Here is a 50982-nt window from a genome sequence, read left to right on the forward strand (position 1 = left end):
GCCACAGCCGTTCGGCTGTGGCGGCCCTCCCCTCGTTCCGTTCCTGACTACTCCCGTTTCAGGCCGAGGACTTCCACCGCCGCGAAGGTCTCCTTCGGCGGCCGGTCCTCGTAGTACGGGGTGATCAGCCCGTCCAGCTCGGCGAAGGTGAACGTCTCCTTCGCCGAGTCGAACTTGACCGCCACCCTGGGCCGTTCGACGATCGCGACCATGCCGCCGTGGACGACGAGCAGCTGCCCGTTGACCCCGGCCGCCGCCGGGGACGCCAAGTAGCCGACGAGCGGCGACACATGCTCGGGCGCCAGTGCGTCGAGGCTGCCGTCGGCGGGCTCCTGGAAGCCTGCGAAGACGTCCTCGGTCATCCGGGTGCGGGCACGAGGACAGATGGCGTTGGCCGTGACCCCGTACCTGGCCAAGGCCTGGGCGGTGGAGGTGGTGAGGCCGACGATGCCGCCCTTGGCCGCCGCGTAGTTCGGCTGGCCCGCCGAGCCCGCGAGGAACGCCTCGGACGAGGTGTTGACGATCCGCCCGTAGACGGGCCCCCCGGCCTCCTTGGAGCGGGCACGCCAGTGGGACGCGGCGAAGTGGGTGGTGTTGAAGTGACCCTTGAGGTGGACTCTGATGACGGAGTCCCATTCGTCCTCGGTCATCGAGAAGACCATCCGGTCGCGCAGGATGCCCGCGTTGTTGACGAGGATGTCGAGCTTTCCGTAGGTGGTCACGGCCAGTTCGACGAGCGCGCGGGCCTGCTCGTGGTCGGAGACGTCGCCGAGGTGCGCGACCGCCCGGCCGCCCGCGGCCCGGATCTCCGCGGCGACCTCGTCGGCGGGGGCGGCCGAGGCCTCGCCGGAGCCGTCGCGGCCCGGCTGCCCGTAGTCGTTGACGACGACGGCCGCGCCGAGCCGGGCCAGTTCCAGGGCCTCGGCGCGTCCTAGGCCGCGGCCCGCACCGGTGACGATCGCGGCCAGGCCCTCCAGCGGAAGGGGATGTGACATCGCAGTCCTCAGCGTCCTTCTCGGTAGGTCCGTGGGGATGTTTCAGAGCTCGATGCAGGTACGCAGCGACTCGCCGGTCCTCATCTGGTCCAGGGCGTCGTTGATGCCTTCGAGCCGTACCCGGTGGGTGATCATCGATTCGAGGTCGATGCGGCCCGCCCGCCACAGCGCGATGGCCCGCTCGTAGGACCGGAGCACATCCCCTCCCCCGTACATGGAGGGCAGGATCCGCTTCTCGTCGAAGAACAGCTCGAACATGTTGACCTGGAAGTTGTCGTCCATCGCGCCCGCGCCGACGACGCAGAGCGTGCCTCCGCGCCGGGTGTTGTCGTACGCCGTGCGGGCCGTCACCGACTTTCCGACGACCTCGAAGACGTAGTCGAAGCCCTCGCCGCCGGTGATCCGCTGTTTCGCGTCGGCGAGTTCGTCCGGTGACACCGCCTCGGTCGCACCGAACCGCAGCGCGGCCTCGCGTCGCGAGGCGACCGGGTCGACGGCGACGATCTGGGCGGCGCCCTGGACCCGCGCTCCCTGGATAGTGGAGATGCCGACGCCTCCGCAGCCGATCACGGCGACCGACGAACCGGCCTCGACCTGCGCGGTGTTGATGGCGGCCCCGAGCCCTGTGGTGACACCGCAGCCGATGAGCGCGGCGATGTCGTAGGGCACGTCGTCGGGAATCGGCACGGCGCAGCCCGCGCCGACGACGACCTCCTCGGTGAAGGTGCCGGTCCCCGCGAAGCCGAAGACGTCACCTCCGGGGCGCTTGAAGTTGGGGGTGCCCGCGTTCATGAAGCCGGCCAGGCAGAGGTGGGTCTGTCCGCGCTTGCACGAAGGACAGGTGCCGCAGGCGGGCAGCCAGCAGACCAGGACGCGGTCCCCCTGGGCGAGCCCGGTCACGCCGTCGCCGATGTCGATGATCTCGCCCGCGCCCTCGTGCCCGGGGATGAAGGGGGCGGGCTGCGGCAGCACCCCGCTCATCGCGGAGACGTCGGAGTGGCAGAGGCCGGTGGCCCGGATGCGGAGCTTGACCTTCCCCGGGCCGAAGCCCACCGCCTCGACGTCGTCGAGGACTTCCAGCTTGTCCTGGCCTATCTCGTGCAGTACGGCTGCGCGCATGGTGCGGCTCCCCTCATGGAGTTGTTCAGGAAAATTCGACTCGCGTGCTGTCGAGGACCGTGGCGCCGTCCCGTTCGACGGCGCTCACCGTCAACCCGACCGACCCGCCCTCGCCACTCCCCCAGATCTGGATGCGCAGGGTCTCTCCGGGGAACGCGACTCCGGCGAAGCGGGTGCTGTACGCGCGGATCCTGGAGACGTCTCCGCCGAGCACGGTGTCGGCGACGGCCTTGAGCGTCATGCCGTAGGTGCACAGCCCGTGCAGGATCGGCCGGTCGAAACCGGCCAGCGCGGCGAAGTCGGGGTCGGCGTGGAGCGGGTTCCAGTCCCCGGAGAGCCGGTACAGCAGTGCCTGGTCCTCGCGGACATGCCGCTCCACCGTGTAGTTGGGGGCCACGGCCGTATGGACGAACTTCGTGGAGGGGCCGCGTTCGCCGCCGAAGCCGCCTTCGCCGCGTACGAAGATCTGGGACTCGTTGGTCCACAGGGGGCCGTCGTCGTCGGCCGCGTCGGTACGCAGCACGATGACGGCCGCCTTGCCCTTGTCGTACACCGCGGCGACCTTCGAGGTCTGTACGGCGCATCCCTGTACCGGGATCGGCCGGTGCACCCGTACGGACTGGGCGCCGTGCAGGAGAGCGGCGAGCTCGATGTCGATGCCCGGCAGCGAGACGACACCGGTGACGCCCTTCCCCGAGCCCGCGACGGTGGCGAAGGTGGGCAGCACGTGGAGCCGGGACTCCAGGGTGTAGCGCAGCTCGCCGGGGTCGGTGGCGGGGGTGCCGGCGCCGAGGCCGAGGTGGTAGAGCTGGATGTCCTTGTGGTCCCAGCGGATCTCGGCGGTCCTCGGTTCGGCGGCGACCGCCTTCACGGCATCAATGGGCATGGGAATGCTGCTCCTTGATGGTTAATCATGCGGACGTCATGCGGGCGCCCTGCTGACGGAGAGACCCCGGCACGGCCGTCCGCACCGTCGGCCGCACCGAGGTCGTGCGCGGACCGGCCCGGTCTTCTTCTAGAACGTGTTCTAGGGCCGATGGCCTTATGTATAACGCAAGCCCCAGCACTTGTGAATACCGCTGACACCACGTCAGATACGAGTGCGGGGGGCCAGTACATTTGTCACCGCCGAGTCCGTACATCCGCATCTGCCGGGGGTGCCCGCCCGCTCCGTACCGTCGAAGGCATGACGCAGACACCGGACTTCGCACCCGCGGTGAGCTTCGACGGGGCGGTCAAGCACTACGGCGCCGTACGGGCCGTGGACGGCATCGACCTCGCCGTACGGCGAGGCGAGACCGTCGCCCTGCTCGGCCGGAACGGCGCGGGCAAGTCCTCCACCATCGGCCTCCTCCTCGGCCTGAACGAGCCCGACGCCGGACAGGTGCGGCTCTTCGGGGACACCCCCGCGCGGGCGGTGCGGGCCGGCCAGGTCGGGGCGATGCTCCAGGACGGCTCCGGGGTGCCCCGGGTCACCGTGCGCGAGCTGATCGCGTTCGTCGCGTCGACGTATCCGCGGCCGATGCCGGTCACCGAGGCGCTGGCGCTGGCCGGACTCACCGAGTTCGCCGGGCGACGCGTCGACAAGCTCTCCGGCGGCCAGACGCAGCGTGTGCGCTTCGCAGTGGCGCTGGCGGGCAACCCCGAACTGCTGGTCCTCGACGAGCCGACCGCCGCGCTCGACGTGGAGGCCCGGCGGGCGTTCTGGGCGTCGATGCGCTCGTACGCCGGACGGGGCAACACCGTGCTCTTCTCCACGCACTACCTGACGGAGGCCGACGAGAACGCCGACCGCATCGTCGTGCTCGACGAGGGCCGGATCGTCGCGGACGGCAGCGGTGAGCACATCAAGCAGTCGGTCGGCGGCAGCCTGGTCGCCTTCGACCTCGACGGGCGGGGTACGGAGGGGCTCGCCCGGCTGCCCGGCGTCACGTCCGTCGAGATCCGCGGGGACCGTGCGCGGCTCCGGAGCGACGACTCGGACGCCACGGTCACGGCCCTGGTCGCGCGCGGCGCGTTCCGCCGCCTGGAGGTGTCCCCCGCGAGCCTGGAGGACGCCTTCCTCTCCCTCACCGCACACGAAAGCGAGACGGTCTGATGCTGGAGTACATCAAGCTCGAAATGCGCCGCACCCTCCGCGACACGATGTTCGTGGTCTTCGGCATCGGCATGCCGGTGGTGATGTATCTGCTCTTCACCAACATCGGGACCGGCGGCGAGGACTCCGCGCCGTGGCGGGTCACCGCCATGGTCGGCATGGCGGCGTACGGTGCGCTCGGCGCCGCCATGAGCGCGGGCGTCGGGGTCTCCACTGACCGGTCGATCGGCTGGCTTCGCCAGTTGCGCGTCACCCCGCTCGCCCCCTCACGGGTGGTGACGGGCCGTGCAGTCAGCGGCTCGGTGACCGTACTGCCCGGGATCGTCGCGGTGCTCGCCGCGGGCGCGCTGATCAACGGCGTACGGCTGGAGGCCTGGCAGTGGGCGGCGCTCACCCTCGTGCTGTGGGCCGGGGCGCTCCCCTTCACCCTGCTCGGGCTCGGCAACGGTTACCGGCTGAGCCCCCAGACCATGGGCGTGGCGAACACGGTCGGCCTGATGGGACTCTCGGTCGTCGGCGGACTCTGGTTCCCCCTTGAGCTGTTCCCCGGGTGGCTGGCATCCGTCGCCGCGTACACCCCCGCCAACCGCTTCGCCGAGCTCGGCTGGGCGGTGACCGACGGATCGGCTCCGGGCCCGGCCACGATCGCCGTCCTGACCGGCTGGCTCCTGATCTTCGGCTCGTACGCTGTCGTCTCGTACCGCAGGGCCGGCCGGACCGCGTAAACAGGAGTGACGATGCGGGTGTTGAGCGAGCAGTACGCCGCGTGTCAGGCCGACTTCCGGGCGAAGAGGGCCAAGGCGTGCCGGAAGGCGGAGAAGCGGACCGGGAGGAGCCCCGAGCACATGGGGCCGCCCAACGGCCTCTCGCTGCTGCCGTGGCTGCTGATGGGGATGGGCTCCTTCTCCAACCTCGTCCAGGGAAAGACACCCAACCCCTGGGTGGGCATTGTCGGAATCGTCGCCTTCAACTCCCTCTACATCTATGTGGTGTTCCGGGCCTTCGACAAACGGGCACGGGAGGCTCCGAGCACCCGCTGGGCCCTGGTCGCGATGGGCGTGGTCACCTGCACCCTCGCCCTCGCGTACGGCGGCAGCTGGCTGCTCTTCTTCATGCTTCTCGGCCTCGCCACCGGCTCGGTCGTGCGGGGCAGGCACCTCGGCCCGGTCGTCCTGGGCCTGAGCGCGCTGGCCGGACTGATCGCGGGATTCCGGGACGGCTGGGGCGCCATCAACATCGCGTACGGCACGTTCATCTCCGCGATGGTGACGGCCGCGATCCTCGCGCTCTCGGAGACCGTCAAGGAACTCCGGGAAACCCGCGAGGAGTTGGCGCGCTCGGCGGTGGAGCAGGAGCGGCTGCGCTTCTCCCGCGATCTGCACGATCTGCTGGGCCACACCCTGTCGGTGATCGTCGTGAAGTCCGAGGCCGCCCGCCGGCTCGCACCGCGCGACATGGGCTCGGCGCTGGAGCAGATCTCCGACATCGAGTCGGTCGGCCGCCAGGCCCTCACCGAGATCCGCGAGGCCGTCACCGGCTACCGCGAAGGCAGCCTGGCCACCGAACTGGACCGGGCCCGCTCGGCACTCTCCGCCGCCGGGATAGACCCCGTCGTACGCCAGTCGGGGCCACCACTCCCGGCGCAGAGCGAGGCGCTGCTCGGCTGGGTGGTACGGGAATCGGTCACCAACGCGGTACGGCACAGCGCCGCTTCCCGCTGCGAGATCGAGGTGGAGGGCTCCGCCGAACGCGTCCGCCTGAAGATCACCGACGACGGGCCCGGCATGCCATCGGAGGGAAGCCCGCCGGGTCGCACCGGCACCGGCCTCACGGGCCTCACCGAACGCCTCGCGGCAGCGGGCGGTTCACTGGAAGCGGGTCCGGTGGAACGCGGCGGATTCCGGGTGACCGCCGAACTGCCGGTGCCGGAGCCGGTGGAGTCCGCGGAGAGTGTGGTGTGACCTGGCGACCCGGTGGGCCTCTGCGACGGTGCGGCCGACAGATCATCGGGCTCCGGACATAACCTGTTCCGGTGAACGAGATGCCGCAGGATCACCGTCCGGCACGCTGTGTACGAGTGCTCCTCGCCGAGGACCAGGGCATGATGCGTGGCGCCCTCGCCCTGCTCCTGGGGCTGGAAGAGGACATCGAGGTCGTCGCGCAGGTGGGGGCCGGGGACGAGGTCGTGGGGGCGGCTCTGCTGGCGCGGCCCGATGTGGCCCTGCTGGACATCGAGATGCCGGGGATGAGCGGGCTGGACGCCGCCGCGTTGTTGCGGGACGAGGTGCCCGACTGCCGGGTGCTGATCCTCACGACCTTTGGGCGTCCCGGATATCTGCGTCGTGCCATGGAGGCCGGTGCCGCCGGGTTTCTGGTCAAGGACGGGCCCGTCGAGGAGCTTGCCGAGGCGATCCGGAAGGTGCTGCGCGGCGAGACCGTGATCGATCCGGCGCTCGCCGCGGCGGCCCTCGGGGCGGGGCCCAGTCCGCTCACGGCGCGAGAGCGCGATGCGCTGAACGCGTCTGTGGACGGGGCGACGGTGGCGGACATCGCGGTGAAGCTGCGGCTGTCCGAGTCGACGGTCCGTAACTACCTGTCGTCCGCCATCGGCAAGACGAGCACCCGCAACCGCATGGAGGCGGTGCGGGCGGCGCGGCAGCAGGGCTGGTTGTAGAGACGCGTGACTCAGCGCTTCGTGGGGCGGTGGTTCGGCAGCCACAGCAGCATGAGCACCACGCCGACGAGCAGCACCGCGCAGGCGGACCGGAAGGCCAGGGCGTAGCCGGCGGTGATCTCGGCCGTCGCCGTGGAGCCGCCGGTGCGGGCGGCGGCGACCGTGGACAGTACGGCGAGGCCGAGCGCGCCGCCCATCGTGCGTGAGGTGTTGACCAGTCCCGATACGAGTCCTGCGTCCTCCGCCTCCGCGCCCGATGTGGCGAGGGTGGCCAGTGGGGTGGATGCGAGGCCCGCGCCGCCCATCATCAGCAGGCCGGGGAGGCAGATCGCGGTGAGGTACGAGCCGTCGACGCTCATCGTCGACTGCCAGCCGAAGCCCGCGGCGGTGATCAGAACCCCGACCACGGCCAGGCTCTTCGCACCCATGCGCACCATGAGACGGGGGGCGAGTTTGGAGCCGATGATGACGGCGGCGGACGTGGGCATCAGAGCGAGTCCGGCCTGGAGCGGGCTGTATCCGAGCACGTTCTGCGCGTAGATCGTCACGAAGTACCACATGCAGAGCGTCGCGGACCCCATCATGAACATGGCCACGTTCGCCGACGACACCGCTCGTACGCCGAACACCCGCAGAGGCATGAGCGGGACAGCCGTCCGGGCCTCGACCAGCACGAACACGGCGAGCAGCGCGAGCCCGGACAGCAGGGGTACGAGAGTGGCGGCGGCGGTCCAGCCCTCCGCCTCGGTCTGCGCGATGCCGTACGCGACCATGGCGAGCCCGGCCGTGACGAGGACGGCGCCGGGCAGGTCGACGCGCCGCCGGACTCCAGCCCGGCCCTCGGCGAGCTTGAGCGTGGCGCCGATGAGGACGAGGGCGCCGATGGGCACGTTGATCAGCAGCACCCAGCGCCAGGAGAGTGCTTCGGTGAGCGCCCCGCCGATCAGCCCGCCGGCCGCGCCGCCGCCTGCGCCGACCGCCATCCAGGTGCCGATGGCCCTGGTCCTGGCGGGGCCGTCGGGGACGGCGGCGGTGAGGATGGTGAGGGTGGCCGGGGACAGGACGGCGGCGCCGAGGCCCTGTGCCGCGCGGGCGGCGAGCAACTGCCAGCCCTCCTGGGCGAGTCCGCCCGCCAGCGATGCGGCGGTGAACACGCCGAGCCCTATGAGGAACATCCGCTTGCGGCCGTAGATGTCGCCCGCCCGTCCGCCGAGGAGCAGGAATCCGGCGAACGCGATCGCGTAGGCGTTGATGACCCATTGGAGCGCGGCGGCGCTCAGCGCCAGGTCGGTGCGCATGGACGGCAGGGCGACGTTGACGACCGACATGTCGAGGACGACGAGGAACTGGCCGGTGCAGGCTGCGAGCACCACGGCCCACGTGCTGGTCGTTCGCCGGGCGGGTATGCGCGTGGGTGTCGAGACGTCAGCCATGGCTGTCATGGTCCCAGGCGGCCGGTGGTCCGTACATCGGTTTGAGGCCGGAGTGTGCGTAGGGCTAGGGCCTGTCCGGCGGATCAGGGCCGGATAGGGCGCGGCGTCTGGTGCGGTGCATCGCAAGGCGCCGGAGCGTCCTCAGGTGGGGTCTCCCCTGCTCGAACGAAGTTGAGAGCTTGGGGAAGGAGCTATGCGGGCGTTTCGGCAACGCGGCGAGGTGCCGTGCCAGACGCCGTGACCCCGGCCATGATCCGCCGGACAGGCCCTAGCGACGTAGGACCGTCACGACCGCCGCGCCGCCCAGTCCGATGTTGTGGGCGAGCCCGGTGCGCGCGCCGGGTACCTGGCGGGCGCCCGCCTCGCCCCGGAGCTGCCAGGTCAGTTCGGCGGCCTGGGCGATGCCCGTGGCGCCCAGGGGGTGACCCTTGGAGATCAGGCCGCCGGAGGGGTTGACGACCCAGCGGCCTCCGTAGGTCGTGGCCCCGGATTCGACGAGCTTGCCGGACTCGCCCTCCCCGCACAGGCCCAGCGCCTCGTAGGTGAGGAGTTCGTTGATGGAGAAGCAGTCGTGCAGTTCGATGACGTCGAGGTCCTCGGCCGAGAGCCCGGAGGCCGCGTAGACCTGCTGGGCCGCGGCCCGTGACATGGGCGCTCCGACGGCGTCGATGCAGGTGCCGGAGGCGAACGAGTCGCCGGTGTCGGTGGTCATGGCCTGGGCGACGATCTCCACGGCCTTGTGCCGGAGTCCGTGCCGCTCGACGAAGCGTTCCGATACGACGACGGCGGCGGCCGAGCCGTCCGATGTGGGTGAGCACTGGAGTTTGGTCAGGGGGTGGTGGACGGTCCTGGCGGCGAGGATCTCGGCGACGGTGTACGGGGTCTGGAACTGGGCGTAGGGGTTGTTCGCCGAGTGACGGTGGTTCTTGGCTCCGACCGCCGCGAGCTGGGCCTCCGTCGTCCCGTAACGCTCCATGTGTTCGCGTGCCGCGTTGCCGAAGATCTGGGCGGTGGGCGGGGACATCTCGAAGCCGTGGGCGGCGGCCATGATTCCGTAGTGCCGGGCGACGGGTGACGTCTTGCCCCCGACATTAGCGGCTCCGCCGCGGGCCGCCGCGCCCCCGTCGGCTCCTCCGCCGCCGAGCGAGCCGCGCGTCATCTTCTCGAAGCCGAGGGCGAGTACGCAGTCGCTGCTGCCGCCCTCGACGAACTGGCGGGCCATCATGAGCGCGGTGGAGCCGGTGGCGCAGTTGTTGTTGACGTTGTAGACGGGCACCCCGGTCAGGCCGAGTTCGTAGACGGCGCGCTGTCCCGCCGTGGAGGGCTGGAAGCAGTAGCCGACGGGGACCTGCTCGACCTGTTCGTAGCTGATGCCCGCGTCGTCCAGGGCCTTGGTGCCGGCCTCCTTGGCCATGTCCCAGTACTGCCAGTCGCGGGTCTCGGGCTTCTCGAACTTCGTCATTCCGACGCCGACGATGTACGCCTTCATGGTTGCGTTCCTTCAGTCACGGGGGAGGCCGAGGATGCGCTCGGCGACGACATTGAGCTGGACCTGTGTGGTGCCGCCCGCGATGGTCAGGCAGCGCGACATCAGGAAGCCGTGCACGGCCCGTTCGGCGGCGCCCTCGGTGGTCGCGCCCTCGGGTCCCAGGAGTTCCAGGGTGAGTTCGGCGACCTTCTGCTGGTGGGCGGTCTGCACGAGCTTGCGTACGGAGGCTCCGGCGCCCGGTTCCAGGCCCGAGACCTGCTGGAGCGTGGTCCGCAGCCCGATGCAGGCCAGGGCGTGGGCCTCGGCGGCGAGTGCGCCGACGCGGGTCCTGGCCGCTCCGTCGAGGTCGGCGCAGCGGTCGATCAGCGCTTCGAGTCCGGTGTCGAACGTCATCTGGTCGGCCATGTGGACGCGTTCGTTGCCCAGGGTGTTGCGGGCGACCCGCCAGCCGTCGTCGACCTCGCCGACGACCGCGTCGGCGGGCAGCAGGACGTCGTCGAAGTACACCTCGTTGAAGAGCGAGTCGCCGGTGATCTCCTTGAGCGGCCGGATGTCGATTCCCCGGGCGCTCTTCATGTCGACCAGGAAGTAGGTCAGGCCCCGGTGCTTGGGGGCGTCCGGGTCGGTTCTGGCGAGCAGGATGCCGTAGTCGGCCCACTGGGCGGCGCTCGTCCAGACCTTCTGGCCGGTGACGCGCCAGCCGTCTTCGGTGCGTACGGCCTTCGTACGGAGTGAGGCGAGGTCGGAGCCGGCGCCCGGCTCGGAGAAGAGCTGGCACCAGAGGAGTTCGCCCCGCAGGGTGGGCATCAGAAAGCGCTTCTGCTGCTCGTCGGTCCCGTACGCGAGAAGGGAGGGCACCACCCAGGTGCCGATCCCGAGGTCGCTCACCTTGATGCCCTGCGCCTTCAGCTCCTGCTGTACGGCGAGCTGCTGGACCGGGCCCGCTCCGAGGCCGTACGGGGCGGGCAGGTGCGGGGCGGCGTAGCCGGCCGGGGCCAGGGCGCGCCGGGCTGCGCGGGGGTCGAGGCCGCGGGCCGCGGCGACGGCCTGCCGGGCGTCGGCGCGGTGGCCGGCCGCCTCGGCGGGGAGTTCGAGGGTGAGTTCGCGGCGGGCGCCGCTCCCGGCGAGGCGGACAGCGCGCAGCCGGTGGGCGTCACCGGCGCCGAGCAGTTGGCGTGCCACCACGGCCCGGCGCAGCTGGAGGTGGGCGTCGTGTTCCCAGGTGAAACCGATGCCGCCGAGGATCTGGATGCAGTCCTTCGCGCAGGTGTACGCGGCGTCGAGCGCGGTGGCGGCGGCGAGGGCCGCCGTCATCCCCCGTACTTCGGAAGTCACGTCGGAAGTCACGTCGGGAGTCTCGTCGGCGGCCCTCGCGGCGTCCCAGGTGAGGGCGCGGGCCTGTTCGAGCCGGACGAGCATGTCGGCGCAGAGGTGCTTGACGGCCTGGAACCGCCCGATGGGGCGGCCGAACTGTTCGCGGACCTTCGCATACTCGGATGCGGTGTGCAGGGACCGTGCGGCGGTTCCGCAGGCGTCGGCGGCCAGCAGGACGGCGGCGAGGTCGCGGACGGCCGAGGTGTCGGTGGCGACGGTCCGGTGGGCGGGGACGCGGACGCCTCTGGCGTGCACCTCGGCGGTGGGGCGTGTCGGGTCGACGCTGCCGTGCGGGCGTACGGTCAGCCCTTCCGTATCGGCGTCGACGGCGAACCACAGGGTGCCGGTGGCCGAGGTCGCGGCGAGCAGCAGCAGGTCGGCGTCGGCGCCGCCGAGTACGGGCGGGGCTGCGCCGTCGAGGATGTGACCGCCCTCGCTCTCCACGGCGGTGAGGGTGCCCGCGCCGAGTGCCGCCGCTCCGATACGGTCGCCGGTCGCGAGGGCCTTGACGAGGCCCGCGGCGCCCCCCTGGCCCGAGGCGTCCGCCCGGTGCAGGACCGCCGAGGCCAGGACGGATGCCGCGTACGGGCCGGGGAGCGAGGCGTGGGCCGCCTCTTCGAGGACCACGGCCAGGTCGAGGAGACCGCCGCCCCCTCCCCCGTAGTCCTCGGGCAGATGGATGCCGAGAAGGCCCTGTCCGGCGAGCGCGTCCCAGTGGGCGGGCCGGGTGCGGCACGCGGGTGGAGGGTCCGCGTCCGATCGAGGGTCCGCGTCCAGGAGTGCGCGTATCTCCTGCGGCGGGACGGCGCGGGCCAGCCCGCCGCGTACGGCCCGCGCCAAGGCGCGATGCTCTTCGGTGATGCCGATACCCATGCGGTTCCTCGCCGGTCGCAGCCACTGGAACGGCGCAAGAGTAGAACACGTTCCATTCTGACGGAAGGTCAGAAGAGCGGTCGTTTCGGGCCGACGGCAGCTTCTAGGATCTGCGGCATGGCAACGCGACTTGTGCAGATCAACATGAAGGCCCAGGACGACTCCCTGCTCGGCCGGTTCTGGGCGGAGGCACTCGGCTGGGGTGTCGACAGCGAGGGCCCCGGCGTGACCAACCTCGAACCCGTGGGGTTCGCCTACCCCGACCCCGTGGCCGTCTGCATCGACATCATCGCCCGCCCGGAACCCAAAACGGTCAAGAACCGGGTTCACATTGATCTGGCCACCACCTCGACCGCCCATCAGGCGGAGCTGGTCGCACGCCTGAAGGATCTCGGCGCGACGCTCGCCGACGTGGGTCAGGGCGAAGTCCCCTGGACGGTCATGGCCGACCCGGAGGGCAACGAGTTCTGCGTCCTGGAGCCCCGCCCGGTCTACCGGGACACCGGGCCGATCGCCGCGGTGGTGGTCGACTGCGCCGACCCGCGAGAGATGGCCCGGTTCTGGGGCGAGGCGATGGACTGGACGCTGCACGAGGTCACCGACGACCACGCGACCATGCGCTCCGCCGAAGGCGTCGGCCCCTACCTGGAATTCCTCCGCACCCCCGACACCAAGAGCGTGTGGAACCGCGTCCACCTCGACGTCTGCCCCTACCCCGGTGACGACCTGGCCGCAGAGGCCGCCCGACTGCGCGCCCTGGGCGCCACCGACCCCGGTATCGACCAGTCCGCCATCTCCTGGACGATTCTGGCCGACCCGGAGGGCAACGAGTTCTGCCTCCTGACCCCTCGCTGACCCTGAGCAACGGCTCCGGCCGGCTTCGGGTCAGCGGCGCAGACCGCGTGACGTCAGCGCCTTGAGTCGGACAGGGCACGTTCACCGGAATACCACGGGGGTACGGAAGCGTTCCGTATGCACACACTTCGGGGGGAGCCCGGGTGGTGAGCGCTGCCCGGAGGCCGCACGTATGCCAAGGACGACGAACGAACAGCTCGCCGGGGAACTCCCCGATCCGCGGAAGGGGCGGGCAGGCCGCGGCGTCGTCCCCGTCCTCGCCTTCGCGGGTATCACCGTCGCGGTGATGCAGACCCTGCTCGTCCCCGTCATCAAGGACCTGCCCGTACTCCTCGGCACCACCCCGTCGAACGCCACCTGGGTGATGACGGCGACCCTGCTGGCGGGGGCCGTGTCCACGCCCATCATGGGCCGGCTCGGCGACCTCTACGGCAAGCGGCGGATGCTGCTCGCCAGCCTCGCCGTCATGGTCGTCGGCTCGCTGGTCTGCGCCTTCACCGACGACCTCGTCGTGATGATCGTCGGTCGCGCCCTTCAGGGCTTCGCCATGGGCGCCATTCCGCTCGGCATCGGCATCATGCGCGACGAGCTGCCTCGCGAGCGGCTCGGGTCCGCGATGGCCCTGATGAGCTCGTCGATCGGGGTGGGCGGCGGACTGGCCCTGCCCGCCGCCGCACTGGTCGCGCAGCACACCGACTGGCACGCCCTCTTCCTCGGATCGGCCGGGCTCGGCGTGGTCGCCATGGTGCTCACGGTCCTCGTCGTCCCCGAGCCTCCGCTGCGCGCCCCCGGGAGCTTCGACACCATCGGCGCACTCGGGCTCTCGCTCGGTCTCGTCTGTCTGCTCCTGCCCATCACGAAGGGCAGCGACTGGGGCTGGACCTCCGGCACGACCCTCGGGCTGATCGGCGCGGCCCTGCTGATCCTCCTGCTGTGGGGCCTGTTCGAGCTGCGTACCTCCGCGCCGCTGGTCGATCTGCGCACCACGGTCCGCCGCGAGGTGCTGCTCACCAACCTCGCCTCGATCATGGTGGGCGTCGCCTTCTACGCGGTCTCGCTGGTCCTGCCGCAACTGCTCCAACTGCCGGCCTCGACCGGGTACGGGCTGGGTCAGTCGATGGTGACGGCGGGGCTGTGCGTGGCGCCGCTGGGTCTGACGATGATGTTCGTCGCCCCGGTGTACGCCCGCATCTCGGCCCGTCGCGGGCCGAAGGCGACGCTGATGCTCGGCATGCTGATCATCGCGATCGGGTACGGGGCCGGGCTCGGCCTGATGAGTGCGGCCTGGCAGACCGTGGTCATCGCGGTGGTGCTCGGGGCCGGGATCGGTCTCGCGTACTCCTCGCTGCCCGCCCTGATCATCGGGGCCGTCGATCCGTCCGAGACGGGCGCGGCCAACGGACTCAACACGCTGATGCGGTCGATCGGCACCTCGGTGTCGAGTGCGGTGATCGGCATGGTGCTGGCGAACACCTCGGTGGCCATGGGTCCTGTCCAGGTGCCCAGCATGGAGGGGTTCCGGATCTCGTTCGTCATCGCCACGGGTGCGGTGCTGATCGGTCTGGTGCTGGCCGCGTGCCTGCCCTCGCAGCGGCCGGTGCGGCCGGTGCTGCTGGCGAGCAGCGCGGACGACGCGCTCGCAGCAGCCTCCTCTTCGGAACCGGCCTCCGCCGGATCAGGCCCCAGGACGCTCAGCGCACCGGGGCGTCGAACCTCGGGGCCGTCGTGAGCAGCCGGGAGACGTCCGATCCCGCGGGGAGTTCCTGCGGCTGCGCGCCGCGGGTGAACAGCCGGGCGGGACTGGCCCCCTGAACCCTGGCCTGGCGGCCGTTGACGCGGAGCCAGGAGCCCTCGCGCAGCCCCAGCACGGGTACGTCGTTCTCCTCCAGGAACTCGGTGAGCCGCTCCTCGCGGGTCTCGCCCTTGTGGGTGCTGGCCGGGTCCGGGTCGAGGTAGTGCGGGTTGATCTGGAACGGGACCAGACCCAGCGTCGCGAAGGACGGCGGCTGCACGATCGGCATGTCGTTGGAGGTGCGCAGCGTGGGGGCCGCCATGTTCGTACCGGCGCTGGCGCCCATGTAGGGCAGACCGCCGCGCACCGCCTCGCGTACGGCGTCCAGGAGACCGGTGCGGTAGAGGGCGCTGAGCAGCCGGAATGAGTTGCCGCCGCCGATGAACACGGCGTCGGACGCGGCGAGTTCCGCGGCCGGGTCGGCGTTCTCGTGGACGCCGCGGACGGTGATCCCGGAGGGTTCGAGCGCTTCGCGGACGCGTGCGGTGTACGTGGTGTAGTCGGCGAGCGCGTAGGGGACGAAGGCCAGTCGGGCGTTGGCGGGCAGGAAGCCGCTGACGGTGTCCATGGCGTGTTCCAGATAACCGCGGCCGTACTGGGTGGAGTTGGAGAGCAGAAGCAGATTCACGGGGTTCCTCGGAAGAGTGCGTGTGCGAGTCAGGTGGTACGGGGGCGGCCGGCCCGGGACTTGGGCCGTTGCGGCGGGTGGGTCAGTCGCTGTTCCAGCAGGTGGGCGGCGTGCCGCAGGGCTTCGAGCCGGTCATCGGGTGCCTCCCGGAACCGGTCCTTGCCACCGCCGAGGCTCAGACTCCCGTACGGCTCACGCCCCAGGAACACCGGGACGGCGACGGTCGCGATCCCCGCGTCGTACTCACCGACCGTCCAGGCGTACCCCTGGGCGCGGATCTGGAGGAACTCCTGCTCCAGTACGTCCGGATCGGTGACCGTCCGTTCGGTGAAGCGGGCCATGGGGCGGCCCCGGAACAGCCGGTGGCGCTGCTCGTCGGGCAGGTAGGCGTAGTACGACTTGCTGGTGGCCCCGGCGTGCGCCGGGTAGAGCTCGCCGACCAGCGGGTAGTAGCGCAGCGGCCCGGTCTCGCCCTCCTCTGCGGCGACGCACCGCATGTGCATGCTGTCCGGCAGACAGAACAGCACGGTGTCGCCGGTGACCCGGCGCAGTTCGTCCAGGACAGGTCCGGCCAGCAGCTCCAGTGATCCGGAGCGCTCCCAGAGCCTGCCGAGCCGCAGCACGGCGGGGCCGATGCGGTAGCGGCGGGTGACCGGGTCGGAGACCAGGAAGCCGCGGCCCGCGAGGGTGGCCAGCAGGCGCTGGGCGACGGAGGTGTCCCAGCCGAACTCGTCGGCGACCTCAGTGACGCCCCAGTCGGGCCGGGTCCGCTCGAACGCGAGCAGCACGAGGAGCGCCCGGTCGACGGTTTGCAGGGCACCGGCGGGGGTGCGCCGGTCCAGTTCGTAGTCCGTCATCGTCATCTCACCATTCAGACCTGAATTGCAAATAACGGGAAACAGTTGCGCTCAACGCTATCCGATCCCGAATCTGCTCTCAGCACCCCGTCCCACGCTCTCCCCCGCCGGACGCCGGACAACGCGCCTGGATGAGCACGACCTGGATGAGCGAGAAAGGCCCCCATGTTGAAGTACGTACTGGACATCGTCGAGCTGTTGGACGATCCCCAGGTCAATGGCAAGACGGTCGTCGGGTACCTCGACGCCGCAGCTGGGGCCGAGGGCTCGTCCGCGCAGGTCACGACGGTCGTAGGTGAGCAGGGCTCGACCGACTTCGTGCTCGTGCGCATCCCGGGCAGCCGGGGCCGCACGGCGGGCGGCAGCGCCCGGACGCTCGGCGTCGTCGGCCGGCTCGGCGGCATCGGCGCCCGGCCCGAGGTGACCGGCCTGGTCTCCGACGCGGACGGCGCGGTCTCGGCCATCGCCACGGCGGCGAAGCTGCTCGACATGCGCCGCCGCGGCGACGTCCTGCCCGGCGACGTGGTCGTCGCCACCCACATCTGCCCGAACGCGCCGACGGAGCCGCACGACCCGGTGCCGTTCATGGGTTCCCCCGTGGACATCGCCACGATGAACCGGCACGAGGTGACCGGCGAGATGGAGGCCGTGCTCTCCATCGACACCACCAAGGGCAACCGGATCATCAACCACAAGGGCCTGGCCCTGTCGCCCACCGTCAAGGAGGGCTGGGTGCTCAAGGTCAGCGAGCAGCTCGGTGAGCTGCTGGCCGTCGTCACGGGTGAGCCGTTGGTCACATACCCGGTGACCACGCAGGACATCACGCCGTACGGTAACGGTGCACATCACATCAATTCGATTCTTCAGCCCGCCACCGCGACCGCCGCTCCGGTCGTCGGGCTCGCGATCACCTCGGCCGCCGCGGTTCCCGGCTGCCAGACGGGCGCGAGCCACGAGGCGGACATCGCATCCGCGTCCCGGTACGCCGTGGAGGTCGCCAAGGCCTTCGGCGGCGGACAGCTGGACTTCCACGACGCCGTGGAGTTCGACAACCTCGTCAGCCGCTACGGGCCGCTGACCCACCTGCAGACCTTCGGCCGCACACCCAAGGAGTCCTGATGACCGACACCTCGCAGGCTCAGGTGCGCGCCACCGAGACCAAGAACATCGGGAGCGACGACTACGCGCTCTCCCGCGTCCCGCGCGACAAGCGCTTCGGCTTCTGGTCCATGCTGCTCCAGTGGCTGGCCCAGTCCGGATCGATATCCCAGTTCACGCTCGGCGCCACGATCGGTGTCGGCATGACCTTCGGGGACGCGTTCCTCGCCTTCACGCTCGGCGCGGTGATCCTGGAGATCGTGATCTTCGCGATCGGCCTGGCCGGTATGCGCGAGGGTCTTGCGACCCCGCTGCTGACCCGCTGGGTCGGCTTCGGCCGCAACGGTTCGGCGCTGGTCAGCTTCGTCATCGCGGTCAGCCTGGTCGGCTGGTTCGGCGTGCAGAACACGATCTTCGGCAACAGCGTCTCGGCGCTCGTCGGCGGACCGTCGTGGATGTGGTGCGTCCTGGCGGGCCTCGCCATCACGGCCCTGGTGATCTTCGGCTTCAAGTACATGGCCCTGTTCGCCAAGATCGTCACCCCGCTGTTCTTCGCGATGGTCGCCTGGTCGATCATCACCACGCTCAACGACCACTCGATCAGCGACCTGATCAGCTCGCCGCCGCCCGGTGAGACGATCCCGCTGGCGATCGCCGCCACCGCCATCGCGGGCGGCTACATGACCGGCGCCATCGTCTCCCCGGAGATGACCCGCTACAACAAGAAGGGCTCGCACGTCTTCGTGCAGAGCGCCTCGTCGATGATCCTCTCCGAGTACATCGTCGGCATGGTCGGTGTGCTCCTGGGCCATCTGGTGAAGTCCAACGAGGTGTCGCACATCGTGCTCTCCACCTCCGGTGCCTTCGGTGTGATCGTGGTCCTCATGTCCACCGCCAAGATCAACGACTGGAACCTGTACGGCTCCTCGCTCGGCGTCGTCAACTTCTTCCAGGTCGTCTTCGGCAAGCGGCTGCACCGCGGTGCGGTCACCATCGCCCTCGGCATCGCCGGCACCGTCCTCTCGGCGATCGGCATCATGACCCACTTCACGGAGTTCCTCTCCCTGCTGGGTGTGGCCATCCCGCCGATCGGCGGCATCATCGTCGCCGAGTACTGGGTCGTGAAGCGGATGCGAAAGCCGCTGGACGACACCCGCGAGGCCGAGACCCTGCCGAAGACCTCGCCGACCTGGGTGCCGATGTCCCTGGTCATCTGGATCACGGCGTTCTGTGTCGGCAAGTTCTACGACGGCGGCATCCCGGCCCTCAACTCGCTGGCCACCGCGTTCCTGCTGTACTGCGCGCTCGGCCTGCTGGGCTGGATCAAGCCGTACGGCACCTCCACCCTGGACGACGAGGACAGTGCCGTCCCCGCCGCCCGCGCGAAGACCCCGGTAGGTGCGGCATGACCGCCCCCGCGCGTGTCCCCGCATCCGACGAGGCCCAGAGCGAGGTCGTCTCCCTCTGCGCCGAGCTGATCCGCTTCGACACCTCCAACCCGACGAGCAACGAGCGGGCCGCCGCCGACTGGGTCGTGGGCCGCCTCGCCGAGGCGGGCATCGAGTCCGAACTGATCGAGTCCGCCCCCGGCCGCGCCAACGTCATCGCCCGTATCGCGGGCAGCGACCCCGGCCGGGGCGCGCTCCTGGTCCACGGCCACCTCGACGTCGTACCCGCCGAGGCCTCCGAGTGGCAGGTGCCGCCGTTCTCCGGCGAGATCCGCGACGGCTATCTGTGGGGCCGCGGCGCGATCGACATGAAGGACACGGTGGCCGTCATGCTGGCCACCGCCCGCCACTTCGCCCGCACCGGCACCAAGCCGTCGCGGGACGTGGTCCTCGCCTTCCTCGCCGACGAGGAGGCGGGCGGCAAGTTCGGCGCCCACTGGCTGGTCGAGCACCGCCCGGAACTGTTCGCGGGGGTCACGGAGGCGATCGGCGAGGGCGGCGGTTTCTCCTTCGCCATCGACGACACCCGGCGCCTCTACCCGATCGAGAACGCCCAGCGCGGCATGGCGTGGATGGAGCTCACCGCGACCGGCCGGGCCGGTCACGGCTCGTCCCCCAACGACGAGAACGCGGTCACCGACCTCGCGGAATCCCTCACCCGCATCGGCCGCGAGACCTTCCCGGTCCGCCTGATCGAGCCGGTCCGCGCCCTGCTGGAGGAGGCGGCCCGCCTCTACGGCGTCGAGTTCGACGAGAACGACATCGAGGGCAGCCTCGCCAGGCTGGGCCCGGTCGCGGACTTCATGCAGGTGGTGCTCCGCAACTCGGCGAACCCGACCATGTTCGACGCCGGCTACCAGACCAACGTCATCCCGGGCAAGGCCACGGCACGCGTCGACGGCCGCTTCCTCCCCGGCCACGAGCAGGAGCTGATCGACACCATCGACCGGCTCCTCCTCCCCTCCGTCAGCCGCGAGTGGGTCAACCACGACATCGCGATGGAGACGACGTTCGACGGCCCGCTGGTCGACGCCATGTGCGAAGCGGTACGCGCCGAGGACCCGGACGGCCACCCGGTGCCGTACTGCAACCCCGGCGGCACCGACGCCAAGGCGTTCACGCACCTCGGCATCCGCTGCTTCGGCTTCAAGGGCCTCAAGCTCCCGCACGACCTGGACTACGGCCGCCTGTTCCACGGCGTGGACGAACGCGTCCCGCTGGAGGGCCTGCGCTTCGGCGTCCGCGTCATGACCCGGCTCTGGCAGAGCTGCTGACCCTCATATCGCAGCTCTGCCAGGGGACCAGCCCGACCCGGGCTCACCCCACGCACGCCCCCGCCGTATTTCACGGCGGGGGCGTGCGGCACGATGGGGCGCCGTCGATCGACCGACCCACCAGGAGGAACGCCGTGGCCGCCGAGCCCAAGCCGGAGATTCTTGCCGCCTTCGAGGCCGCCAAGGGCTTCATGCCGGTACGCGAAGGGCTCGCCCTGTACGCGGCGGCGGCCGACGCCGCCACGCTCGGGCTCCCCCTCCTGGAGGTGGGCACCTACTGCGGGCGCTCCACCATCCTGCTCGCCGACGCCGCACGGTCGGCGGGGGTCACCGCGCTCACCGTCGACCACCACCGGGGCAGCGAGGAGCAGCAGCCCGGCTGGGAGTACCACGACCCGACCGTCGTGGACCCCGAGGTCGGCCTGATGGACACGCTCCCCACCTTCCGCCGCACCCTGCGCAAGGCCGGCCTGGAGGAGCACGTGGTGGCACTCGTCGGCAGGTCCCCGCAGGTCGCGGCGGTCTGGGGCGGGAAGCTCGGCTTCGTCTTCATCGACGGCGGCCACACCGACGAGCACGCGAACGGCGACTACGAGGGCTGGGCCCCGCATGTCGCCGACGGCGGCCTCCTGGTGATCCACGACGTGTTCCCCGACCCGGCGGACGGCGGGCAGGCCCCGTACCGCGTCCATCAGCGGGCCCTGGCCTCCGGTGCGTTCACCGAGGTCGCGGTCACTGACTCGCTGCGCGTTCTGCGGCGTACGGGGACGGGCGTCTGAGCCGCCCGGATAGGCTCGCCGCGTGCCGTACGACGACAGCGTTCCCCCCACCCGCCGCGGCCGGCCCCTGCTCACCGCCGCCGCGCTGGCCACCCTCTCCCTGACCGTCGCCGGGTGCGGAGGCGGCGGCGACAGCGGAATCGCCACACAGACGCAACCGCGCCCCGGCAGCAGCGCCGGGCCCTCTGGGTCCACGACCCCGGCGCCCTCCCCCACATCCGCCACGCCTTCGAAGTCCGCTTCGAAGTCCGCGAAGCCCCTGCCGAAGGGGCCGCTCACCGGGAAGACCGTGGTGATCGACCCCGGCCACAACCCGCGCAACCGCGAGCACACCCGGGAGATCAACCGCTCGGTGGACATCGGCACCGGGCGCAAGGAGTGCGACACCACCGGCACCGCGACCAACGCCGGTTACACGGAAGCGCAGTTCACCCTCGACGTGTCGCACCGCATGCGCACGCTGCTGGAGGCGCAGGGCGCGAAGGTCGTGATGACGCACGACAACGACCGCCCCTTCGGCCCGTGCGTCGACGAACGGGCCCGCATCGGCAACGAGGCCGGTGCCGACGCGGTCGTCTCCGTCCACGCGGACGGCTCGGCGGCCGGCAACCGCGGATTCCATGTGATCCTCCCCGCCCAGGTGCGCGGCGGTGCGGCGGACACCGCGAAAATCGTCGGGCCCTCCCGCGAACTGGGCACCCGTATCGCCGGTCTCTTCGTACGCGCCACCGGAAGCGCACCTTCCAATTACATCGGCGGCAAGACCGGCCTGGACACCCGTAACGATCTCGGCGGACTGAATCTTTCGACCGTGCCGAAGGTCTTCGTCGAATGCGGCAATATGCGCGATCCGAAGGACGCGGCCCTGCTCACGAGCGCGGAGTGGCGCCAGAAAGCGGCAGTTGGGATTGCCGAAGGCATCAGCAGCTATCTCGACGGGTAGTTCTGCGGGGATATTGGGGGGATGGCGGCCCAAGGGTCCGGGGCGGGGCACAACCCGACCGGGCAGAGGATAGATTCATCCGTACGATGGGGAGCCGCCCCCGAGCTTCACGACGTACCCGCCGTACAGGCGGCATCGACGACCGCCCCGACGAGACGACCGACTAAGGACCTTCACGTGAATATCCGCTCCCTCACTCGAGGCGACGGCGTGGTGATCGGAGCAGCGGTCGTGCTGTTCATCGCCTCTTTCCTCGACCTCTCCGGCTTCGACTGCCCCGAAGGCGTCAACTGCTCCAGCTTCGAAAGCCCGAACGCCTGGGACTCGCTCTCGCTTCTGATGAGCATCTTCCTGGCCGGCGTCATCGGCGCGGCTCTGGTGATCGTGGGCCGTTCCATGCCGGGCCGCAAGGTCGTGGGTCTTGACCTCGGTCAGTTCGGTGTCGCGTTCACCGTCTTCTCGCTGTGGACGGCGTTCTGGACGATCATCGACGCCAACGACGCGGGCGCCGGCATGATCCTCGGCCTTCTCTCGACCATCGTGCTGGCGGCCGGTGCGATCGCCACCCCGATGGTCCCGGCCCTCAAGGCCCCGCTGATGGGCGCCCCGCGTCCGGCGGCGCAGGTGCAGGCGCCGTACGGTGCGCAGCAGCAGCCCGGCCAGGGCTACGGCTACCCCGGCGCCCAGCAGCAGCCCTACGGTGCGCAGCCCGGTCAGCCCCAGCCGTACGGTGCGCAGCAGCAGCCGGGTCAGGCCGACCCGGCCCAGGCGCACGCCATGCAGGCGCAGCAGGCACCGCACGCACAGCAGGCACAGCAGGCACCGCAGGACGGTGGAGCGCCGGCCGGTGACTTCACGCCGTTCTGGTTCGCGGTGCCGGTGGCCCGTCCGCTGTACGGCGAGGACGGTTCGCCGAACCCGATCGCCGAACTGGCGCCGGGTACCTGGTATCTCGCGGTCGAGCAGCGCGGTCCGGGCCTCATCGCCCAGACGCAGGACGGCCGTCGTGGGGTCCTCCAGGACACCACGGGCATCCAGCGCGGCTGACAACTGCCGAACGCGTAGCGGCCCCTCGCCCTTCCGGGCGGGGGGCCGCTGTCGTACAGTCCCTCCCACGTCAGTGATCTGACGCGGCGTCACATAGGGCTGGAGGGAACGGAATGCGGCTCGGACTCGCTCTCGGATACTGGGGCCGCGGCCCCAGTCCGGACCATCTCCCGCTGGCCCGCAGCGCCGAGGAGCTCGGTTACGACTCGGTGTGGACGGCGGAGGCGTGGGGTTCGGACGCCTTCACGCCGCTGACCTGGATCGCGGCCCACACCTCCCGTATCCGGCTGGGCACCGCCATCGCGCAGATGGCGGCCCGTACGCCGACGGCGACGGCGATGCACGCGCTGACCCTGGACCATCTCTCGGGCGGCCGGATGATGCTGGGGCTCGGTCTTTCCGGCCCCCAGGTGGTGGAGGGGTGGTACGGGCGGCCCTTCCCGAAGAGCCCGCTCACCGCGACCCGGGAGTACGTCGAGGTCATCCGGCAGGTCCTCGCCAGGGAGGGACCCGTCGAGCTCGCGGGCCGCTTCCACTCCCATCCGTACAACGGACCGGACGGCACCGGCCTGGGCAAGCCGCTGAAGCCGATCACCCATCCGCTGCGCGCCGGGCTCCCCGTACTGCTGGGCGCCGAGGGCCCGAAGAACGTCGCGCAGACGACCAGGATCGCGGACGGCTGGCTGCCGCTGTACTGGTCGCCGATGCGCCCCGATGTGTACGGGGTGACGGCCGCGGACCTCCCCGAGGGGTTCATGGTCGCGCCGATGGCGCGGGCGCACGTCTGCGAGGACGTGGCCGAGGGACTGCTGCCGGTGAAGGCGATGCTGGGGTTCTACATCGGGGGCATGGGCCACGCGGCCCGGAACTTCCACGCGGACCTGATGGGTCGGATGGGGTACGAGGACGAGGCCCGGCACATCCAGCGGCTGTTCCTGGAGGGCCGCAAGGAGGAGGCGGTGCTCGCGGTACCGGACGCCTTCGCCGACGAGATCTCGCTCGTGGGACCACGTGAACGGATCGCGGAGCGGCTGGAGTTGTGGCGCAAGGGACCGGTGACCGATCTGCTGGTCACGGCACCGGACCCCCGTACGCTGCGGGTGCTGGCGGAGCTCAACACCTAGGGCCTGTCGTTTGGATCAGGCCGGATCAGGGAGCGGGGTCTGGTGCGTGCAGCTGCAAGGCGGAGGAGGGAGGCAACGCGATGGGGCCTCCCCTGCTCGAGCGAAGCCGAGAGCTCGGGGAAGTTGGTGACTGACGACAACGCCGCAGATGCGCGTGCCAGACCCCGCGAGCCCGGCCTGATCCAAACGACAGGCCCTAGGGCCGCTCGTTCGGATCGTGCCTTTCGATCCAGGCGAGCGCCGCCGCGTGTTCGGCCTCGGTCGGCACAGGCTTCAGCTGGTCCGGGTAACGGATCAGGAAGTGCTCGCGGGCGGTCCGCAGACCGATCGCCCGGGCCTCGGCCGAAAGACCGGGGTGCTCGGCGACCTCCAGGGCGCGCTGCCACCAGCTCCGGCTTCGGGAGCCGATGTCGTAGTGCCACAGCGGCTGTCCGGGGTCGGCCACGCCGATCAGTACCCGGTGCAGAACGTACGCGCGGATGCCCGGGGTGCCGAGCAGCCGGTCGGCGACGAGCAGCGGGTGCTCCCCGTCGAGGCGGGCCCGGACCAGGACCCAGGTCATCAGCTGGCCGACGTCGTGGGCGCCGGAGGTGACGGAGTCCCACAGCTCGGCCGCCTTGGCCTCGTCGGGGGCGCCGAGGTGGGTGAGGAGGCGCAGCTCGTTCTTCCAGACCGGGCGGGCCCCGTTCCACCAGGAGACCAGCTTTCCCGCGGCCGGATGGTCCAGGTCGAGGGCGAGACAGGTCAGGGTGACGAGCGGGTGACGCCATTCGGTGTACGTGGTCCGGTACTTCTTGGAGAGGTCCTTCAGCCGGCGCGGCAGCAGCGCTTCGACCTCGGCCTCGCCCGCGGCGCCATGGGAGTGGAGGAGTTCGAGGCAGAAGCCGAGTCCCTGCAGACCGGTCGCCGGGTCGGCCACCCGCTCCCGCAGCCAGCGCACGTCGGCGTCGGTGAGTGTCCGGTACCGGTGCCACACGTCGCCCAGCGATCCCTCGTAGGCGGTGAGGTCGGGGCCGGTGCCGGAAAGGAGCTCGTCCCGGGCGGCCTCGTAGCGGTCCACGGCGGCCAGCACGTCAGGGTTGGGGATGCCGGCGAGAGCGGTCTGACCGGGCAGGAGCGCCTCCTGCCGCAGGAGGTCCACGCGGTCGCGGGCCGCCTCCGCTGCGAGTACGCGCAGGGCGCGTGGCAGCCGTTCGTCGGTGGCGAAGCGGACCGCCGAGAGGGCGGCGAAGGACCGGCCGGTTCGGTAGTTCGCCCCTGTCTCCCGGCGCCAGTCGGTCGTGACGACCTCGGTCAGCGCGCCGCACAGCCCCCGCAGGGAGGTCTCCGGCACGTCGTGCGCGGCCAGTTCCGCCGCGAGGGCGATCGCGGCGCGGACCGCGTCGGGCTCGCGGAGCGACCGGTGCAGCGCCAGCCAGGCGTGAACCGTGCCGCGGTCGCCGCCGAGCGCGGCCTCCCGCGCGACGGCCAGGCCCCGCTCGGACGGCACCCGGGGCAGGACACCGGCCGCCGGGGAGCCCAGGACGGCGACGATCTCCCACGCCTCCTCCCGGCCGTGGCGCAGCAGCGCGTGGAGCAGCTCCCGCCAGGCGACCCACTTCTCGGGGCGCCCCTCGTACTCCTCCCGCCATGCGCGCAGCAGCCGTACCGTCTCGTCGGGCGTGAGTTCGTCCCGCCGCTCCAGCGAGATGGCGAACCGGGTCGCGGCGGAGAGGTCCGGAGCCGCGCGCAGCCGCTCGTGGAGCCAGGCCGCTTCGACGGGGGACAGCGGCCGGTAGCGGAGGGAGGGGGTGGTGCGGTCCACCGGTTCGTCGAGCGCGTCGAGGAACTGGCGTACGCCGTCTCGGTCCGTGGGGTCGGGCAGGCCCTTGTCGTCCCGGTGTGTGATCCGGTCGAGCCCGAAGGCGCCCTGCGGTCCGCCGTCGACGATGCGGAAACCGGCCGGTGCCTCGCCGAGTCCGGCGGCGACGACCGCGTGGTCGCCGCCCCAGTGCAGCAGCAGCTCGCCCGTCAGGGTGCCGGAGCGGTCGAAGGCCCGCTCGTGGGACTGCCAGTGCCAGTACGCGAAGGAGACCGGGCCGGGAAGTCCCCGCTGCGCAAGGAGTTCGGCCGCGTCCTCGTGGCCGTCGGACTGCGTGTAGCGGCCCCGGCCCGGCGGTGGAAGCACGAGGAACCCGTCGTCGCCGAGCCCCCGCCACCATGCCGTGAGCACGGGGAGATCCGGGCGTCGGCGCTCCACGCGGTGGCCGGCCGGGGTGGTGTCGGGGCTGTTCACGTGCTGCTCCTGGGCTTTCCGAATCCGTCAGCCGAAGGACGAGCGGTCCAGCCAGAAGTCCAGCAGGTCCGCGTCCCCCAGCACCTCCACCCGCGTACTGCCGGGGCTCAGCCGGCGGTGGAATACGAGCATCAGGTCGGTGAGCGTACCGCGCAGGGCTACGGTCGCCTTCCCGTGGGCATGGCGCCAGCCGAAGGCGTCCTCGCCGAATTCGATCAGCCACTCCGCGCCGGGTACGTCCGTTGCGTGCAGATGCAGGGAACGCCCGCCGCCGCGCAGGTCGGCGGCCTCCGGGTCGCCGTCGCGCTGGGCGGCGGAGACGAGCTCCAGCCACTCCTCGATGGTGTCGGCCGCCACCTCGGGCGCCACCTCGTAGCCGGTGCGTGCGGCGAGGGCGGCGTCCGCCCGGTGCACGACGGTCTCGTGCGCCATGCGACGGGCCCAGAACGCCGGACTCTGATCGGCCGCCCAGCTCCAGACCTGCGCGTCGGGGCCCGCATCGCGCAGGGCGGCCACGGTGCCCTCGGCCCCTTCGGCGAGCCAGGCGTCGAGGGCGCCGGGCTCCTCGCTGTCCGGGCCCGCGCTGCCGGGCACCCGGTCCTCGGGGATGTCCTCGGTGGCCCGGGTACGCACGATCTCACCGACCCAGCGGTGGGCGCCGCCGACGTGGACGGCGAGGTCGCGCAGGTTCCACTCGGGGCAGGTGGGGACCCGCGCGTCCAGGTCCGCGTCCTTGAGCACCGCCCGCAGCGCGTCGGTCTGGGCCAGGATCTCGTCGCAGTAGCGGTCGTACGGGAGAAGAAGGGTCATCCCCGCACTCTATGGCGGGCGTTGTGCGGGTGACACGCGGTTATTGGCCCAGCTGGGAGGTGGAGGGGACCTTGTCCTTCACATCGGCTCCCACACTCGCGCCCGCATCCTTGACGCTGTTGATGACGCTCTCGAAGGCACCCACGTCCCCGGCTCCCGCCTCGCCCTTGCGGAGCTTGGTGCCCAGCTCCTTGAGCGATTCGATTCCGGCGGTCAGCGGGGCGACGGCCTTCGAGAGCAGTGGGTCGCCCTTGGCGTTCTCGACGGCCGCCTTCAGCCGGTTGTACGCGAATCCGCCCGCGAGCCCCGCCTTCACCAGGGCGAACGTGCGGCCCTCGGCACCCTTCTTGAACGAGCCCGCGCGGTACGGCTTCACGATCCACTGGTACGTCGCACCGGCCGCGAGGCCCGCGTTGGCCACGAACCGGGTCTTGGCGAGCTTCTGCTTCCCGGCGGAGGCCGAGGCGCTCGGGCTCGCACCGGGGCTCACGCTCGAATCGGCGTTCGTCGTGCTGTCGCCGTAGCCGTCGCCGTCCCCGCACCCGGTGGCGCTCACCAGCACGGCGCAGGACAGCAGCATCGCCACCGGAAGGCGGCGGAGCGGTTGAGGACGGGGCACGGCGGACCTCCCTGACCGGGCACTTCACGGCGAGCGACGGAACTCGGCACTCCTGGCCAGGTTCACCCGGCCGGGCCCGCGCCGCCAGTCGGGCGGGCCGTCCGGGTTTCACTCGGCTGAAAACGGCAACTCGAAAGGCATGTCTCCCAGATCAGGCACAGGAAGCAGTACCGCGGCACGTGTGATAGCCGTCGTGGCCGACATCATGGCCTTCATCATCGTCTTGTGGATTCTGATGTACCTGCTCGACGCCAACCGGGGCAACGAACTGGTCGAGTTCGTCCAGGAATCCGCCCGCTGGCTGGCCGGCTGGTCGCACGACCTGTTCACCTTCGACGCCGAGTGGGCGCGGGTGGTCACCGGATACGGCCTCGCCGCCGTCGTCTACCTCTTCATCGGCCACGCCGTGGCCGGTCGCGTCCGCCGCTCCTAGCAGCGGCAGCACTTCCCCGAATCAGCGGCAGCAGTCCGGCTCAAGCCCTCTGGGCAGCCGCTCGCCGCCGAAGACCGCGGTGGTCGCCTCGTCCCCCCCGAGTGCGGCCACCGCAAGCAGCAGGGAACCCGCCGTCCAGGTGGTGAGCTCCTCGGGCCAGAAGGCGCGGTTGCCCTCGAAGACGTACCCCGTCCAGTACATGCCGCCGTCGGCGCGCAGGTGCTGGACGGACTGCAGGATCTCCAGCGCACGGTCGGACTCGCCCATCACCCAGAGCGCCAGGGCGAGTTCGCAGCTCTCGCCGCCGGTCACCCACGGGTTGGGGAGCACGCAGCGCACACCGAGCCCGGGGACCACGAACCGGTCCCAGCCGTCCTCGATCCGCTTCTTCGCGTCGGGTCCGGTGACCGCGCCGCCGAGGACCGGGTAGTACCAGTCCATCGAGTAGTGGTTCTTGTCCAGGAAGCGTTCCGGGTGGTTCCGGATCGCGTGGGCGAGCGCTCCGGTCGCCAACTCCCAGTCGGGCTGAGGCTCTTCGCGTTCCTCGGCGATGGCGAGCGCGCAGCGCAGTGCCTGGTGGATGGAGGAGGAGCCGGTCAGCAGGGCGTCGGTGACGGGCGTGCCGTCCGGCTCCCGCTTCCAGCCGATCTGACCGCCGGGCTGCTGGAGGCGCAGGACGAACTCGACGGCCGCGTAGACCGTCGGCCACATCCGGTCGACGAACGCGTCGTCGCCCGTGGCGAGGTAGTGGTGCCAGACGCCGACCGCGATGTACGCGCAGAAATTGGTCTCGCGGCTGCGGTCGGTGGGCTGTTCCGCGTCGCCGTCGTGGTAGGCGGCGTACCAGGAGCCGTCCTCGTTCTGGTTCCTGGCCAGCCAGTCGTAGGCGCGTTCCGCGGCCTCGTGCTCACCGGACGCGTCGAGTGCCATGGCGGCCTCGGTGTGGTCCCAGGGGTCGAGGTGGTGGCCGCGGAACCAGGGCAGGGCCCCGTCCTCGCGCTGGACGGCGCGCAGCGCGGCGACGGTCTCGGTGGCCTGTTCGGCGGTGAGGACCCCGGGGAGTACGAGGTGTTCGGTCCGCTCGGGCGTGCTCACGCCTCGGCCTTGGGAAGGTGCGGCTTCGTCGCGTACGCCACGAAGCTCTTGCCGACGACCGGGTTGAGCAGCTGCTCGGCGACCCGGGTGACGGCGGGCTTCTTCATGATGTCCCAGACCAGCAGCTTGTGGTACGCGCGCACCGGCAGCGCCTTGTCGTTGTCGACCCCGAAGGCGCACTTCAGCCACCAGTAAGGGCTGTGCAGCGCGTGCGCGTGGTGGGTGCCGTACGGCTTGAGTCCGGCCTCGCGGATCTTGCGGAGCAGTTCGTCGGCCTTGTAGATCCGGATGTGGCCGCCCTCGACCTCGTGGTACGCGTCGGAGAGCGTCCAGCAGACCTTCTCGGGGCCGTAGCGCGGCACGGTGATCGCGATCCGGCCGCCGGGCCTGAGCACCCGGACCATCTCGGCGAGCACGCCCTTGTCGTCGGGGATGTGCTCCATCACCTCGGAGATGATCACGACGTCGAAGGAGTCGTCGGGGAAGGGCAGGTTGAGGGCGTCGCCCTCCATCGCGGTGGCGGTGGCGCCCTCGGGGGCCTCCCCGGCCTCCTTCATCGCGGCGAACCACTTGGCGACTTCGCGGATCTCCTCGGCGTTCTGGTCCAGTGCCACGACCTGGGCGCCGCGCCGGTAGCACTCGAAGGCGTGCCGGCCGGCGCCGCAGCCCAGATCGAGCACCCGGTCGCCTGCGGCGAGCGGGAAGCGGGTGAAGTCGACGGTCAGCACGAGGGCCTGCCTTCGAGGTCGGAGGTACGGGTTCCGTGGGCGGCGGGGGCAGTCACCTGCGGGCTCCCCTGGAGACGATCGCCTGACGGTACAGCTCGGCCGTACCGAGGGCCGCCCTGGCCCAGGTGAATCTGGCAAGCACCCGGTCGCGGCCTGCCGCGCCGAGGCGGGCCCGCAGTTCCGGGTCGTCGAGCAGCCGGCCGAGGGCGGCGGCCAGCGCGCCCGCGTCGCCGGGCGGCACCGCGAGGCAGGTCTCCCCGTCGGGCCCCGTGACCTCGGGGATCGCGCCGCCGGTGGTCGCGACGAGGGGGGTGCCGGTGGCCATGGCCTCGGCCGCGGGGAGGGAGAAGCCCTCGTACAGCGAGGGGACGCAGGCGATCTGGGCGCCGCGCACCAGGTCGACGAGTTCGGCGTCGCTGATGCCCTTGACGAATTCGACGGCGCCCTGGAGTCCGTACTTCTCGATGGCCTGGGCGACGGGTCCGTCCTCGGCCCGCTTGCCGACGACCACGAGGTGGGCCTGCGGATTCTCGGTACGGAGCTTGGCGAGCGCCTCGACGAGGTGGACGAGGCCCTTGAGGGGGACGTCGGCGCTGGAGGTGGTGACGATCCGGCCGGGCACTTCCGCGACGGAGGCGTCGGGCGACCAGAGGTCGGTGTCGGCTCCGATGTGCACCACCTGGATGCGGTCCTGCCGCACGCCCAGCTGCTCGACGATCTCCTGCTCGGAGGAGCCGGAGACGGTGAGGACGGACGGCAGACGGCGGGCGACGCGCTTCTGCATGCGGGTGAAGGCGTACCAGCGGCGTACGGAGGCGCGGCGGCGCCTGCTGTCCGCCGCGGCCAGGTCGAGCTGCCGGTCGACGGTGATGGGGTGGTGGATCGTGGTGACGAGCGGGGCGCCGAGGTCGCCGAGCAGGCCGTAGCCGAGGGTCTGGTTGTCGTGGATGACGTCGAACTCGCCGCGGCGGGCCTGGAGGTGGCGCCGGGCCCGCAGGCTGAAGGTGAGCGGTTCGGGGAAGCCGCCGGTCCACATGGTGGCGACCTCGGCCAGGTCGATCCAGTCGCGGAACTCGCCGGGCCGTGGGGTGCGGAACGGGTCGGGCTGGCGGTACAGGTCCAGGCTCGGCAGTTCGGTGAGCGGGACGCCCTCGTCGAGCACCGGGTAGGGCTGGGCGCCGATCACTTCGACGCTGTGGCCGAGGCGGGCCAGCTCGCGGCCGAGGTGGCGTACGTAGACGCCCTGGCCACCGCAGAAGGGATTGCCCTTGTAGGTGAGGAGTGCGATGCGCAACGGCCGGTCGGCGGCGGCGGGTGCTTCGGTGCCCGCCCGGGGGCCCGTCTCTATGGCCTCAGCGGTCACACTCGGCCCCCTTCTCACTGCGTGTTCGCCGGAGCGTAACCGCTCACGCTAATCTAGAACAAGTTTCAGACCGGATCGTTCAACAAGCACCGAATCTACCGGCAGGTAGCGTCGGCGTAACCGCCGGATCAGGTGATTCGCGCCACGGCAGGCACCCTGGCATGCTGTGCGCGCCCGCAACCTCTCTCCCCTTGTACCGGTTGCACCGGTTGCGGACAGAAGCCATGGATGGGGACTCATGACAGCGGAAGCCAGACCCGCACCGCCTCCACTGACCGAACGCCAGGAGGCCCGCCGCCGTCGCATCCTGCACGCCAGCGCCCAGCTCGCCAGCAGGGGCGGTTTCGAGGCGGTGCAGATGCGCGAGGTCGCGGAGGCCGCCGGGGTCGCCCTGGGCACGCTCTACCGCTACTTCCCATCCAAGATCCACCTGCTGGTCGCCACCATGCAGGACCAGCTCCAGCACATGCACACCACGCTCCGCAAGCGCCCCCCGACCGGGGAGAGCGCGGCGGAACGGGTCGCCGAGACACTGATGCGGGCCTTCCGGGCGCTCCAGCGGGAGCCTCACCTGGCCGATGCGATGGTGCGGGCGCTGACCTTCGCCGACCGCAGCGTGAGCCCCGAGGTGGACACCGTCTCGCGGATCACGACGAAGATCATCCTGGACTCGATGGGGCTTGAGCACCCGACGCCCCAGCAGCTGTCGGCGGTGCGCGTCATCGAGCACACCTGGCACTCCGCGCTGATCACCTGGCTGTCGGGACGGGCCTCGATCGCGCAGGTGAAGATCGACATCGAGACGGTGTGCAGGCTGATCGACCTGACGAGCCCGGAGACCGGCCCGGAGAAGTCGGCGAACTGAGCTCAGGAGGCCGCCCCGCTCGCCCTGCCCGTCACCCTGCCCGGCCGCCCGACAACAGGTGCAGCCGCAGGGCGAGTTGAAGCTCCAGTGCCCGCCCGGGCTCGTTCCAGTCCCGCCCCAGCAGCACCTGGATCCGGTCCAGCCGCTGCACCACCGTGTTGACGTGCACGTGCAGCTCGTCCTTGGCACGGATCAGGCTGCCGCCGGCCCCGAAGTACGCGCTCAGCGTGCGCACCAGATGCGTGCCGCGCTGCTCGTCGTACCGCAGCAGCGGCCCCAGCGTGGCCGAGACGAAGCCATCGACGTCCTGCGCGTTGCCCAGCACCACGCCGAGGAACCCGAGTTCGTCCACGCAGGCGCCCTCGCCCGCACGGCCGAGGACCCGCATCGCCTGAAGGCAGCGGGCGGCCTCCGCGTAGGCGGCGGCCAGTTCCCGCGGTCCGCCCGCCGGGCCCGCCGCGGCGACGGTGACGGGCGCCTGGACCAGGTGCCCCAGCTGGGCCGCCGCCGCCCTCGCCACCTCACCGGGCGACCAACGCGGGCCGGCGCCACCTCCCGTACCCCCGCCCTCGCCCTCGTCGGCGCAGTCGACCAGCAGCACGACCGTGCCCGCGTGTTCGGCGCTCACCCCGCGGATGTCCCCGCCGAACAGATACCGCATGGCGGCGGGGCCGAGCCTCTCCCGGGCGCCGGATTCGGCGACCAGCAGCAGCCGCGGCCGGTCCAGGTCTATGCCGAGGCGACGACCGCGCTCGGCCAGCCCTTCCGGGTCGCGCTGCGCGTCACTCAGCAGGTCGCTGATCAGTTCGCCGCGAATCCGGTTCTCCGTCTCGGCCACCGTCCGCCGCAGCAGCAGGAGCAGCCCGGTGACCACGGCCGCGCGTTCGAACAACCGCCGGTCGGAGTCGTCGAGGCGCCCGCGCCGGCGCAGCACCAGGCTGGCCAGCAGCTCCTGCCCGGCGAGTACGGCGCAGATCCACCGCCCGTCGCGGTGCACGGCGCGCCCGCCGGCCCGGGACTCCTCGGCGGTCTCGGCCAGCCATCCCGCGTCCGTGCAGTCGGCGGCCCCCGCCGTCCCGTCCGGCCGGACGGCCGCCAGCGCGCGTCCGCCCGGGTCGTGGATGGTCAGCGGGCTGTCCAGCAGCCCGGCCACGGCGGTGGCGACATCGGTGACGTCGCCCCCGCGCAGCACCAGGTCGGTGAGCCGGTCGTGGGCCTCCTCGGCTCGCTGCATGGCGGCGGAGTGCTCGCGCACGGCGGCGTTGGCCCCGGCCAGTTCGGCGTTGGCCTGGGCCAGTTCCGCGAGGGCCGCCCCGGTGTCGGCGAGGGCGCGGGCGGTGTCGATGGCGATGGCTGCGTGCGCGGCGAGGGAGCAGAGCAGAGCGACCTCGTCGGGGCTGAAGACGCGCGGGGAGCGGTCGGCCGCGAAGAGGACTCCGATGACCTTCCCCGTACCGCCGCGGCTGGAGCCGAGGAGCAGGGGGACGCCGAGGATGGCGACGAGCCCCTCGGCCATCACACCGGCGTTGATGTTCTTGGTGTGGTGGAAGCGTTCGTCGGTGCCGTAGTCGGGGGTCGCGTACGGGCTGGCGGTCTGCGCGACGAGGCCGCCGAGCCCTTCGCCGAGCTCCAGCCGCAGCCGCTGGAAGACCATGGAGACCGAGCCGTCGGTCACCCGCATATACGTGTCCCCGGCTTCCTCGTCGGGGAGGGTGAGGTAGGCGGTGTCGGTGCCGAGCAGCATTCTGGCCCGCCGCACGATGGCCTTCAGCACCTCGTCCAGGTCCCGGGAGGCGGCCAGGTCGCCCGCCGTGTCGAAGAGGGCGGTGAGCTGGAGTTCCCGGCGGCGGTGCTGGCGCAGGGCACCTCTGATCCGCAGTGCCGTGGCGACCGCCCCTTCCACCTCGGCCAGGTCCGCGGCGGGCACTCCGGCGGCCCTCGCCGCGGAGGACACGGCGCCGAGCGCCTCGGCGGGGGCGTCGTCGGCCAGCAGCCCGAGGAGACGTCGCAGGTGGGGCGCGGCGGAGGGGGAGGGTTCAGACATGGGGGCCATCGTTCGTCGGGAGTGCGCGAGGAGTGCGGGTCGGTGGGTCAGTTGGCGGTCCAGCCGCCGTCCATCGAGATCGAGGTGCCGGTGATGTGCCCGGTACGGGGACCGCACAGCCACCGGACGGCCTCGGCCACGTCCTCGGGTTCGATGAGGCTCTTGACCGCGCTGCGCTCCAGCATGACCTGTCCCACCACCTGCTCCTCCGAGATGCCGTGGGTACGGGCCTGCGCCGCGATCTGGTTCTCGACCAGGGGGGTGCGTACGTACCCGGGGCTGACGCAGTTGCTCGTCACCCCGTGCTCCGCCGCTTCGAGCGCGACCACCTTGCTGAGTCCTTCCAGTGCGTGCTTGGCCGTGACGTAGGCCGCCTTGTACGGGCTGGCTCGCAGTCCGTGGACGGAGGAGATGTTGACGACGCGCCCCCAGCCGCGTTCGTACATGCCGGGCAGGGTCCGGCGCAAGATGCGGAACGGTGCCTCGACCATGACCCGCTGGATCAGCGCGAAGCGCTCGGGCGGGAACGCGTGCACGGGGGCGATGTGCTGGAGCCCCGCGTTGTTGACCACGATGTCGGCGTCGGCGGGCAGGGTGTCCACCGCCTCGGGATCCGAGAGGTCGACCACCCAGGCGGTCCCGCCGAGCTCGTCGGCCACGTTCTTCGCGGCGTCGGCCGCCTTGTCGACGACGTACACATGGGCACCGGCGGCGGCGAGCATCCGCGCGCAGGCCAGTCCGATGCCGCTCGCGGCGCCGGTCACCAGGGCGGTGCGCCCGGCCAGGAACCGGTCGGCGGACGGCTGCGGCACGCCGTCGGCGAGGGAAGGGGCGGGCTCGTGGTCCGGTGTCCGGGAAGTCTGCATGGCCGTCACGGTAAGGAGAACGCCGCCCGCATCACACGGGGTCGGTGCACACACCCTCGTACGCGCACATGGTGGCGGCGTACATGGTCCGGCTGTCAGGCCGACCGTCGGCTTGCCACCCCGATGTCCCCCAACCCTCACGAAGATCATCTGTCGCGGAAGAGCCCGTACATCCAGGTGTCGCAGAGCAGGTCCCTCCCACCGGATGCCGCCGGCCCCCGAATTACGTGACTGCTCGGCCCGGTGGCCGAATCCGTTGGTCGCCCAGGGACAGCGGTTCTAATCTGGCAAGGTGCTGAAACCGGAGGGGAGCCTGGTGCCGCGCCCGGGCGCGCGCGTGGTGTTGCTGGACGACGCCAGTCGGCTACTGCTGTTCTCCGCCCTGAACAAGGGGGACGGTTCCGTCAGGTGGTTCACCCCTGGAGGCGGGCTCAAGCCAGGCGAAAGCTACGAGCAAGCAGCCCGGCGGGAGTTGCAGGAGGAAACCGGGCTGACGAATCTCTCGCTGGGTCCGGAGATTTGGCGAGGCCGCCCGTGGACAGCGGTCCGGGGCAACGTCGCCTATGAGGTCCGCCAGCGCTACTACGTGGCCCGGGTGCCTGCGTTCCAGGTCGATACCTCGGCTTTCGAGGAGACCGAGAAAGCCGCGATCACCGGGCACCGCTGGTGGACCGTAGCGGAACTGGCCGCGACCTCGGATGTGCTGCGGCCGGCTGAGCTGCCGGAACTGTTGGCGTCCTTGCTGACCAACGGCCCACCGGACCGGCCGATCCTCGTAGACGGCTGAGCGCGCATCCTTGAGCACACCGCCGACCAGTAGCCGGCCGAACGCGGGGCCGGGTCCACGGAGCATCGAAGGTGCCATGGGGCGCAGCTCCGCACGGCCGGACGCGCCCTAGGGCCTGTCCGGCGGATCAGGGTCGGATAGGACGCGGCGTCTGGTGCGGTGCATCGCAAGGCGCCGGAGCGTCCTCAGGTGGGGTCTCCCCTGCTCGAACGAAGTTGAGAGCTTGGGGAAGGAGCTATGCGGGCGTTTCGGCAACGCGGCGAGGTGCCGTGCCAGGCGTCGTGCCCCCGACCATGATCCGCCGGACAGGCCCTAGGCGTCGGAGAAGTCCCCCTGGACCTCCTCCGGCAGCGCGCAGCCGTCCTTCACCGCGGTGAAGGAGACCGGCTGTTCGGTGCCGAAGCCCTCCATCGCGTAGTGGCGGGCGTATACCTTCCAGCCCTGCTTGGTGAGGGTGCGGGAGGTGACGTCCTGCTCCTCGCGGCTCGTCGTGACCTTCCAGCCCAGCTTCTTCAGCCGCTCGACCGTCGCGGCGAACGCGTCGGCGGCCCCGGCCTCCGGGGCGTCCGCCAGCCACGGTGCCACGCAGTCCTGCCACTCCCCCTCGGGCATACCGGCCATCGAGTCGTCCCCCGGCGGAAGGCCCGAGTCGTCCGCGGCGGCGCCCACCTCGTTGGCCACGGTCTCCTTGGTGAAGGGTGCGGTGGCCCGCGGCGAGGCCTTCGCCGCGTTGTCCGTCGCGCCGCCGTCGCCGAGGCCGCAGCCGGTGACGGCGGCCAGTATCGCGGTCACCGTTGCGGCGAAGGCCGCCGTTCTTCTCGTACCCACAGGTAGCTTCCCCGCCCGGTCGTCGTCCTCACGGGCGGGCGCCCGTGCGATCTCCGCCGGAGTCTCGCACGGGCTCTGAGCTGCCGGGAAGCCCTTTCTTTCCGAGCCCTGTCTCACTCCTCCGGCGGGAACACCACCTCGCCCGATGAGAGCAGCGTGAGGGTGATGGCCTCGACGGGGCATCCCTCGGCCGCCGCCAGGATCGGTTCGTTGGCGTCGCTCTCCGGGTCGACCGGGTGGGACTGCCTGGCCGTGTCCAGCCGGAAGCCCTCGGGGGCGTGGTTCAGGCACATGGCGGAGCCGATGCAGACACTCCGGTCGACCTCCACCTGCCAGCGGTCACCCATCACGCCCCCTGGTAGCCGGCGGGCAGATGGATCATCTTGTGCTCGAAGAACTCGCCGTAGCCCTCGGGCCCGAACTCCCGTCCCAGGCCGGAGTTCTTGTAGCCGCCGAAGGGTCCGAGCATGTCGAGACTGAAGGTGTTCACGCTGTACGTGCCCGTCCTGACCCGCCGGGCGATGTCGATGCCGCGCTCGGTGTCGGCGGTCCAGACGCTGCCGCTGAGCCCGTACTCGGAATCGTCGGCGATCTTCACGGCCTCGTCCTCGTCCCCGTACGGGAGCAGGCAGATGACCGGGCCGAAGATCTCCTCGCGGGCGATGCGCATGGAGTTGTCGACGTCCCCGAAGAGGGTCGGCTCGACGTACCAGCCGCGTTCCTGGGAGGCCGGACGGCCGCCGCCGGTAAGGATCTTGGCGCCTTCCTCCTGGCCGATCCGGATGTAGTCCAGGGAACGCTGCTGCTGGCGGCGTGCGACGAGCGGGCCGAGTTCGGTCGCGGGGTCGAGGGGGTCGCCGACCTTGAGCGCGCCCGCCGCCGCGGCGAACGCCTCGGCGATCTCCTCGTAGCGGGAGCGGGGGGCGAGAATGCGGGTCTGGGCCACGCACGCCTGGCCGTTGATCATCCAGGCGAAGGGGACGATGCCCGCGACCGCGGTGTCCAGGTCCGCGTCGGGGAGGATGATCGCGGCGGACTTGCCGCCCAGCTCCAGGGTGACGCGGCTGAGGTTGCGGGAGGCGACCTCCATGACCCGGCGGCCCGCGGCGACGGACCCGGTGAACGACACCTTGTCGACGCCCGGGTGTCCGACCAGGTACTCGCTGACCTCGCGGTCGGCGGGCAGGATCGAGAGCACCCCTTCGGGGAGCCCGGCCTCCGCGGCGATCTCGGCCAGGATGTAGGCGTCCAGGGGCGTTTCGGGCGAGACCTTGAGGACCGCGGTGCAGCCCGCGAGGAGCGCGGGGGCCAGCTTGGCCGCCGCGGTGAACTGCGGGACGTTCCACGGCACCACGGCCGCGACCACGCCGACCGGTTCCCGGCGTACGAGCAGCGGCCCGAGGACTCCGTCGCGCCGTTCCTCGTACGGGAAGGTGCGCGCGACCGTGATCGCCGAGTCCCACACCATCATCGCGGCGAGCGCCTGCACCATGGTGCTGGACGTGTACGGAGTGCCGTTCTCGGAGCTGATGACGCGGGCGATCTCCTCGTACCGTACGGCGAACGCGTCCTTGATCCGGGTGATCACCTCGATCCGCTCGTCGAGAGTGGTGCGCGGCCAGGGCCCCTCGTCGAAGGCACGGCGGGCGGCGGCGACGGCCCGGTCCACATCGGCCTCGCAGGCGTGCGGGACCCTGCCGATGACCTGTTCGGTGTGCGGAGAGATCACCTCGATGACGCCGTCACCGAGCGGATCGGTCAACTCCCCGCCGATGAACAGTTTTCCGTGTTCCACAAGCTCGGTCATGGCTGCTGCCTCCCGCGAACCCGGCACGTACCTGACTATGTGTCAGAACTGATACCAGTTCCGCTTGCAGGAGTCCACGCATCGGGATCGATCCACGGCGACAAGAGTGATTGACTGGGGCTACTACTGGAACGAGTTCTTGTCAGAGACGGGGAACCCATGACCCAGGTGACCGACCACGGCGGCGGCATCCACAGCATCAAGGTGCCGATCCCCGACAACCCGCTCGGTCACACCCTCGTCCACCTCGTCGACACCGACCGCGGGCCGGTCCTCATCGACACCGGCTGGGACGACCCGGAGGCATGGGACACCCTGGTCGCCGGCCTCGGCTCGCTCGGTGTCGCCGTCACCGACGTCCACGGCATGGTCATCACGCACCACCACCCCGACCACCACGGGCTCTCCGGCCAGGTCCGGGACGTCTCCGGGGCCTGGATCGCGATGCACGCGGCCGACACCGAGGTAGTGCGCCGCACCCGCGGATCCGAACCGGCGACCTGGCTCGCCTACCTCACGGCGAAACTCGCCTCGGCCGGCGCCCCCGAGGAACACCTCGCCCCGCTCAAGGCCGCCCGCGCGAGCGGCCGGATGCGCACCCTGCCCGGCCTGCGCGCCGCGATCCCCGACCGCGAGATCGTGCCGGGCGAGCTGCTGGACCTGGCGGGCCGCCGGCTGCGGGCCATCTGGACACCCGGCCACACCCCGGGGCACGTCTGCCTCCACCTGGAGGAGGACCACCCGGCGAAGCTGCCGGGCCGCGGCAGGCTCTTCTCCGGCGACCACCTGCTGCCCGGGATCAGCCCGCACATCGGGCTGTACGAGGACCCGGACGACATGACGGTCACGGACCCGCTCGGCGACTACCTGGACTCGCTGGAGCGCATCGGCCGCCTCGGAGTCGCGGAGGTGCTCCCGGCGCACCAGCACGCGTTCACGGACGCCGCCGGGCGCGTACGGGAGCTTCTGGACCACCACGAGGAGCGGCTGACCGGGCTGCTCACCCTGCTCGCCGAACCCCTCACCCCGTGGCAGCTGGCCGAGCGGATGGTGTGGAACCGACCCTGGGAGCAGATCCCGCACAGCTCCCGGTCGATCGCCGTCTCCGAGGCCGAGGCCCATCTGCGGCGCCTGGTGAAGCTCGGGCGCGCGGAGGCGACGGGCAGCGATCCCGTGACGTACGTCGCGGTCTGACGAGGCCGTCCGCCCGGGAGCGGCAGGGGGCGGCGAGGAGGGCACGGGAGGATCGGGGAGCGCCGGGGACGGCTCCCCTGCCGCCTCGCGTACGCACTCCCGGCCCGCGGCGGCCCGCGGCGGCCCGCGGCGGTCCTCCCCAGCCCTCCCCGGCCCTCGGATCACCTGTGGATTTCATCTCCGCGATGCATTGACTTCCCTCATTCAAACCGGTTTAGTAGCGCCCGCCGGCTCTTCTAAACCGGTTTAGAGGCGGACTCGCCGCCTACTCGTCGGATTGCTTCCAGGAGGCGTCATGGGGCGCAGACCCACCATCGCTGATGTCGCACGGCGCGCCGGAGTGTCCCGCAGTTCCGTGTCCTTCGCGCTCAACGACCGTCCCGGACTGGCCGAGGAGACCAAGGCGCGCATCCTGGCAGCCGCCGACGAACTCGGCTGGATGCCGAGCCGCCCCGCCAGGGCACTGTCACTCGGCAAGGCCGACGCGCTCGGGCTCGTACTGACCCGTGAGCCGGGACTCATCGGCGCGGACCCCTTCTTCCCGGCCTTCATCGCCGGTGTGGAATCCGTACTCGCCGAGCGCGGCGACGGTCTGGTCCTGTACGTCACCCCCATCGACAAGGAACGGAGCGTGTACGAACGCCTCGCTGCCGACCGTCGCGTCGACGGCGTACTGATCACCGACCTTCGCCGGGACGATCCGCGCCCCGCCCTGATGGCCGAACTCGGCCTGCCCGCAGTCGTGGTGGGACGTTCCGAGTTCGCCGGAGGGCTGTGCGCGGTCGAGCTCGACGACCAGCCGGCCTACGTCGCCGCGATCCGCTCCCTGGCCGGACTCGGTCATCGCCGGATCGCCCATGTGGAGGGCCCGCAGGAGTTCCGGCACGCCCAGCGGCGCCGCGCCGCCTGGTCGGACACTCTGCGCGAACTCGGCCTGCCCGAGGGCCCGTTGCGTCCCGGCGGTTTCACTGCCGAGGGCGGCGCCGCAGCCACCCGCGAACTGCTGGCGCTCGGTGAACCGCCGACGGCGATCGTCTACGGCAACGACCTGGCCGCCACCGCAGGTCTCGCCGTGGCGCAGGAGCTCGGTGTCCCGGTCCCCGGCCGGTTGTCCGTCGTGGGCTACGACGACACCATGCTCGCCCGGTACACCCACCCGCCCCTGACCTCCGCCCGCGCGGACGCGCAGGGCTGGGGGGCGACGGCCGCCCGCGCACTGGACGAGGTGATCGCGGAAGGCAGCGCCCCGGATGTGGTGCTGCCGCCCGCCGAATTCCTGCCGCGCGGCTCGATCGGCCCCGCACCACGCGCCTGAGAGGCAAGCGGCCGATGCACGGGGGCCGTGAGTCGAGGCCGCGGGCCGAGGCCGTAAGTCGAGGTCGTGAGTCGAGGTCGTGAGTCGAAGTATCCGTCCGGCAACGAGGCCGGGCGCGCACAGTTCGGAGAGACTCATGTTGAGGAGAACGACGAACGCGCTGCTCGTGCTCATGCTCGCGGGCACGGGTACGGCTTGCGCCCGGTCGGCGCCCGACGCGGCCGAGGCGGCCGGAGCGCGCGGTCCGATCACGGTCTGGCTGTCCAACAACGCCCAAGAGGTCGAGTGGGGCAAGAAGATGGTCGCCGACTGGAACAGGCTGCACCCGGATCAGAGGATCACGGCCCAGAACATTCCTGCGGGCAAGACCTCCGAGGAGGCGATCAGCGCCTCGATCATCGCGGGGACCACTGCCTGTCTGGTGTTCAACACCCCGCCGGCGTCGGTCCCGCAGTTCCAGAAGCAGGCCGGTCTCGTGCCGCTGGACGACTTCCCCGACGGCAGGAAGTACATCGAGCGACGCAGCGGCGCGCTGGCCTCCCAGTACCGCTCCCCGGACGGTTCGTACTTCCAGATGCCGTGGAAGAGCAACCCCGGAATGATCCTCTACAACAAGGAGATCTTCCGGAAGGCCGGTCTCGACCCGGAGAATCCCCAACTCGCCACCCATGAAGAGTTCCTGAAGACCTCTCGGAAGATCGTCGGGAGCGGCGCCGCCAAGGCCGCGATCTGGCCGGCTCCGAGCAGCGAGTTCTTCCAGTCCTGGTTCGACTTCTACCCCGCCTTCATCGCCGAGAGCGGCGGCAAGCAGCTGGTCGAGGACGGCAAGCCGCAGTTCGACACGGCGGCGGGCCGACGGGTCGCGGACTTCTGGCGGCAGATCTACGCGGAGAAGCTCGCCCCTCAGGAGACCTACCCGGGCGACGCTCTCAACGATCAGAAGGCGGCCATGGCGACGGTCGGCCCCTGGGCCGTCGCCGCGTACAAGGACAGCGTGGACTGGGGTGTCGTCCCCGTACCGACCTCCGACGGCAGGCCCGCGGGCGAGGTCCATACCTTCAGCGACGAGAAGTCCGTCGCGATGTACAGCTCCTGCGAGAACCGGGCCACTGCCTGGGACGTGATGAAGTTCGCCACCTCCAAGAAGCAGGACGGCAGCTTCCTCGCCGCCACCGGCCAGATGCCGGTGCGGGAGGACCTGATCTCCGCCTATCCCGCCTTCTTCGCCGAGAACCCGGCTTACAAGGCATTCGCCGACCAGGCGGAACGTGTCGTCGAGGTGCCGAACGTGGCCGGGTCGATCGACATGTGGCAGGCGTTCCGCGACTCCTGGACGCGGTCAGTGATCTTCGGACGTGAGTCCACCGAATCCGCCCTGCACGACGCCGACGACAGGATCTCCAAGATCCTCGCCGAGTACTGAGGCCCGCCATGAACCAACTGCACTCCAGGGCCCGCTCCCGGGCAGGCGCCCTCTTCGTCGCTCCGTACGCGGTGTTCGTCCTCGCCGTCTTCGCCGTGCCCCTCCTCTACACGGTGTGGATCTCCTTCCACCGCTTCTACTTCACCGCCCCCGGCACCGATGCCGACACCCCCTGGATCGGGCTCGACAACTACCAGGCGGTGTTCACCGATCCGGTGGTCGGCCGTGCGTTCTTCAACATCCTGGTCTTCCTGGTCATCAATGTGCCGCTGACCGTGGGTCTCTCCCTGGTCCTCGCGTCGGCGCTCAATGCGAAGCTGCCGTTCCGGTCCTTCTTCCGGGCCGCCTACTACCTGCCGTACATCACGGCGAGCGTGGCCCTGGTCGCGGTCTGGCAGTTCCTCTTCGGCGGCGACGGACTGGTCAACAGCGCGCTGGGCAGTCTCGCTCCCGACCCGTCCTGGCTGGTCAACTCGGAGCTCGCGATGCCGGTGATCGCCTTCTTCGTCACCTGGAAACAGCTCGGTTTCTTCGTGATGCTCTATCTGGCCGCGCTGCAGAACGTCGGCCAGGAGCTGTACGAGGCCGCATCGGTCGACGGGGCGGGCCGCATACGCCAGTTCTTCGCCGTCACCGTGCCCGGCGTCCGCCCGGCCACCACCCTGGTCGCCGTCTACGCGATCATCACCGGCGCCAACCTCTTCAGCGAGCCCTACCTGCTCACCGGAGGAGGCGGCCCCGACCACGCGTCCACGTCTCCGGTGCTGCTCATGTACCAGAAGGGCATCGAGCAGGGGCACCCCGACTGCGCCGCCGCGCTCGGCATCGTCCTCGTGGTGTTCGTACTCGCCGTCTCGCTGATCGCCCGCAAGCTCACCGAGAGGAACAGCTGACACCATGAGCACGCACACCGCTGCCGCCGCGGGCCCGCGGCGCCGGGCCCGGCTGAGCCGGACTGTCCGGCTCGGGGTCCTCCTCGCCGGAGCCGTCGCCTTCCTCTTCCCGTTCTACTACATGGTGGTGGGGTCGTTCCGTACGACCACCACGGGCGACCTCGCATCGGCCGTGCCCGGCGATCCGACCGTCGGCAACTACGCGGCCATCAACAGCGCCATCTCGCTGGGCCGTTCCCTCCTCAACTCGGGCATCATGACCGGCGGCGTACTGCTGTGCACCATGGTCTTCGGCCTGCTCGCCGGATACGCGCTGGCCCAGCTGCACTTCCGGGGCCGTGGCACCCTCTTCGCCACGCTGCTGCTGGTCCAGATGGTCCCGTTCCAGCTGCTGATGCTTCCGCTGTACGTCCTGGTGGTCCGCGACTACGGCCTCGGCGACAACTACCTCGGCATGATCCTGCCGTTCGCGATCAACTCGACCGCGGTCTTCCTCTTCCGTCAGTTCTTCATCCAGATGCCCGCCTCGCTCTTCGAAGCGGCCCGCATCGACGGAGCCGGCGAACTGCAGATCCTCATCAGGATCGCCGTCCCCATGGCCCGGCCCGCCCTGCTCACCGCCGTCCTGCTGACTTTCATCGGCCCGTGGAACGAGTTCCTCTGGCCCTTCCTCGTCACCAAGAACGCCGATATGCAGCCGCTGGCCGTCTCCCTGGCCGGCTTCCTCAGCAACCTTCAGGGCACGGTCTCGAACCCGACCGGCGCCCTGATGGCCGGCGCCTGTGTGCTGGCCGCCCCCGCGGTGGCGCTGTTCCTCCTCTTCCAGCGCCACTTCACCTCCACCGACATCGATTCCGGAATCAAGGGCTGAACCACATGAGCACCCCCACCCCCACGCACATTCCCTTCCGTCTGGTCCGCAAGGGCGTCGTCATGTCGCCACTGCCGGGCGAGCCCACCGAGGTCGAGGGCGTCCTCAACCCGGCCTCCGGCCGCACCCCGGACGGCCGCCTGCACCTGCTGCCCCGTCTCGTCGCCGAGGGCAACGTCTCCCGCGTCGGCCTCGCCGAGGTCACGTTGACCGACGGAGTCCCTTCGGGCGTCGAGCGCCGCGGCGTGGTTCTCGCCCCCGACGAGGGCTGGGAGCGCGGCAAGAACAACGCCGGTGTCGAGGACCCCCGCGTCACCTGGATCCCCTCACTCGGCAAGCACGTCATGTCGTACGTCGCGTACGGGCCGCTCGGCCCCAAGCCGGCCCTCGCCGTCTCCGACGACCTCACCGAGTGGACCCGCATCGGCCCCGTCCAGTTCGCGTACCAGCCGGACCTCGACACCGATCTGAACCTCTTCCCCAACAAGGACGTCGTCCACTTCCCCGAGCCGGTCCCCGGCCCCGACGGCGAGATGGCGTACGCGATGCTGCACCGCCCCATGTGGGACCTCGGCTGGTTCCGCCCCGGTGAGGGTGTCCACCTCCCGGCCGGCGTCACCGACGAGCGCCCCGGCATCTGGATCTCCTACGTCCCGGTCGCCGAGGCCGAGAAGGACATCACCGCTCTCGCCCGCCCCGGGCAGCACCGCCTGGTGGCGCTCTCCGAGTACCCCTGGGAGGCGCTGAAGATCGGCGGCGGCCCGGCGCCGATCCGCGTCGACGAGGGCTGGCTGCTCATCCACCACGGGGTCTCCGGCTCCATCGGCGACCCGTTCGCGCAGAACCAGAAGGTGTCGTACGCCGCCGGGGCGATGATCCTCGACCCCGCCGACCCGTCCCGGGTCCTCGCCCGCTCCGACGAGCCGCTGATGGCACCCGAGACGGAGGAGGAGCGCTCCGGCACCGTCCCGAACGTCGTCTTCCCCACCGCCATCGAGGAGGTCGACGGCAAGCTGTACGTCTTCTACGGCATGGCCGACGCACACATCGGAGTCGCTCTCCTGGAGCGCACAGACGGTCGTTCCCATGGCTGATCTGTCGCAGCTCGTCAAGGCGTACGACGTACGAGGGGTGGTCCCCGGCCAGTGGGACGAATCGCTGGCCGAGCTGTTCGGGGCGGCCTTCGTGCAGGTCGTGGACGCGGAGGCGATCGTGATCGGGCATGACATGCGGCCCTCGTCGCCCGGGCTCGCCGCCGCCTTCGCGCGGGGTGCGTCGAATCGTGGCGCGACGGTGACTCTGATCGGGCTGTGCTCGACGGATCAGCTGTATTACGCGTCGGGGGCACTGGATCTGCCGGGGGCGATGTTCACCGCCTCCCACAACCCGGCCCGGTACAACGGCATCAAGATGTGCCGTGCGGGCGCGGCGCCGGTGGGGCAGGACACCGGCCTGTCCCGGATCCGCGAGCTGGTGGAGACCTGGCAGGAGTCGGGCGCGCCGGAGCCGGTCGCGGTGCCGGGCGCGGTCGGCGAGCGGGAGACCCTCCGGGACTACGCCGGCCATCTGCTCTCGTTGGTGGATCTGTCGTCGATCCGGCCGCTGAAGGTCGTGGTGGACGCGGGCAACGGTATGGGCGGGCACACCGTGCCCACGGTCTTCGCGGGGCTCCCGCTGGACCTGGTCCCGATGTACTTCGAGCTGGACGGGACCTTCCCCAACCACGAGGCGAACCCTCTGGATCCGGCCAACATCGTCGACCTGCGGCAGCGGGTGCGTGCGGAGGGTGCCGACCTCGGTATCGCGTTCGACGGGGACGCGGACCGCTGTTTCGTCGTCGACGAGCAGGGTGAAGCGGTCCCACCGTCCGCCGTCACCGCGCTGGTGGCGGTCAGGGAGCTGGCCCGCCACGGCGGCTCGGGTGTGGTCATCCACAATCTGATCACCTCGTGGTCGGTCCCGGAGACGATCCGCGAGCACGGCGGCACCCCGGTGCGTACGCGGGTGGGGCACTCCTTCATCAAGGAGGAGATGGCCCGGACCGGCGCGATCTTCGGGGGTGAGCATTCCGCGCACTACTACTTCCAGGACTTCTGGAACGCGGACACCGGGATGCTGGCCGCCCTGCATGTGCTGGCTGCGCTGGGCGGGCAGGGCCGTCCGCTGTCCGCGCTGGTCGCGGAGTACGACCGCTATGCCGGTTCCGGCGAGATCAACTCCACGGTCTCCGACCAGGCAGGCCGCCTCAGCGCGCTCAGGGCCGGCTACGCGCGCCGGGAGGGAATCGTGATCGACGAACTCGACGGCTTGACCGTCACGGCGGCGGACTGGTGGTTCAACGTGCGCCCGTCCAACACCGAGGCGCTCCTCCGTCTGAACGTCGAGGCCAGGGACCCGGCCACCATGGCCAAGGCCCGCGACGAGGCACTGGCGGTCATCAGGGGGTGAGCCCGGCCACCCTCGCCGACACCGGCGGCCTGCGCCGAACGCGCCCCGGTAGAGTGAGCGGGTCGTCATCATGCCCGTACAGGGGAAAGCCGGTGGAAGTCCGGCACTGGCCCGCAACCGTAATCCGCCTCCTGGCGGTCAAGTCGGAATGCCCTGTACGCGGTCGTGACCGGCTCGTGCCGCCGGAACCCCGGTGGCCGGCACCGTCGAGGTATACGGGGCCGGAGCCCGGTGCCTCAGTGCGCCTGCGCCCGGTCCCCGCAGGAGAGGCCCAGCCAGCCATGTCCGTACGCCGCAGCGCAGCCGCGCTCGCGACCACCGCCGTGCTCTGTGCCACCGCCGCTCCCGCCGCGGTCGCCGCCCCGAGCCCGTCGCCGTCCCCGACCACCGCTCTGCCGCCCGGTCTGTACGGCACATCGGACCCGACGTACGACGGTGTCTGGCGCCAGTCGCTCGCCCTGCTCGCCCAGAAGATCGAGTACGTGACGCCGTCCACGAAGGCGGTGGACTGGCTGGTGGGCCAGCAGTGCGCGAACGGCGCGTTCCCCTCGTACCGTGACGCGTCCAAGAACTGCGACCCGAAGACGGTGGCCGACACCAACGCCACCGCCGCCGCGGTCCAGGCGCTCGTCGAGCTCGACCAGCGCCGGGAGACCGTGGACAACGGGGTCAGGTGGCTGAAGTCCGTCCAGAACGAGGACGGCGGCTGGGGCTACAACCCGGGCAGCCCGAGCGATGCCAACTCCACCGCGATCGTGATCGGCGCGCTCGCCAGGGCGGGCCAGCAGCTGGGTGACATCACCACGCTCGGCGGGAAGACGCCGTACGCGGCGCTCCAGACGTTCGCCATCCCGTGCGGCGGAGCGGAGGGCGGCGCGTTCGCCTACCAGCCGGACAAGGACGGAAAGCTCGCCGCCAACGCGGACGCCACGGCGGCCGGGGTGCTCGGTGCCATGGGCAAGGGCCTGGCCGCCGGCAACTCCAACGCGGTGAAGGCCCCCGTCTGCCAGAAGGGCACGGACCTCAGCCCCGAGCAGACCGCCCAGAACGGCGCGTACTACCTCGCGGGCGTACTGGCCAAGACACCTCACCTGGACCTGCCGCCCATGCCGGGCGCCGAGGACACCGCGCCGCAGCCCGACTTCGGCAACACCGCGGACGCCGTCGTCGCGCTCGCCGCCTCCGGCCACAAGGACAAGGCCGCCGGAGCGGTGGAGTGGCTGGAGAAGAACTCCAAGAAGTGGGCCGAGCAGGGCGGCCCCGCGGCCACCGCGCAGCTGGTCCTGGCCGCGCACGCCACCGGCACCGACGCCCGCGACTTCGGCGGCGTCGACCTCGTCGCACAGCTCAACGCGACGGGCCCCGCGCCCGCCGCCACCGCCGCGCCCTCGCCGACCGTGACCGGTCAGGAGCCGGTGAAGGACAAGAGCAGCGACGACGGCGGCATGGGCGTCTGGTGGCTCGTCGGTGTCGGTCTCGCCTTCGGTGCGGGCATCGGCTTCCTGCTCAGCAGCCGCCGGAAGAACCAGCAGCTGTGAGCCGGGCGGGGGGCATCGCACGGGGCCGTACCGGAACCGCGGTCCTGCTGCTGGTCGTCGGCGGCCTCCTGGCCGTGCTGGGCGCGGGGAGCGCGCAGGCGGCCGGGTACCGCTACTGGTCGTTCTGGGAGAGCGACGGCAAGAGCTGGACGTACGCCACCCAGGGCCCGTCCCTGACGCGGCCGGACGACGGCACGGTGGAGGGGTTCCGCTTCTCCGTGAGCGAGGACTCCCAGGACTCCGCGCAGCCGCGCCATGCCCCGGACTTCGAGAAGATCTGCGCGGGCACCGCGCCGAAGGACGGTACGAAGCGGATCGGCGTCGTCATCGACCCCGGCACGGCAGCGGACGCCCCCGAAGGCGAGAGCCCGCCCGCGCTGCGCGCCGTGTGCGCGCAGGTGGCACCGGACGCGAGCGCGGCGGAAGCACTCGCGTCGGTCGCGACGCCGCTGCGCTACAGCAGCGACGCGCTGCTCTGCGCGATCTCCGGCTACCCGGAGTCGGGCTGCGGGGACCAGATCGGCGACGACACGTCCGAGTCCACCGGGCCCGCCGACTCCACCCCGGCTACGAACTCCCCGGCCACCGGCCAGGCGAACGAAGGTGACGACGACGGCGGTCCGTCAGCAGGCGTACTCGTCGGGCTCGGCGCCGTCCTGCTGCTCGGCATCGCCGCCGTACTCCAGGCCCGCCGACGCCGATGACCGGCTCCACCCGTGCCGCCCGGCTGCACCGTGCCCTGCGCGCGCCCGAGGCCACGCGCAGCAACGCGCTGCCGGCCGGGGCGTGGTGGCTGTGGGCGCTCGGTCTGGCCACCGCCGCCTCCCGGACCTCCAACCCGCTGCTGCTCGGACTGCTGGTGGGCGTGGCGGGCTATGTGGTGGCGGCGCGCCGCACGGACGCGCCGTGGGCCCGTTCGTACGGGGCGTTCATCAAGCTCGGGCTGTTCGTCATCGGTGTACGGCTGGTGTTCTCCGTCCTGCTCGGCTCGCCGATTCCCGGCACGCACACGCTGTTCACGCTGCCCGAAGTGCCGCTGCCCGACTGGGCGCAGGGTGTCAGGATCGGCGGCCGGGCCACGGCCGAGCAGCTGGTCTTCGCCCTGTACGACGGGGCGAAGCTGGCCACGCTGCTGATCTGCATCGGCGCGGCGAACTCGCTGGCCAACCCGGCACGGCTGCTGAAGTCTCTGCCGGGCGCGCTGTACGAGGCGGGGGTCGCCGTCGTCGTGGCGATGACCTTCGCGCCGAACATGGTCGCCGATGTGGTGCGGCTGCGCACGGCGCGGCGGCTGCGGGGGCGCCCGACCGGCGGGATCAGGGCCGTACTCCAGATCGGGCTGCCGGTCCTGGAGGGCGCGCTGGAGCGGTCGGTGGCCGTGGCCGCGTCGATGGACGCCCGCGGGTACGGGCGCACGGCGCAGGTGCCGCCCGCCGTCCGGCACACGACGAACGTCCTGACGCTCGGCGGGCTGCTGGGCGTGTGCGCCGGTACGTACGGGCTGCTCGCCGCGCAGGGCGCCGTGTACGGGCTGCCGCTGCTGCTCATCGGTCTGGTGGCGGCGATGACGGGGCTGCGGCTGGGCGGCCGGCGCTCGGTCCGTACCCGCTACCGGCCCGACCTGTGGGGTGCGAGGGCCTGGCTGGTGGCCGCCTCGGGTGCGGTGGTCGCCGCGGCGATGATCTGGGCGGGCGCCGCCGATCCGCAGGCGCTGCACCCCGGCGTCGTACCCCTGACCGCTCCGGTGCTGCCTCTGTGGCCGGCCGCCGCGGTCCTGATCGGTCTGCTGCCCGCGTTCGTGGCACCGCTGCCGCCCTCACCTACAGGTTTCAAGGAGCAGGCGTGATCCGGTTCGAGCAGGTCTCGGTACGTTACGAGGGAGCGGACCTGCCCACCCTCTCCGGCATCGATCTGACCATCCCCGAGGGCGAGTTGGTGCTCCTCATCGGTCCGTCAGGGGTGGGGAAGTCGACGCTGCTGGGCGCCGTGTCCGGGCTCGTACCGCACTTCACCGGGGGCACGCTGAGCGGCCGGGTGACGGTCGACGGCCGTGACACCCGTACCCACAAACCGCGTGAACTCGCCGACCTGGTCGGCACGGTGGGGCAGGACCCGCTCGCGCACTTCGTCACGGACACCGTCGAGGACGAGCTGGCGTACGGGATGGAATCGCTCGGCCTCGCCCCGGACGTGATGCGGCGGCGGGTCGAGGAGACGCTCGATCTGCTGGGCCTGGCCGAGCTGCGCGACCGGCCCATCGCCACGCTGTCGGGCGGCCAGCAGCAGCGGGTCGCGATCGGCTCGGTCCTGACCTCGCACCCGAAGGTGCTGGTCCTCGACGAGCCGACGTCCGCGCTGGATCCGGCGGCGGCGGAAGAGGTCCTGGCCGTGCTCCAGCGGCTCGTGCACGACCTGGGCACGACGGTCCTGATGGCCGAGCACCGTCTGGAACGGGTGGTGCAGTACGCGGACCAGGTCATCCTGCTGCCCTCACCCGGGGCGGCCCCGGTGACCGGCACCCCGCAGGACGTGATGGCGATCTCCCCGGTCCATCCCCCGGTGGTGGCCCTGGGCCGGCTCGCGGGCTGGTCGCCGCTGCCCCTGTCCGTACGGGACGCGAGGCGGGGGGCGGGGGGTTTGCGGGCGAGGCTGGAGGGGGCGGTGCCGGTGCGGGGCGTGGCCGGGGGCCGTAATTTCCCCCACCCCGCCCCTTCCCGTAACCGGGGCTCCGCCCCGGACCCCGCTCCTCAAGCGCCGGAGGGGCTGGAATCTGCCCCCGGGTCTCCAGCCGACCCGGAGACTGACGCGCGGCATTCTCCAGCCCGCCCGGCGTTTGAGGGCCGGGGGTCCGGGGGCGGAGCCCCCGGTTTCGGGAAGGGG

Annotated in this window: 46 protein-coding genes; 27 read left to right on the forward strand and 19 right to left on the reverse strand. The window is 71.1% G+C overall.

Going from position 1 to position 50982, the window contains the following annotated elements; genetic code table 11:
- Positions 1 to 47 precede the first annotated feature (47 nt).
- The 3 genes from ACWGO0_RS31180 to ACWGO0_RS31190 are packed head-to-tail and all read right to left on the reverse strand — an operon-like array spanning position 48 to position 3000.
- A complete protein-coding gene (locus ACWGO0_RS31180; RefSeq protein ID WP_453542564.1) occupies positions 48 to 995 on the reverse strand; it encodes a 3-oxoacyl-ACP reductase in 948 nt (315 codons plus the stop codon).
- 42 nt (positions 996 to 1037) lie between these two features.
- Entirely contained in the window at positions 1038 to 2114 is a 1077-nt protein-coding gene (locus tag ACWGO0_RS31185) for a Zn-dependent alcohol dehydrogenase (RefSeq protein ID WP_453542567.1), read from the reverse strand.
- A 25-nt stretch (positions 2115 to 2139) separates the two neighbouring features.
- Positions 2140 to 3000 carry a MaoC/PaaZ C-terminal domain-containing protein gene (locus ACWGO0_RS31190; protein ID WP_453542570.1) on the reverse strand — a complete coding sequence of 287 codons (861 nt, stop codon included), beginning with the start codon at positions 2998 to 3000 and terminating at the stop codon, positions 2140 to 2142.
- 300 nt (positions 3001 to 3300) lie between these two features.
- On the opposite strand from ACWGO0_RS31190, the gene ACWGO0_RS31195 reads away from it, so the two are divergent.
- The 4 genes from ACWGO0_RS31195 (at position 3301) to ACWGO0_RS31210 (ending at position 6886) form a co-directional block, all read left to right on the forward strand.
- On the forward strand, positions 3301 to 4212 hold the full coding sequence (locus tag ACWGO0_RS31195; protein WP_453542573.1) for an ABC transporter ATP-binding protein: 912 nt from the start codon (positions 3301 to 3303) through the stop codon (positions 4210 to 4212).
- Positions 4212 to 4937, forward strand: coding sequence for an ABC transporter permease (locus tag ACWGO0_RS31200; RefSeq protein ID WP_453542576.1), 726 nt, complete (start codon positions 4212 to 4214; stop codon positions 4935 to 4937). Before ACWGO0_RS31195 ends, ACWGO0_RS31200 begins: the two co-directional genes overlap by 1 nt.
- A gap of 12 nt (positions 4938 to 4949) precedes the next feature.
- A complete protein-coding gene (locus tag ACWGO0_RS31205; RefSeq protein ID WP_453542578.1) occupies positions 4950 to 6173 on the forward strand; it encodes a sensor histidine kinase in 1224 nt (407 codons plus the stop codon).
- 80 nt (positions 6174 to 6253) lie between these two features.
- The gene (locus tag ACWGO0_RS31210; RefSeq protein WP_453542688.1) at positions 6254 to 6886 is read left to right on the forward strand and encodes a response regulator; all 633 of its coding nucleotides are present in this window, start codon (positions 6254 to 6256) and stop codon (positions 6884 to 6886) included.
- Positions 6887 to 6897: 11 nt separating this feature from the next.
- Here the strand turns inward: ACWGO0_RS31210 and ACWGO0_RS31215 are convergent, their stop codons facing one another.
- The 3 genes from ACWGO0_RS31215 to ACWGO0_RS31225 all read right to left on the reverse strand — a co-directional run bounded on the left by ACWGO0_RS31215 (position 6898) and on the right by ACWGO0_RS31225 (position 12055).
- Entirely contained in the window at positions 6898 to 8328 is a 1431-nt protein-coding gene (locus tag ACWGO0_RS31215; RefSeq protein ID WP_453542581.1) for an MFS transporter, read from the reverse strand.
- Positions 8329 to 8587: 259 nt separating this feature from the next.
- Positions 8588 to 9808 (reverse strand): lipid-transfer protein, encoded by a 1221-nt coding sequence (locus tag ACWGO0_RS31220; RefSeq protein ID WP_453542584.1) that lies wholly within the window; start codon positions 9806 to 9808, stop codon positions 8588 to 8590.
- A gap of 12 nt (positions 9809 to 9820) precedes the next feature.
- Complete coding sequence (locus tag ACWGO0_RS31225; protein WP_453542587.1) at positions 9821 to 12055, reverse strand: acyl-CoA dehydrogenase; 2235 nt, start codon at positions 12053 to 12055, stop codon at positions 9821 to 9823.
- A 117-nt stretch (positions 12056 to 12172) separates the two neighbouring features.
- On the opposite strand from ACWGO0_RS31225, the gene ACWGO0_RS31230 reads away from it, so the two are divergent.
- Together ACWGO0_RS31230 and ACWGO0_RS31235 are read left to right on the forward strand one after the other, a co-directional pair.
- Entirely contained in the window at positions 12173 to 12910 is a 738-nt protein-coding gene (locus ACWGO0_RS31230; protein ID WP_453542589.1) for a VOC family protein, read from the forward strand.
- A gap of 172 nt (positions 12911 to 13082) precedes the next feature.
- Positions 13083 to 14639 (forward strand): MFS transporter, encoded by a 1557-nt coding sequence (locus ACWGO0_RS31235; protein ID WP_453542592.1) that lies wholly within the window; start codon positions 13083 to 13085, stop codon positions 14637 to 14639.
- Here the strand turns inward: ACWGO0_RS31235 and pepE are convergent.
- Positions 14602 to 15330 carry a dipeptidase PepE gene (gene pepE / locus ACWGO0_RS31240; protein ID WP_453542595.1) on the reverse strand — a complete coding sequence of 243 codons (729 nt, stop codon included), beginning with the start codon at positions 15328 to 15330 and terminating at the stop codon, positions 14602 to 14604. The two genes, ACWGO0_RS31235 and pepE, sit on opposite strands and share 38 nt — an antisense overlap.
- A gap of 29 nt (positions 15331 to 15359) precedes the next feature.
- Positions 15360 to 16187 carry an IclR family transcriptional regulator gene (locus ACWGO0_RS31245; RefSeq protein ID WP_453542598.1) on the reverse strand — a complete coding sequence of 276 codons (828 nt, stop codon included), beginning with the start codon at positions 16185 to 16187 and terminating at the stop codon, positions 15360 to 15362.
- A 165-nt stretch (positions 16188 to 16352) separates the two neighbouring features.
- On the opposite strand from ACWGO0_RS31245, the gene ACWGO0_RS31250 reads away from it, so the two are divergent.
- From ACWGO0_RS31250 to ACWGO0_RS31280, 7 genes are all read left to right on the forward strand, one after another.
- Positions 16353 to 17306 (forward strand): DUF1177 domain-containing protein, encoded by a 954-nt coding sequence (locus ACWGO0_RS31250; RefSeq protein ID WP_453542601.1) that lies wholly within the window; start codon positions 16353 to 16355, stop codon positions 17304 to 17306.
- A complete protein-coding gene (locus ACWGO0_RS31255; RefSeq protein ID WP_453542604.1) occupies positions 17306 to 18694 on the forward strand; it encodes a cytosine permease in 1389 nt (462 codons plus the stop codon). Before ACWGO0_RS31250 ends, ACWGO0_RS31255 begins: the two co-directional genes overlap by 1 nt.
- Positions 18691 to 20007, forward strand: a complete 1317-nt coding sequence (locus ACWGO0_RS31260) for a M20/M25/M40 family metallo-hydrolase (protein ID WP_453542606.1) — start codon at positions 18691 to 18693, stop codon at positions 20005 to 20007. The genes ACWGO0_RS31255 and ACWGO0_RS31260 overlap by 4 nt, the downstream gene beginning before the upstream one ends.
- Positions 20008 to 20198: 191 nt before the next feature.
- Complete coding sequence (locus tag ACWGO0_RS31265) at positions 20199 to 20786, forward strand: class I SAM-dependent methyltransferase (RefSeq protein ID WP_453542691.1); 588 nt, start codon at positions 20199 to 20201, stop codon at positions 20784 to 20786.
- A 22-nt stretch (positions 20787 to 20808) separates the two neighbouring features.
- Positions 20809 to 21729 (forward strand): N-acetylmuramoyl-L-alanine amidase, encoded by a 921-nt coding sequence (locus ACWGO0_RS31270; RefSeq protein ID WP_453542609.1) that lies wholly within the window; start codon positions 20809 to 20811, stop codon positions 21727 to 21729.
- Between the two features lie 177 nt (positions 21730 to 21906).
- A complete protein-coding gene (locus ACWGO0_RS31275; RefSeq protein ID WP_453542612.1) occupies positions 21907 to 22776 on the forward strand; it encodes a hypothetical protein in 870 nt (289 codons plus the stop codon).
- A 113-nt stretch (positions 22777 to 22889) separates the two neighbouring features.
- A complete protein-coding gene (locus tag ACWGO0_RS31280) occupies positions 22890 to 23900 on the forward strand; it encodes an LLM class F420-dependent oxidoreductase (protein ID WP_453542615.1) in 1011 nt (336 codons plus the stop codon).
- 196 nt (positions 23901 to 24096) lie between these two features.
- Here the strand turns inward: ACWGO0_RS31280 and ACWGO0_RS31285 are convergent, their stop codons facing one another.
- Genes ACWGO0_RS31285 through ACWGO0_RS31295 form a run of 3 tightly spaced genes read right to left on the reverse strand, consistent with a single transcriptional unit; the run spans position 24097 to position 27604 of the window.
- Positions 24097 to 26175 (reverse strand): hypothetical protein, encoded by a 2079-nt coding sequence (locus ACWGO0_RS31285; protein WP_453542618.1) that lies wholly within the window; start codon positions 26173 to 26175, stop codon positions 24097 to 24099.
- Positions 26176 to 26202: 27 nt separating this feature from the next.
- A complete protein-coding gene (locus ACWGO0_RS31290; RefSeq protein WP_453542621.1) occupies positions 26203 to 26985 on the reverse strand; it encodes a maleylpyruvate isomerase family mycothiol-dependent enzyme in 783 nt (260 codons plus the stop codon).
- A 40-nt stretch (positions 26986 to 27025) separates the two neighbouring features.
- The gene (locus ACWGO0_RS31295) at positions 27026 to 27604 is read right to left on the reverse strand and encodes a hypothetical protein (RefSeq protein WP_453542624.1); all 579 of its coding nucleotides are present in this window, start codon (positions 27602 to 27604) and stop codon (positions 27026 to 27028) included.
- A 139-nt stretch (positions 27605 to 27743) separates the two neighbouring features.
- Between ACWGO0_RS31295 and ACWGO0_RS31300 the strand changes: the two genes are divergently transcribed.
- On the forward strand, positions 27744 to 28037 hold the full coding sequence (locus ACWGO0_RS31300; RefSeq protein ID WP_453542627.1) for a hypothetical protein: 294 nt from the start codon (positions 27744 to 27746) through the stop codon (positions 28035 to 28037).
- Positions 28038 to 28058: 21 nt separating this feature from the next.
- Here the strand turns inward: ACWGO0_RS31300 and ACWGO0_RS31305 are convergent, their stop codons facing one another.
- Genes ACWGO0_RS31305 through ACWGO0_RS31315 form a run of 3 tightly spaced genes read right to left on the reverse strand, consistent with a single transcriptional unit; the run spans position 28059 to position 31223 of the window.
- Entirely contained in the window at positions 28059 to 29132 is a 1074-nt protein-coding gene (locus tag ACWGO0_RS31305; protein ID WP_453542630.1) for a prenyltransferase, read from the reverse strand.
- Complete coding sequence (locus ACWGO0_RS31310) at positions 29129 to 29860, reverse strand: class I SAM-dependent methyltransferase (RefSeq protein WP_453542633.1); 732 nt, start codon at positions 29858 to 29860, stop codon at positions 29129 to 29131. Before ACWGO0_RS31310 ends, ACWGO0_RS31305 begins: the two co-directional genes overlap by 4 nt.
- 52 nt (positions 29861 to 29912) lie before the next feature.
- Complete coding sequence (locus tag ACWGO0_RS31315) at positions 29913 to 31223, reverse strand: glycosyltransferase family 4 protein (RefSeq protein ID WP_453542636.1); 1311 nt, start codon at positions 31221 to 31223, stop codon at positions 29913 to 29915.
- A 238-nt stretch (positions 31224 to 31461) separates the two neighbouring features.
- Here ACWGO0_RS31315 and ACWGO0_RS31320 point away from each other — a divergent pair, with 238 nt between their 5' ends.
- A complete protein-coding gene (locus tag ACWGO0_RS31320) occupies positions 31462 to 32088 on the forward strand; it encodes a TetR family transcriptional regulator (RefSeq protein WP_453542639.1) in 627 nt (208 codons plus the stop codon).
- 31 nt (positions 32089 to 32119) lie between these two features.
- Here the strand turns inward: ACWGO0_RS31320 and ACWGO0_RS31325 are convergent, their stop codons facing one another.
- Both ACWGO0_RS31325 and ACWGO0_RS31330 read right to left on the reverse strand, forming a co-directional pair.
- Positions 32120 to 34132, reverse strand: coding sequence for a helix-turn-helix domain-containing protein (locus ACWGO0_RS31325; protein ID WP_453542642.1), 2013 nt, complete (start codon positions 34130 to 34132; stop codon positions 32120 to 32122).
- Between the two features lie 47 nt (positions 34133 to 34179).
- Positions 34180 to 34998, reverse strand: a complete 819-nt coding sequence (locus ACWGO0_RS31330) for a 3-hydroxybutyrate dehydrogenase (protein WP_453542645.1) — start codon at positions 34996 to 34998, stop codon at positions 34180 to 34182.
- Positions 34999 to 35290: 292 nt separating this feature from the next.
- Between ACWGO0_RS31330 and ACWGO0_RS31335 the strand changes: the two genes are divergently transcribed.
- Positions 35291 to 35785, forward strand: coding sequence for an NUDIX hydrolase (locus ACWGO0_RS31335; protein ID WP_453542648.1), 495 nt, complete (start codon positions 35291 to 35293; stop codon positions 35783 to 35785).
- Between the two features lie 312 nt (positions 35786 to 36097).
- Here the strand turns inward: ACWGO0_RS31335 and ACWGO0_RS31340 are convergent, their stop codons facing one another.
- The 3 genes from ACWGO0_RS31340 to ACWGO0_RS31350 form a co-directional block, all read right to left on the reverse strand.
- Entirely contained in the window at positions 36098 to 36613 is a 516-nt protein-coding gene (locus tag ACWGO0_RS31340) for a hypothetical protein (RefSeq protein WP_453542651.1), read from the reverse strand.
- Positions 36614 to 36726: 113 nt separating this feature from the next.
- Positions 36727 to 36960, reverse strand: coding sequence for a ferredoxin (locus ACWGO0_RS31345; protein WP_453542653.1), 234 nt, complete (start codon positions 36958 to 36960; stop codon positions 36727 to 36729).
- Entirely contained in the window at positions 36960 to 38420 is a 1461-nt protein-coding gene (locus tag ACWGO0_RS31350; protein ID WP_453542656.1) for an aldehyde dehydrogenase, read from the reverse strand. The genes ACWGO0_RS31345 and ACWGO0_RS31350 overlap by 1 nt, the downstream gene beginning before the upstream one ends.
- Before the next feature lie 159 nt (positions 38421 to 38579).
- Here ACWGO0_RS31350 and ACWGO0_RS31355 point away from each other — a divergent pair, with 159 nt between their 5' ends.
- The 11 genes from ACWGO0_RS31355 to ACWGO0_RS31405 all read left to right on the forward strand — a co-directional run.
- Positions 38580 to 39614: an MBL fold metallo-hydrolase gene (locus ACWGO0_RS31355; RefSeq protein WP_453542658.1), complete on the forward strand. Its 1035-nt coding sequence runs from the start codon at positions 38580 to 38582 to the stop codon at positions 39612 to 39614.
- Positions 39615 to 39909: 295 nt separating this feature from the next.
- The gene (locus ACWGO0_RS31360) at positions 39910 to 40929 is read left to right on the forward strand and encodes a LacI family DNA-binding transcriptional regulator (protein WP_453542661.1); all 1020 of its coding nucleotides are present in this window, start codon (positions 39910 to 39912) and stop codon (positions 40927 to 40929) included.
- A gap of 136 nt (positions 40930 to 41065) precedes the next feature.
- Positions 41066 to 42352 (forward strand): extracellular solute-binding protein, encoded by a 1287-nt coding sequence (locus ACWGO0_RS31365; protein WP_453542664.1) that lies wholly within the window; start codon positions 41066 to 41068, stop codon positions 42350 to 42352.
- 8 nt (positions 42353 to 42360) lie between these two features.
- Positions 42361 to 43245, forward strand: coding sequence for a carbohydrate ABC transporter permease (locus tag ACWGO0_RS31370; protein ID WP_453542667.1), 885 nt, complete (start codon positions 42361 to 42363; stop codon positions 43243 to 43245).
- 4 nt (positions 43246 to 43249) lie between these two features.
- Positions 43250 to 44116 (forward strand): carbohydrate ABC transporter permease, encoded by an 867-nt coding sequence (locus ACWGO0_RS31375; RefSeq protein WP_453542670.1) that lies wholly within the window; start codon positions 43250 to 43252, stop codon positions 44114 to 44116.
- 5 nt (positions 44117 to 44121) lie between these two features.
- Entirely contained in the window at positions 44122 to 45210 is a 1089-nt protein-coding gene (locus tag ACWGO0_RS31380) for a glycoside hydrolase family 130 protein (RefSeq protein ID WP_453542673.1), read from the forward strand.
- Positions 45203 to 46564, forward strand: a complete 1362-nt coding sequence (locus ACWGO0_RS31385; protein ID WP_453542676.1) for a phosphomannomutase/phosphoglucomutase — start codon at positions 45203 to 45205, stop codon at positions 46562 to 46564. Before ACWGO0_RS31380 ends, ACWGO0_RS31385 begins: the two co-directional genes overlap by 8 nt.
- Positions 46565 to 46845: 281 nt before the next feature.
- Positions 46846 to 48102 carry a prenyltransferase/squalene oxidase repeat-containing protein gene (locus tag ACWGO0_RS31390; protein ID WP_453542679.1) on the forward strand — a complete coding sequence of 419 codons (1257 nt, stop codon included), beginning with the start codon at positions 46846 to 46848 and terminating at the stop codon, positions 48100 to 48102.
- A 14-nt stretch (positions 48103 to 48116) separates the two neighbouring features.
- Positions 48117 to 48806 (forward strand): SCO2322 family protein, encoded by a 690-nt coding sequence (locus ACWGO0_RS31395; RefSeq protein WP_453542694.1) that lies wholly within the window; start codon positions 48117 to 48119, stop codon positions 48804 to 48806.
- Positions 48803 to 49948 carry an energy-coupling factor transporter transmembrane component T gene (locus tag ACWGO0_RS31400; RefSeq protein ID WP_453542682.1) on the forward strand — a complete coding sequence of 382 codons (1146 nt, stop codon included), beginning with the start codon at positions 48803 to 48805 and terminating at the stop codon, positions 49946 to 49948. Before ACWGO0_RS31395 ends, ACWGO0_RS31400 begins: the two co-directional genes overlap by 4 nt.
- On the forward strand, positions 49945 to 50982 hold a 1038-nt coding region (locus ACWGO0_RS31405), incomplete at its 3' end, for an ATP-binding cassette domain-containing protein (RefSeq protein ID WP_453542685.1). The genes ACWGO0_RS31400 and ACWGO0_RS31405, both read left to right, overlap by 4 nt.

The organism is Streptomyces sp. NPDC055749, assembly GCF_053617235.1.

Bases quoted from the DNA above. Each gene is read 5' to 3' on its own strand.
- ACWGO0_RS31265 (WP_453542691.1), top strand. From the start codon at position 20,199: ATGCCGGTACGCGAAGGGCTCGCCCTGTACGCGGCGGCGGCCGACGCC.
- ACWGO0_RS31355 (WP_453542658.1), top strand. From the start codon at position 38,580: ATGACCCAGGTGACCGACCACGGCGGCGGCATCCACAGCATCAAGGTG.
- ACWGO0_RS31180 (WP_453542564.1), bottom strand. From the start codon at position 995: ATGTCACATCCCCTTCCGCTGGAGGGCCTGGCCGCGATCGTCACCGGT.
- ACWGO0_RS31385 (WP_453542676.1), top strand. From the start codon at position 45,203: ATGGCTGATCTGTCGCAGCTCGTCAAGGCGTACGACGTACGAGGGGTG.
- ACWGO0_RS31350 (WP_453542656.1), bottom strand. From the start codon at position 38,420: ATGACCGAGCTTGTGGAACACGGAAAACTGTTCATCGGCGGGGAGTTG.
- ACWGO0_RS31220 (WP_453542584.1), bottom strand. From the start codon at position 9,808: ATGAAGGCGTACATCGTCGGCGTCGGAATGACGAAGTTCGAGAAGCCC.
- ACWGO0_RS31225 (WP_453542587.1), bottom strand. From the start codon at position 12,055: ATGGGTATCGGCATCACCGAAGAGCATCGCGCCTTGGCGCGGGCCGTA.
- ACWGO0_RS31400 (WP_453542682.1), top strand. From the start codon at position 48,803: ATGACCGGCTCCACCCGTGCCGCCCGGCTGCACCGTGCCCTGCGCGCG.
- ACWGO0_RS31195 (WP_453542573.1), top strand. From the start codon at position 3,301: ATGACGCAGACACCGGACTTCGCACCCGCGGTGAGCTTCGACGGGGCG.
- ACWGO0_RS31185 (WP_453542567.1), bottom strand. From the start codon at position 2,114: ATGCGCGCAGCCGTACTGCACGAGATAGGCCAGGACAAGCTGGAAGTC.
- ACWGO0_RS31390 (WP_453542679.1), top strand. From the start codon at position 46,846: ATGTCCGTACGCCGCAGCGCAGCCGCGCTCGCGACCACCGCCGTGCTC.
- ACWGO0_RS31200 (WP_453542576.1), top strand. From the start codon at position 4,212: ATGCTGGAGTACATCAAGCTCGAAATGCGCCGCACCCTCCGCGACACG.
- ACWGO0_RS31255 (WP_453542604.1), top strand. From the start codon at position 17,306: ATGACCGACACCTCGCAGGCTCAGGTGCGCGCCACCGAGACCAAGAAC.
- ACWGO0_RS31375 (WP_453542670.1), top strand. From the start codon at position 43,250: ATGAGCACGCACACCGCTGCCGCCGCGGGCCCGCGGCGCCGGGCCCGG.
- ACWGO0_RS31365 (WP_453542664.1), top strand. From the start codon at position 41,066: ATGTTGAGGAGAACGACGAACGCGCTGCTCGTGCTCATGCTCGCGGGC.
- ACWGO0_RS31235 (WP_453542592.1), top strand. From the start codon at position 13,083: ATGCCAAGGACGACGAACGAACAGCTCGCCGGGGAACTCCCCGATCCG.
- ACWGO0_RS31190 (WP_453542570.1), bottom strand. From the start codon at position 3,000: ATGCCCATTGATGCCGTGAAGGCGGTCGCCGCCGAACCGAGGACCGCC.
- ACWGO0_RS31260 (WP_453542606.1), top strand. From the start codon at position 18,691: ATGACCGCCCCCGCGCGTGTCCCCGCATCCGACGAGGCCCAGAGCGAG.
- ACWGO0_RS31250 (WP_453542601.1), top strand. From the start codon at position 16,353: ATGTTGAAGTACGTACTGGACATCGTCGAGCTGTTGGACGATCCCCAG.
- ACWGO0_RS31230 (WP_453542589.1), top strand. From the start codon at position 12,173: ATGGCAACGCGACTTGTGCAGATCAACATGAAGGCCCAGGACGACTCC.
- ACWGO0_RS31330 (WP_453542645.1), bottom strand. From the start codon at position 34,998: ATGCAGACTTCCCGGACACCGGACCACGAGCCCGCCCCTTCCCTCGCC.
- ACWGO0_RS31290 (WP_453542621.1), bottom strand. From the start codon at position 26,985: ATGACCCTTCTTCTCCCGTACGACCGCTACTGCGACGAGATCCTGGCC.
- ACWGO0_RS31215 (WP_453542581.1), bottom strand. From the start codon at position 8,328: ATGACAGCCATGGCTGACGTCTCGACACCCACGCGCATACCCGCCCGG.
- ACWGO0_RS31245 (WP_453542598.1), bottom strand. From the start codon at position 16,187: ATGACGGACTACGAACTGGACCGGCGCACCCCCGCCGGTGCCCTGCAA.
- ACWGO0_RS31300 (WP_453542627.1), top strand. From the start codon at position 27,744: ATGTCTCCCAGATCAGGCACAGGAAGCAGTACCGCGGCACGTGTGATA.
- ACWGO0_RS31280 (WP_453542615.1), top strand. From the start codon at position 22,890: ATGCGGCTCGGACTCGCTCTCGGATACTGGGGCCGCGGCCCCAGTCCG.
- ACWGO0_RS31205 (WP_453542578.1), top strand. From the start codon at position 4,950: ATGCGGGTGTTGAGCGAGCAGTACGCCGCGTGTCAGGCCGACTTCCGG.
- ACWGO0_RS31360 (WP_453542661.1), top strand. From the start codon at position 39,910: ATGGGGCGCAGACCCACCATCGCTGATGTCGCACGGCGCGCCGGAGTG.
- ACWGO0_RS31325 (WP_453542642.1), bottom strand. From the start codon at position 34,132: ATGTCTGAACCCTCCCCCTCCGCCGCGCCCCACCTGCGACGTCTCCTC.
- ACWGO0_RS31320 (WP_453542639.1), top strand. From the start codon at position 31,462: ATGACAGCGGAAGCCAGACCCGCACCGCCTCCACTGACCGAACGCCAG.
- ACWGO0_RS31380 (WP_453542673.1), top strand. From the start codon at position 44,122: ATGAGCACCCCCACCCCCACGCACATTCCCTTCCGTCTGGTCCGCAAG.
- ACWGO0_RS31345 (WP_453542653.1), bottom strand. From the start codon at position 36,960: ATGGGTGACCGCTGGCAGGTGGAGGTCGACCGGAGTGTCTGCATCGGC.
- ACWGO0_RS31210 (WP_453542688.1), top strand. From the start codon at position 6,254: ATGCCGCAGGATCACCGTCCGGCACGCTGTGTACGAGTGCTCCTCGCC.
- ACWGO0_RS31370 (WP_453542667.1), top strand. From the start codon at position 42,361: ATGAACCAACTGCACTCCAGGGCCCGCTCCCGGGCAGGCGCCCTCTTC.